Below are 57,671 nucleotides of genomic sequence, written 5' to 3'. Positions count from 1 at the left end.
TCAACAACTAGGAGACGTTTGGGCATGGAACTTGTTTTTGAGATGCTTTATCTAGGATAAAATAGATGGCAAGATTTTTACAAGAAGTTGGGAATTTGAATTGTCTGAATCAGGATATCTGGTTACTGAGCGATCTTATTTTTCCTCACATATTTTAGTTTTCCTCTGCCCACCTATTTACAATCATTCAGATAATCATCCATAATAGCTGGTAATTCCTTTGCTGAATAAGTATAAGTTAGGGATAAAAATGTAATAGCTTTGGTAATTATTTCTTTTCTATCTAGAATTTTCGATAATTGAGAACGAGTGTATTTACCATTCATTATTTCTAGACTAGCATCAGCGATCGCATCCTCAATTACTTCTTCCTCAATTAAATTTTCCCATTCATCTTCATTTACATAATAGGATCTTTTATTTTCTTTAAGATTAATTTTTTGAATTTCCCTAATCGAATTACGAATAGAAGCCATCCAAGAATTCGTTAATCGCTGTTCTATTTTATTTTTAATCAAGTGAATTAGTAAAATCTTTAAATACGATTCTATATTTCTGAATATTGCTTGTTTACTCATTCCTTCTAATTCATCCACAATCACTAAAGCATCTGTATAATTTCCTTGTAAAATGCTATTTCTGAGGTCTATTAATTCTTGAGTCATTTTCATTAACCTCCAGTATTATTTACATAAATAGGTGGGCAGAGGAAAATCAAAATGTGTGAAGAAAAGTAGAATCGCTGAGAACTTCCTCATTCTTGCCTCTTGCCTTCCCATAACGATAATTTTTAACGCTAACCTACTTAATAGCCTATTTAATAGTCTATTCTCACTACTAGAATTATATCAAAATTTCATAATTAAGGATTTACAGAATCAGATTATATCTGATGTAAGATATAGCACTGAGATGATTTGTGCTTAATTACTACTAAATCCTTTGTATTGTAACAAAGAGAGAAATTGACTAAAATATACATCCTATGATAACGTGAATCTCAAAGATACGTATTTTTTCTGTTATAAATATGCTGCAACCAGGAAAGCCATTAAAACAACGTCCCCAATATGTCGTAGAAACAGAAATTGGAGAAGGAGGGTTTGGTGTTACTTATAAAGCAAAACATCAAGATTTGAATTTCCCCGTTGTTATTAAGACTCCTAATAGTCGGTTGTGTAGAGATGCTAATTATCCTAGATTTGTGGAAGGTTTTCGCAAGGAAGGCAGAACATTAGCCAAAATATCTCAAAATCATCATCCTAATATTGTCAGAATTATAGACTTTTTTGAAGAGGATAATTTACCATGCTTAGTCATGGATTTTGTGAAGGGTGAAAATTTATATCATTTAATCCAAGATAAGGGTATTTTATCAGAATTAACTGCTATTAATTATATTAAACCAATTGCTGATGCTTTATCTCTTTGTCATGAAAATGGCATTATTCACCGGGACGCTCATCCTGGGAATATGATATTAAGAGAAAATAGCAATACTGTAGTTTTAATAGATTTTGGTTTAGCAGGAAATGTCAATAGTCAAAGTATTAATCAAGCTGCTAATCTAGCTTTTGCACCTTGGGAACAAATGCTAGAAACGGAAAAATCAGCAACTATAGATGTTTATACTTTGGTAATTTTTAGATTGTTTGTTGGTGATGAAAGTTGTATTTGTCTGAATCAGGATAACCAGGATTAAAGGATTTACAGGATGGTAATTTTTAGATTTTTTATAATCATTTAAAGACAATCATCAAAAAACATCCTGAAAATCCCAAAATACCTACACACCATCATCAAAAAACATCCTGAAAATCCTATAATCCTTAGAGGATGTTTGAAAAGTTTCCGGCGATTAGAAATCGCTACTACACAAACAAAGTCCACCTGCGTGGACTAACGAAAAATCAAGGCTTTTGAACCCACGTATCCCTTACGGGACCGAAGGAATAGGTGGGTTTCGTCTGTGTGGTTCCGCGACTTCTAGTCGCCCTTGCAAGTAATAAATTAGACTTTTCAAACACCCTCTTAAATCCTGATTCAGACAAATTAAAATATTAGTACACCACAAATAAAATCAAAATCCTGTAAATACTCAAATCCTGGACATCCTGATTCTGATATAATATAGTAAATTACCGCCAGAAGTAAAAGTTATGACTACGAAAGAACTTATCCAAGCAGAAATTGACAAAATACCAGAACAAGAGCTTAATGAACTTTATCAACTAATTAAAGATTTTACAAATAAGAAGAATAGCACTAAAAAGGGAATTTTATCTCAGCTAAAACAGATAAAAATTCAAGGACCTACAGACTTTTCCGTGAATTTTGATAAATATTCATACCAGCAAGAATCAGATGAGCAATAATTGTCATTTTTTAGATACTTCATTTATTATTGCTCTAATTAATGAAAGAGATCAATATCATCAAACAGCTAATGATTTAGCAAATTATTATGATGATTCATTTTTAGTCACTTCTGATGCAATTCTCTTAGAAATAGCTAATGGTTTAAGTCGTAATTATAAACAAGAAGCAACTCAATTAATAGAATATTTATTAAATGCAGAGACAGTAGAAATTATCCATGTTACTCCAGATTTATTTCATCAAGGATTTGATTTGTACAAGAACTTTCAAGATAAAGAATGGGGTTTAGTTGACTGCATTTCTTTTGTAATTATGAGAAATAAAAATATTACTCATGCTTTAAGTTTTGATCATCATTTTCAGCAAGCTGGATTTTCCTTAGTAAAATAGAGCGGTTTGGGTTGTAGTGTGCAGTGTGTGTTAGAAATGGGAAAAGATTAAAACCAACATCCTGTAAATCCTTAAATCCTGGATATTATCTCGACTTCGCTCGATAACCACCTGATTCAGACAAATTAGATTCTAGGGTGTGTTAAGCTGTCGTGATTATCTACACTATTCCTCAAAATCAAGAGGATTAAATATTATTGAAGATTGTGCGCTATGACGTACATAAAGAATATAAACGATATCCTCTTCAATCGTGAAAATTACACGATATTTATTTCTTCCTTTCCCATATAAAAATTGTCTTATTTCTTGAGGAAAATCATCATTTTCTCTAGCAAAAGCAAAACGTTTAGGTTTATCTTTCAAAGTAGCAATAGTATTCATTAAATCCCTAAACCATTGATCTGCATAATCAGTATTATATTCTTTTAACCAACGATATACAGCTTCTATTTCTAGTTTGGCATTACCAGTTAATTTAACCTAAAATTCCATATTTTTGCTGCATTTCTTCAATAAAATGATTTAGAGATTGTGTATTAGCTGTTGCTATATCTTCTAATCCTTTTTTGATACCAATGAGAGTTTCTAACTTTTCCAAAGTATCCATTAATTTCTGATAAGCAGCAGCATCTTGTACTACTAATTCTGCTTTACCATTAACTGTTAAAACCATCGGGTTTCCAGTTTCTTTCATCTGGTTAATCAGTTCATTAGTATTGCGTTTAAAGGTTGAAAGTGACTGAATATCTCGACTCAAATTAATCATGACAACTAATTTACGCTAAATTTGCATTCAATTTAATGTTATCATACAAGAGTAAAAAAGTTTCTAGTACATCACAAAAATCTTTACATCTAAAAACCCTTAATGCAAATCAACATCCTGTAAATCCTCAAATTCTGGATATTATCTCGACTTTGCTCGATAACCACCTGATTTGTGACCATTCAAAAATGATACAATATTAATAATCTACAAACCCGAAACGGTAATGGTTCAAACCCCTATCAAAATCCTAACCCTTGACGAATTTCTCAAATTGCCAGAAACCAAACCGGCAAGTGAATTTATTAATGGTGAAATCATTCAAAAACCCATGCCTCAAGGAAAACATAGCACAGTGCAGCTTGACCTCGGTTCTAATATTAACCTAGCACTCAAACCCCAGCGCATAGCCCGTGCATACTCTGAATTACGCTGTACCTTTGGCGGCAGATCCATTGTACCTGATATTGCCGTCTTTACATGGAAACGCATTCCCCGCGATGAAAATGGTGAGGTTGCTAACACATTTGCTATTCCTCCTGACTGGACAATTGAAATACTTTCCCCTGAACAAAGTCAAACTAAAGTTGTTCGTAATATTCTCCATTGTCTGAGTCATGGTACTCAAATGGGTTGGTTAATTGACCCCGCAGAAAAATTAGTTTTTGTCTATTTTAATGATCAACGGATTCTATTATTTGAATTAGAAACAGATAGTTTACCTGTTCCAGCTTTTGCAGAATCATTTAATCTTACTGTGGGTGAACTTTTTAGTTGGCTAAATGAATAAATCTTTAACATATTCTTTGTCTGATAGCGAAGCGTGGCGCAAGCCATATCAGGATATCCAGGATTTAAGGATTTACAGGATATTAACTGAGTTTAATTTGTTAGATGCAAGTATTTTTATATAGAATCAATTACACAAATTTTTTGCTGTTCTCTCTTTCCTAGAAACTTTATGGATTCCCATTCCCCACTGTGTCAAGCTATAACCCATCGTATCATCACCAGCCCTCAAAAAAGAATTACTTTTGCCCAATACATGGAGATGGTGTTATATCATCCAGAATATGGCTATTATTCTAGTGATGCTATCAAAATCGGCTTTCGCGGTAGTGATTTTTTCACATCTGCCAGTTTAGGTGCTGACTTTGGGGAATTACTAGCAAAGCAATTTTACCAAATGTGGGAGATTTTAGATCAACCTATACATTTTGATTTGGTAGAAATGGGAGCAGGACAAGGTATATTAGCATCCCATATACTCAATTATATACAGCAAGAATCCCCAGATTTTTTTGGCGCAGTCAAATATATTATTGTTGAAAAATCACAAAGTTTAAAACAACAACAACAACAACGGTTACAAGATTTTGCTGTTAATTGGTGTAACTTGGAAGAAATTCCCTCCAAATCTATTAACGGCTGCTTCTTTTCCAATGAATTAGTAGATGCTTTTCCAGTCCACCAATTTATTTTAGCAGCAGGAGAATTGCGAGAAATTTACGTCACCCTCGCCGAATTAAACCGTGAAATCAGTGAAATCCAGATCATCCGTGATCCTCTATTTATGGAAGTAATAGGAGAACCATCAACACCACAATTAGGAGAATATTTTAAGTTAGTAGGAATTGATTTAAGCCAAAATACTTATGAAAATGGCTATCGTAGTGAAATTAATTTAGCAGCTTTGAACTGGTTGGGTATAGTGGCAGACTGCTTGGAACGGGGGTATGTGCTAACAATTGATTATGGCTACCCTGCTCATCGTTATTATAACCCCAGGCGATCGCAGGGAACTCTCCAGTGCTACTACCAGCATCGTCATCATGATAATCCTTATATCAATATTGGGCAACAAGATATCACTGCCCACGTTGACTTTACAGCCTTATCATCTTGGGGTGAACGGTGCGGACTCAAACAAGTTGGTTGGACGCAGCAAGGTTTATTTTTAATGGCATTGGGAATAGGTGAAAGAATAGCTGCACTATCTTCTCAACAGCAACCAATATCACAGTTGCTTCAACGCCGGGAAGGATTACACCAACTCATTAACCCATCAGGATTAGGCAATTTTGGCGTTTTAGTCCAAAGCCAGGGACTAACGGAAAAACAAGCATCACAACCACTCCAGGGATTAGTCGTACCAGAGTAGAGATCAAAGAGAAAGCTTAAAAATCTCTTTAACAATCCTGTATTAGCCTTGTTTGCACTAGCATAGCAGTGATGATTAAAGTCAAAAATCTGCAAAGAGGAATAATTATGACTGCTCATGATCTGTTAGTGCTAGTAACTCTACTTTCCCCCGGACTATTACTTTCCGTAATCATTATGGTGACTTTTGCCGCAGGAGGCTAGTACCGCTTCGCGGAAGTCAAAAGTCAAAAGTCAAAATTAATTGGGTATGGGTAATAAATTCTTCCAATTATCCGTACCCACTGACAACTGACCACTGACAACTAACAACTGACCACTGACAAAGGAACGTAAAACATGAAGGTGGCATTTCTGGGAACTGGATTGATGGGACTACCGATGGCTCAAAGGTTATTAGCCGCCGACATAGAGCTAATTGCCTATAATCGCACCCCAGAAAAATTAGAACCGCTACGGGCAGCAGGGGTGCAAATTGTGACCAAACCCCGCGAAGCCATCCGCGCTGCTGACTGTATAGTGCTAATGCTTTCTAACGCCGCAGCTATTTATCATGTACTTCTGACGGATACTTCTTGGCATACTTTATCAGGACGCAGCATCATTCAAATGGGGACGATTAATCCCTTAGAAAGCCAAGAAATCAGAGATACAGTAGTTGCGGCTGGGGGTGAATATATAGAAGCTCCCGTCCTGGGTAGTATTCCCGAAGCTAAAACTGGCAAATTAATTGTCATGGTCGGTGGAGAGGAAGAACAGTATCAACGGCATTTAAAGTTACTCCAACATTTTGGAGAAAATCCTGTATATATAGGCGCTGTGGGTTCTGCCTCTAATCTCACCTTGGCACTCAATCAACTGATTGCTTCTCTCACAACTAGCTTTGCTCTGAGTCTGGCATATATCCAGTTGCAAGGCATTGATGTTGATTTGTTTATGCAGGTTTTGCGGGAAAGTAAACTTTACGCGCCTACTTTTGATCAAAATTTGCGGCGGATGTTAGATGGCAATTACAATAACGCCAATTTGCCGACAAAACAACTGATCAAGGAAATAGATTTATTTATCTCGGAAGCGAAATCCTTGGGTTTAAATCTCAACAGCATTGAGGGTGTAAGGCAAATCTTACACGCAACTATGAAAATGTCCTATCCAGAGGATGATTATTCATCGGTATTTCCAGCAATTCGGGAATGGGGTGAAGTCAGTGGAGGTTAAAAAAGAATGTAGAGGCGCTAGAACGTCTCTACAAAGGTGATGAGTGACATACTCCACACACTCCCTTATGCCTTGCGGCACGCTGGCGCGAACAGGTGAGTATGGGCTTCTCAGGGACTTTTCTTTGAAGACATTAACTGAGCTTTAAAGCCCTATGCCCTAGGGACTTTTGGAGATAATTTTTAACTTTCGTAATAGGCTGCTTTTCAGCATTTAATTTGGGTTACACCTATCCTCAGTGATTATATCAGATATTTGGAGAAGGGTAGGTGAGAGGCTTCTACTGTTTAAGCTAAAACGGGATGTCATCTGGATCGGGTTCTGGCGTAACTCCTATAGGGGATGGAGACTGCACAGGGGTGGGTTGGTATGTCGGCTGAGGGGCTGTTACCTGGGGCATTGGGGCGGATGAATTAGTAGGGCTGTAGGTTGGTGGCGCTACAGGGGTTTCATAGGCTGGTGTGGTTCTCGTGGCTGCTGCTGGTGAACTGGTATAAGCACCTTGTCCGATGGCGTGAATCTTTTGGACTGTTAATTCTGCGCGTTTTTCCTTAAATCCTTCGGGGCGATCAATTGTATTCATGCCTAAGCGCCCTTCAATAATGACGCGATCGCCCTGATGATAACTTTGGTGAATCTCTTTTGCTAAATTTCCCCAACCTACGACTTTTAAAGGATGCGTTGGATCATCTGGTTTTGCTCCCGCTACATGAACGATCATTTCTGTAACTTCTAACCCATCTGGTGTGTGACGCAGTTGGGGATTATCGTAAATTTCTGCCATCAAAATACAACTGTTCATCGTCTGCTCCTGATTTTTAATACTTTTTCTCGCAGTGAATTTCACTTCACGAGAAAAGTCAACCATAATTAGTTAAAACAATGATGGCACTGTTCGCATAGCGTACCGTAGGCAATCATTGTTTTTCTATCTTACACTTGACTAGACTGAGTATTATGTTTTGTCTGTATAGGACAATTGTACTATATTGCGGTCTGGACTGTGATTTATATGATTAATTTGATTTATGTGATTATAGTAATTGGCATTGTATTATAGTGTTTGATTAGGAGGAAAAGTTTTATGTTAAAGCGTATTTATATTGATAATTTTCGCTGTTTGGTGAATTTTGAGCTTAATGTTAACTCAATTAACTTATTTCTTGGTGGTAATGGTTCAGGTAAATCAACTGTTTTTGAAGCCTTGCGGAAAATTCAAAATTTTATATTAGGTGAATCAAAATTAGAGTCTATTTTTGATTATTTTGATTTTACTTGCTGGCAAACTTCACCAATTCAACGTTTCGAGTTAGAAATAGATGGTAATGATGGTAACTATAAATATGAACTTGTAGTTGAAGCTAATCGAGATCAAGTCTCTATTGCCTATGAAAGATTATGGTTCAATGGACATCCTTTACTAAAATATGAAAATGGCGATGTACAACTTTTTCGAGATGATTATTCAGAAGCATCAAAATATTCATTTCTTTCATCTCAATCTATATTATCCTCTTTATTACCAAGAAATGACAACAAAAAACTATTTTGGTTTACAAAACGGATAGAGAAAGTAATTATTGTACAAATTGTTCCTATTTTAATCAAGAGTGGTGGTGCAGAAACAAAATATCTAGGTTCTAAAGCTGAAAATTTCGTTTCTTGGTATAAATACATTTCACAAGATCAAGGGAAAGTTGCTGAATTAATAAATATTTTAAAAGAAGTTTTAGATGGTTTTATTAGTTTTAAGTTTGAGCAAATAGGAGAAAAATATGTTGGTTTGAAATTAAAGTTCACATCAGATTCAGAAGATAAAAATACTATTGATTATCATTTAGGTGCATTATCAGATGGTCAAAAAGCATTAATAATATTATATACACTAATTTACTGCATGAAATCTGAAGATTATACACTTTGTATTGATGAACCAGAAAACTTTTTAGCACTTCCAGAAATTCAACCTTGGTTAAGACAGCTATATGATTTTTGTGATGAAGGAAAGTTACAAGCCTTACTAATTTCACATCATCCCGAATGTATTAATTATCTTTTAGCGTCACCAATTGGTTATTGGTTTGAACGTCAAAGTAATGCACCTGCACGAGTCAGAAAAATCAGTAATGAAGAAGCTGATGATTCAGGGTTAAAGATTTCAGAACTGATTGCGCGGGGATGGTTATAATGAGCCAGCGGAGAGTGCAGATTGTAATTTTGTGTGAGGATAAACAACAAGAAGTTTTTGCTATTCATTTTTTGCAAAAGCGCGGTTTTACCTTAGATAGAAATTTCCGCACTGAAATTTGTCCTAAAGGTGCAGGTGAGCAGTTTGTCAGAGAAAAATATGCAAAAGAAGTTGTAGAGTATCGTAGACAGAAAAATAAACGTTCGGGAATGCTCATTGTTTTAATTGATGCAGATAAAAAAACAGTAGAAGAAAGACTAAAGCAATTAGATAATGCACTCGTAGAAAATTCTCATGCAAGTCGTCAACCTAATGAAGCTATAGCAGTTTTTGTTCCCAAACGAAATATCGAAACTTGGATACATTATTTACAGGGTGAAAATATTGATGAAGAAACAGAATATACAAAATCTAAAAAGCAATCAGATTGTAAACCATATCTTGAACAATTAGCCAACCAGTGTTCTCAAGGTAATTTAGATGAGAATGCACCACCTTCTTTAAAAGCTGCTTGTGGAGAATTGCAAAGAATTTTGCCATTAATTGGATAAGTTATCAATTCTTATTTGTTGCGAATTTATTGCTTCAATATTGAAATTGAGGCTGTGTTATTATTCATCATAAATAAGTGTCAATTTACTTTGACTCCCATATCTATTCCATCACTTTTCAATTGTCCATCTTCCATGTAAATAATCCGATCAGCTATATCCAGAATGCGGTGATCATGGGTGACTAATAAGATAGTACAGTTTTGTTCTTTGGCTAACATTTGCATTAATTCCACCACATCACGTCCCGATTGTTTATCCAATGAAGCTGTCGGTTCATCTGCTAAGACTATTTTGGGATGACTGACTAAAGCGCGGGCGATCGCTACCCGTTGTTTTTGTCCACCGGATAAATTCTCTGGATAGTAATTAATATGTTCTCCTAAACCGACGTGATCTAACATTGCTGTAGCTTTAGCATTAATATCGCCATTGAGATGATGTTCATGTAACTCCAAAGACATCCGCACATTTTCTTTGGCTGTTAAAAAACTCATCAAATTATGTGCTTGAAAAATATAACCAATTTGGCGACGTAATTTAGTTAATTGTGCTTTTTTTGCACCGGACATTTCCTGTCCTAATATTTGTAAACTGCCATTTTGGGCAGAACGTAACCCCCCCATTAATGATAATAGGGTAGTTTTACCTGAACCCGAAGGACCGGTCATAATAACAATTTCACCCGCATTAATCTCTAAATTAATGTCAAACAATACTTGTTTTTGTAGCGTGCCTTTACCAAAATAATGATTGAGATTACTAACAGAAATAACTGTTTCTGAACTAGAAATAACTTCAGAAGCAATAGTTGTAACTTCCAATGACATAGTTCCTTACCTTTGCATGAGATATAAAAATTGTTAGGTTAAAAAATATCTGCCGGATCAGCAGAACGGAGTTTTCGCATCGCTATTGCGCCAGAAACAGTACACATAATTACCGTTAAGATAAAAACATTAATTGCCCGATCTACCTTCATAGATATTGGTAAAAGAGTTGCGGCAAAGGTGACTTGATATAATCCAAAAGATAGAAAAAATGCAGGTAGATAACCCAATGCAGCTAAGAACAATGCTTCTTGTAATAAAACTCGCAAGAGATAATTATCAGTGTAACCCATTGCTTTGAGAGTAGCGTATTCTGGTAAATGATCGGAAACGTCGGAATAAAGAACTTGATAAACGATGACAATACCAACAATAAAACCGACGATTACACCCAAACTAAAAATGAAACCAATCCCTGTACCAGTAGCCCAATAAGTTTTTTCCTTTTGGGCAAATGTTTCGGGAGTACCAACTTCAACAAAGGGATTTTGAGGATCTGGATTTAGTCCTATTTGCAGTTGTGCTTTGACTTTTTCAATATCAGCACCGGGTTGAAGAGTAATTAATCCAACTTCAATTTGATCAGCTTTGCGAGTAGAAAATAACTGCAAAAAAGTAGAATCACTAACTACTACATTTCCATCCGCAGCAAAAGAAGCACCATTTTGAAATAAACCCTTAACACTGACATTCTTTCCGCTTAATTCGGCGTTAAACTTGCCAGTTTCTCGGAAAATCTTGCCAATTTCTCCATATTCTGGACGACTGGCTTCATCAAATATAACTTGATTCAATTGTTTAAGATTATCTTTTTTGGCTTGAAGTTCAGGAAACTTTAAACCAGGTGTAGCCGGATCTACACCCCAAACTAAAATAGATCGATCCATTTTAGTTTGAGGATTGCGCCATTGTCCTGTACTAATGTAAATAGAACTAACTGATTTTACACCGTTATAACTTAATGCTTGATAAAGTCTTTCTCTAGAAAAGCTTTTGACTGAAAATAGGGTTTGAAATTGAGGATTTATTAATACTAAATCTGCTTGTAAATTGCGATGAGGTTGAATAGCAGCATCAAATAATGCACTTTCAAAACCCATCTGAATAAATATCAACATATCCGCGAAAGTAATTCCGGCCACTGCAACCAATAGCCGCGTTTTTTCCTTCATTAACTGTCGCCAAGCTAGGGGGGTTTTCCGAAACATTTTATTAATCATGAGTTTTTTTATGCACCTTGACAGGAAATAAATGTAACCGTTCACAGAGGGTGAGAATTTATTAAAAAACCTGAAAGCTTTGTCTGTTGGGTTTTTCAGGCAACTTGACATATTAACGAATGGTTCTTAAATTGGCTGGAAAACGATTTGCAAACCGATATAGAGATTTTGCGAATTTCAAATGACCTAAAAAAATCAAATCTATAACGTTTTTCATGCTGTTTTCGTGGAATCTCATATAGAGCGTTTTTTGTACCCCCCGTGAACGGTTACAAATAAATTACAATTTAATTGCTGTTTGTACTTGTAAGTTAGTTAAGCCAGAAACTTTTTTACTATCTTCAGGAGTTAGGCGAATTTTTACTTCGACAATGCGACTATCTAAATTTTCTCCTGGTTGATCACTAAAAACATTCTGACGGTTGACTTGTAAGCCAATTTGCTGGACTGTACCTTGTAATTTTCCTGGAAATCCTTGACTGGTGATGATGGCTTTTTGTCCTAATTTGACTTTACTAATATCGGTTTGATAAACTTCTGCTACTGCCATCATTTTGTTAGTTTGGGCAAAGTCAGCAATTCCCTGATCACCAATTTTTTCACCGACGCGGGTATGAATTTTGATAATTTGTCCCGCCATAGGGGCGCGAATATAAGCTGCTTCTAGTTCAGTTTTTGCTCGGTTGAGATTAGCGATCGCACTCTCAATTTCTGTTTGCGCTAACTGCACATCTACAGGACGAACTTCGGCAATACTATTCAGTTTAGCTTGAGTTTCCCTAATTTGTTTATTGCTAGTAGTATTAATGCGATTAAGGGCAACTTTAGCTTCGGCTAATTGTTTATTGGCTGTAGTGTTAATCCGGTTGAGAATAGCTTGGGACTCACTTAATGTCTGTTTAGCCGTTTCCACATTTAAACGTTTACTATCAATTACAGAATTAGAAACTGCCCCTTCCGAAAATAACTTTTCATAGCGTTTATATTCTGATTCGGCATTTTTAAGTTCTGCGGTTACTTTATTAATAGTTGCTGTTTGGGCAATTCTATCACCTTCCCATTGGGCTAATATGCGAGCAATATTTTCCTCTTGGGCTTGTCTATCTCCTGTATATTGGGCTTTAATTCGTTCAATAATTGCCGACTGTTCTTGAATTTCTCCTAATTTAGCTCCAGCTTTAATCTGTGCAAGTTTAGCTTGAGCAACTTTGACTTGTTTCGTGCTTTGAATAACAGCATTTTTTAAGAGATCACGGGTTTGTAAAATAGCAATTACTTGTCCTAATTTAACATGATCACCTTCTTTGACTAATACTTCGACAATGCGATCGCCATCCAATGCTAAAGGTGCAGATAACTTAATTATTTCTGTTTCTGGTTCTAATCTTCCTAAAGCGGTGACTGCTTGAGGAGCAGGGACAATTGATTTTGATTCTGTCACAGAAGTTTTACCCAATTGTCCAAAATTAGAAACTCCATAAATGACAATTCCTAATGGAATCGCAGTAGCCGCAAGCATTAAACCAATCAAACCTGGACTTGGGGATTTAAACGACAGTTTGTAACTCATTTTCACTACCTCATCACAAAATAAATTTATCGGTATTTATGGCTGTTAATTATTAATTTAACTCTGGGCTTTTTGCTGTAAATATGCCGTAATCATTTCTCCTAACAGCTTACACTGTTCGGGAAAATCAATGTTCTCATTACCCCACAATTTCTCTAAAACAACACCATTCACAAAACTCAAAACAAAAGATGCTAATACGACATCTCGAACACCTAATAAATCACAGGCTACCTGCTGACATCGTTGATTAGCCCGTTTAAAAACAGTGCTATTATTTAAGATTATTTTTGAGTCTTGATGTTGGCAAAAATCAACCCATAAATAAGTCCATTTAATTAAATAATCCTCATTTTTAACAAGGTATTGACCTAAAGTTTCCATCAATTCTGATAAGGTTTTTTTTCCTCCAAATTCTGTTAAAGCTGTAATGACATCCTGCTGACTAATTTCTTCCACCAATTGCTCAAACAAAGCTTGTTTGTTGGGAAAATAATGATACAGCGTACCTGTGGAAACCTTTAACCCCGCAGAAATCTGCCGCATAGTAATAGCTGCATAGCCTTTTGCCGCGAATAAATCAAAACATTGACTGAGTAATTCTTTGCGGTATTGTTCGTGGTCAACAATTTTTGGCATAACATGGCTTGCTCTTCACCAGGGGGATCATGGATTTTATATTGAACGTTTGTTATAATAAAATAAGTCTAAAGTATTTGTCAATATCTTTTGACAAATTATATTTCCTAATTAAAATGGTGTTTTTACTTGTAAATGCAAGATTTTATTGACATGAGGATGCTGAAACCTCAACTCCCTTGCGTGCAGATATAATCTCCCAATATTCTGATGATCACCATAGAGTTTATCCCCCAAAATACTCATTCCCAGTCCTCTCTTATCCGCAGCATGAACCCGTAATTGATGGGTACGTCCGGTAATGGGTACAAATTCCACACGAGTATAATTGCCTTCCCTGTTCATCACGCGGAAGCGAGTTAAACTAGGTTTACCCTGTGCTAAATTCACTTCTTGATAAGGGCGATTGTCAGGATTTCCCCACAAAGGTAAATTAATTTCACCTTCCTGAATATTGAGAACACCTGCAAGTAAAGCTTCATAAACTTTAGATACTTGTCTTTTTTGGAATTGTTTACTTATTTGAGAATAAGTAATTGCATCTTTAGCAATTAATAAAATTCCCGAAGTATCTTGATCTAAACGATGTCCCGCAATTATTTCTTGATGATATAAATAACGTAAACGACTAATTACACTATCTTGATTATGAAAATAACGACCAGGAACAGATAATAATCCTGATGATTTATTGACAGCAATTAGCCATTCATCTTCATAAATTATTTCTACTTGATTTGGCTTTAATCCTGATAGCAAAAATCCCATTAATGGCTGACATCTTTCCAAACAAGCACCATAAAATTCTCCCTGTATTTTATCCTCTACGGTAGAATTACCCCACCAAAATTCAGCCATTGCTAAAGGTTTTAGTTGATGAGTAGCTGCATAATGTAATAATTTAGGAGCGCAACATTCTCCCGTTCCCGTTGGTGTTCCTGCTGGTAATAATTTCTGTAGAGATAAAGATTGTCCTTGAAAATTAGTTAAGCTATAAGCAGCGTGCATTTCTGTTTGTAACTGTCGGGATAATTGTTTACGCTGTTGTTTTAGTGCGGCAATTTTCTGATCTGCTGATGTGATGATTTTCTGTAAAGGCTGTAAAATTTCATTTTGACGACGTTTAAGATTGCGACGTTCAATTCCTTGTAGACGACTTTCTGCTGCCAATTGTTCCAGCGCAATTTTTAGGGATTCATCCGTGAGAGTTTGCCAAAATTCTTGACGTTGTGTCTGTCGTTGTAGTTTGCTATGATAATGGTGTAAACTAAGAGCCTGTAACTGTTCAGTATATTCAGCAGATAGAGTTTTATATTCTTCTCTTTCTGAAAGTTTCTCAAGGCTAATAATTTCTTGTTTAATGGCTTCTAACTTGGCTAAAGTCTGAGTTTCTAATAAAGCCACTTCTTCTCTACCAGGAATTGGTGAAACCCAACCTTGAACCATACTATTACCATTTAATAAACCAGAAAATGCTTTAATAACTCTTGGTTCACCATTGGGTAATTCAACCAACAAAATACCATACATTTTTCCCTCCTGGGAATAAAGATGATTTTGCTCAATTTGTTGCATAAGACTATTAGCTATAGCTTCGGCTAAAGGGGTACGGGGTAATCTGAGTATTTCCCCTGTTTGGGGACATTTTCCTTCATAGTAATAGTTAGGCTGTGCCGAAGTAATGATCAAATTAGATGAGATAAAATCTGAAAGCGGATGCAGGTAAATCATAAAATATATAGAGTATGATCAAATATTTGATAGTTAATAAATTTTTGTTGAAGTTGCTTGTTTTAATTTGCAAGCTTTTTTTGGTATGGACGTTAGTATATTTTACAATACCTCTAATTATTCTCACACCAGAACTCACTAATAATCCAGTTGGGAATTTTATCATCACTTTGGTATTTTTGTGTTTACCATTTTTCCTCATATATTTATTTGTAGATGAGGATATGAAAAAAATTTCCCAGTTTCTGGCTATACTAACAAACAATCAACGCTATTACCAAAAAATTCATAAATTAATTGCTTTTATAACTAGATATTCGATATTAATCATAATATCCTGCATTCCATTGTTATCTTTTTTTTCATCCTATCAAATTCAAGAGTGGATTTATTGGCATCCTCAGCATAGACAAGATAATTATACTCAATTGAGTCAATATTTACAAGCTAAGAATTGGGAAGCTGCTGCCAAAGAAACACAATCAGTAATGTTGAAAATCACTAACAGAGAAAATAATAATTGGTTAAGTACCAGAGCCATTGAAAATTTTCCTTGTGAAGCTTTACAGAATATAGACAATTTGTGGTTAAATGCTAGTGAAAATAGATTTGGTTTTAGTGTCCAAACTAAAATCTGGAAACAAGAAAATAATGGTCAAATTAATTTTGATGATAAAATAGATGAAAAATTTCGTCAAAAAGTGGGATGGAAACCAGAAAATATAACCAATATAGAATCTCATTTCCAATTATCTACAGATACCCCCATAGGATATTTACCTAAACCTGTAGGAACGTCTTTGGGAAAAGCTTGTGTGGGAAATTTAGATAGGCTTTGGTTTGGACAAGCAGTAGGCTGTTATCACAAGATATTTATTCGCATAAATGATTGTAAATAAAATAAGTGATATATTGGGGATGGGGAACAGATCAACAATACAGATATTTTTGTTTTTTCTAAAAATCTTGAATTAATTTTGCTCGGATAATTATTGAATTCAAATTGTGCTAAAATAACGTGAGTTCGGAGTTTCTCCTTCGGAGACGCTACGCGAACGGAGTTATGATTTTTTCAACGAGAGAATAAGGGCTTGAGACTCCTACGTGGGGTGAGTTTTCCACAAATTATCGTTATGTCGAACTCACGTTAAAATAACTATTTTTCGGAACTTCACTAAATGCGTAATCCACAAAAGAACCACATTAAAATTGATCCAGCCACCCTGGTTTTAATTGGGTCTGCTTTGATACTATTACCACTACTACTCGCTGGCTTTTTGGGGTAATTATCTATCCACAAAGTTAAAAGTTGGTTATTTCCATTAACTGAAAATAACCATCAACTAGCACCGCAGGAAGTGGGTATGGAAGCCAAGCAAATAAGCCATCTCTAGCCTAAGTGAGTATTTGAAATTCGCAGCAATTATCAAACCGATACATACCGCACTATTTATGCTATGGGAATCCGGTTTGATTCTGTGAATTTACTTGTGTGGTCAGTTACCAGATATTATTGATAGTTATTTAGGTAATTTACCCGGTGGTGAAGATTGGAAATTAGAGTAAAGGTAATCAATATGACTCAAGAATTAATAGACCTTAGAAATAGTATTTTAGAAAAACGTTACAGCGATGCTTTAGCTATTGTTGATGAATTAGAGGGGATGAGTAAACAAGCGATTTTACGAAATATTCAAGCATTTTTGAGAATTTTGTTAATTCATTTAATTAAAAACCAAATAGAAAACCGATTAACTAATTCCTGGGTTGCTTCTATTCGCAATTCGTTAGTGGAAATTAAAAAAATAAATCTCAAAGAAAATAAAAAATCCTATTATATCAATCAAGATGAATGGGATAGTTGGTTAGAAGATGAAATTGAATTAGCCATAGCTGACGCTAGTTTAGAAGTTTTGAATGGGATTTATAATGAATTTCAATTAGCGGAAATGGTTAATAAAAATGAGGTAATCTCTATCGCTAGGAAATTTTTGGAATTGACTCATTTACATTCTGTGAAAGAGTTACCAAAAACTATTGCTGAACTGTTAATACAGTTACCCGGTGGTGAAGATTGGAAATTAGGGAAAAGGTAAATTATCAAGTGAGAGAATTACCAGATATTATTGATGATTATTTAGGTAATTTAACTGGTGGTGAAGATTGGAAGCTAGGGAAAAGGTAATGTTTGAAAAGTTTCCGGCGATTATAAAGATGCCTCCGGCACGCTGACGCGAACGCTAGTACACAAACAAAGTCTACCTGTGTGGACTAACGAAAAATTAAGGTTTTCAACCCATGAAGATGGGTTTTGTCTGTGTAGCCGCGACTGACCGTCGCCCATAGATATATAAATTTATACCTTTTAAACAACCTTTAATGATCACAAGTCATCAAAGAACAATAACTAAACCTTAAAATATGCCAGTTAAATTAACTTTATGCCTTTTGTGACTGTAAGAATCAGCTAAGTCAGACTAGAATTAACCGGGCCAGTTAACCTTTGCTGAAATTCCCAACACAGGAGGTTTAATTTTGACGAAGTTGAAAATTGGTATTAATGGATTCGGTCGAATTGGTAGACTTGTGTTACGTGCTGGTCTTGCTAATCCTCATATTGAATTTGTAGGAATTAACGATTTAGTTCCTCCCGATAACCTTGCTTATCTTCTCAAGTACGACTCTACACACGGGAGATTGAAAAGCAAAGTTGCAGCTAGAGAAGACGGGATTGTAATTGATGGTCATTTTATTCCTTGTGTATCCATGCGAAATCCCGCAGAACTACCTTGGAGTAAATTGGGAGTAGATTATGTTGTTGAATCTACAGGACTTTTCACCGACTACGCTGGGGCGGAAAATCACCTGAAAGCAGGTGCAAAGCGGGTTGTGATTTCTGCACCGACAAAAGAACCTGAAAAGGTAAAAACAATGGTTATGGGTGTAAATCATCACCTATTTGACCCCGCCAAAGACTTGATTGTATCTAATGCAAGTTGTACTACAAATTGTTTAGCTCCCATTGCGAAAGTCATTAATGATAACTTCGGTTTAGCCGAAGGGTTAATGACTACAGTTCACGCCACAACAGCCACTCAGCCCACGGTAGATGGTCCCAGTCGCAAAGATTGGCGCGGTGGACGGGGTGCGGGTCAAAATATTATTCCCTCGGCTACAGGGGCGGCTAAAGCGGTGGCTTTGGTATTACCAGAATTGAAAGGTAAATTAACAGGAATGGCTTTGAGAGTTCCTACTCCTGATGTCTCCGTAGTTGACTTGACTTTCAAAACCACCAAAGCCACTTCTTACAAAGAAATCTGTGCAGCCATGAAAAAAGCCGCGGAAGGTAATTTAGCAGGTGTGTTGGGTTACACCGATGAAGAGGTAGTATCTACAGATTTTCAAGGTGATTCCCACTCTAGCATCTTCGACGCGGGTGCAGGAATTGAACTGAATAGCAATTTCTTCAAAGTTGTCTCTTGGTATGACAACGAATGGGGTTACTCCAACCGCGTCGTTGATTTGATGTTGTCAATGGCCAAAAAAGAAGGATTGATTTAGGTGAGAGGTGACAGGTGACAGTGAGAACCGCAAGAGGTAAGAGCAAGATTAATATTCTTCTCCCCCTGCTCCCCGCTCCCTGCTCCCCTGCCTCTTCCAGGGCTTAACGGAGCGTGCTACCTTAACGTTACTCCTTACATACTTATGCGTCGCACTAAAATTGTTTGTACTATTGGACCTGCTACATCTTCACCTGAGAAGTTAGAAGCTTTGGTAAGAGCGGGAATGAATATGGCGCGGTTGAATTTTTCTCATGGTGCTTATGAGGCTCACGCTCAGGTTTTTCATCATTTAAGACAAATTAGCAAGGATTTACATAAGCCAATTGCAATTATGCAGGATTTGTGTGGTCCAAAGATTCGGTTGGGGAAATTACCACCGGAAGGGTTAATGTTGGAAGCTGGAACTGAGGTGACTTTTCTTTTACAAGAGAAGGGTGAAAATATTGATGAGTTACCCTTACCTCTACCCACTCTATTCGCCATGATGCGCTGTGGCGAACCGATTTTAATTAATGATGGTCGGGTGAAATTAACTGTTACCAGTCGTGACGCTGATAGAATTCGCGCTCATGTAAATATCGGCGGTTTGATTTCTTCTCACAAAGGTGTAAATTTACCCGCAACTCCTTTACCTGTAAGTTCAATTACAGAAAAGGATTTAATGGATTTGCGATTTGGGATACAATTAGGTATAGACTGGGTAGCAGTGTCCTTTGTGCGATCGCCCCAAGACCTCGAACCTGCACGCCGGATGATTGAAGGTGCTGGCTCAAAGATTCGCCTCATTGCCAAAATTGAACGAGCGGAAGCAGTAGAACAGCTAGATGCTATCCTGCAAGTCGCGGACGGAATTATGATTGCCCGTGGTGATTTGGGGGTGGAAGTACCGATTTATGAAGTCCCCCTGATTCAAAAAGAAATTGCCCGTCGTTGTAATCAAGCTGGTAAACCAGTGATTACGGCTACCCAAATGTTAGAGTCTATGATTAGCGCCCCTGACCCCACTCGCGCTGAAGCCACAGACGTTGCTAACTCAATCTTAGATGGAACAGATGCGGTGATGTTATCTGGAGAAACCGCAATGGGCGAATATCCCATAGCTGCTGTTCAAACTATGCACAATATCGCTTTAAGAACAGAAACTGTACTCCAAGAGGGACATAGACATTCTTGGAGTCCGAAAGCGGGTAGTTTGACAGTGACAGAATCAGTATCTCAATCGGTGTGTCGCATTGCCTATGAAACCGGTGCAAAAGCGATTCTCTGCAATACAACATCAGGAAGTACAGCCAAACTGGTGTCTAAATATCGTCCCAGCACACCGATTGTCGCGCTTACTGCCGACTGTACCGCTTATCGTCAATTGGCTTTATCTTGGGGTGTAGAACCTTTACTTATTCAACCTGTTCACAATGCTGAAGAAATGTTTGTGAATGTGGTAGAGACTGTTGTTGCTAGTGGTTTGGTTCAAGAAGGAGACAAGGTGGTGATTACCTCTGGTGTCCCAATTGGTCAATCTGGAACAACAAGTTTAATTAAAGTGCATTCTATTGGACAGCCAATTACGGCATGACGCATCTAAAATAGGTAATTGGTAATGGGTAATTGGCAAGAGGCAAGAGGCAAGAGGCAAGAGGCAAGAGGCAAGAGGCAAGAGGTAAGAAAAATTCAATATCCTACCTATTTCCTATTCCCTATTCCCTATTCCCTATTCCCTATTCCCTGTTCCCTGTTCCCTGTTCCCTAACCACTGACAACGAACAACTGACCACTGACATTGGAGTATGTTATGCCTAAGAACTTACTAGAAGCACTACGGGCAGTAACCGTTGTGGTAGCGGATACCGGAGATATCCAATCAATTGAACAGTTTAAACCTCAAGATGCTACTACCAATCCCTCACTGATTACCGCTGCGGCACAAATGCCGGAATATCAGGATATTGTTGATCAAACTTTACTCAAAGCTAAAAAAGATGCGGGCGCTGGTGCTAGTCAAGCCCAGGTGGTATCTCTGGCTTTTGATCGTTTGGCGGTATCTTTTGGATTAAAGATATTACAAATTATCCCCGGTCGGGTATCTACAGAAGTAGATGCTCGGTTATCTTATGATACAGATGCTACTGTAGCTAAAGCACGGGATTTAATCGCTCAGTATAAAGCTGCTGGTATTTCTAAAGAGCGGGTTTTGATTAAAATTGCCTCCACTTGGGAAGGTATCAAAGCTGGGGAAATTTTGGAAAAAGAAGGTATTCACTGTAACTTAACTTTACTATTTGGTTTGCACCAAGCGATCGCCTGTGCGGAAGCTGGGATCACTTTAATTTCTCCTTTCGTGGGTCGGATTCTTGACTGGTACAAAAAAGATACTGGTCGGGACAGCTATCCCTCCGCAGAAGATCCAGGTGTATTGTCTGTCACCACAATTTATAACTACTATAAAAAGTTTGGTTATAAAACCGAGGTCATGGGCGCTAGTTTCCGTAATATCGGCGAAATTACAGAATTGGCTGGTTGCGATTTGTTAACTATTTCTCCTGGTTTGTTGACAGAATTGCAAAACACTGTGGCTGAATTACCGCGCAAACTTGATCCTGCAAAAGCAGCAGGTTTACCAATTGCCAAAATCTCTGTTGATAAAGCTACGTTTGATCAAATACACAATGGCGATAGCGAAGCGCTGCTGCAAGCAGATCGCATGGTTTCTGATAAACTCTCAGAAGGTATTGATGGTTTCACCAAAGCTTTGATTTCTTTGGAAAAACTATTAGCTGAAAGATTGGCTCGTTTAGAAAGTGAAAAGGTAACTGCTTAATAATTGGTGATGGGTAATTGGTAATGGGTAATTGGTAAAATTATTACCTATTTCCTTTTACCTATTATCTGCTTGATCTACTAAGTAGGTGAACACAATAAAACCAAACTGTGTAAAAAAACGTAAAATCGCTGAAAACTTCTTTACTCTTGCTTCTTGCCTTGCTATAACGACAATTTTCAACGCCAACCTACTTACAAGGCTTTTATTAAATCTTGAAAAATAACCGTTAAACATACTTAAATCACGAATTATCACTAAATTCTCACTTTTGAATTTTTGTTAAATCAAAATAGTTTAAATCATTAAATATTACGGAAAATAGGAAAAATTACCAATCAAGCTGCTCACTACAAGCATATCCTCAATATTCTTAACCTTGACTTTATTTAAACCTAGTGTAATAGTATTACTATATTTTTAGTGGGTAGCCTAATCCAAATTCATCGAACCTGAATTTGAAACGGAGGAACCAAGTATTTGGGGCTAATCTTACGAGAGACACCTTCCAGTCTTAGCCCGTCAGCTAACTCCGTCGGCAATGGAAGGAACTTCCAAAATCTTGGCTGTAATATCAGTTATGATTAGGGCTTCCTTAAATAAATTTTAGATTTTGGATTTGAGATAAATCTGAAATTTACAATTTTCATCCCCCGCTTCTCATTGACTAATCGTTGCAAGGGAGAGAAGTTAAAACTGTGAAAATCAAGCCAATGTTAGCACGGTTACAAAGTGCTATCGGTCGTGATGACCTAATTGAACAAATGGTATTATTGCCAGAAGCTCAAACCTCATTTTCCGAAAGAGTTTCCCAGGCTAAATCAGCTAATTTTATCGTGGGCTATAATGGTTCACCTCAAAGTCACACAGCCCTAGATATAGCCTGTTGGATTGCTCACCAAACGAGTTTAGCTACTAACTTTCAAATTACAGTCCAAGCTGTTTATGTAGTAGCAGAAAACTTCAATTATCAATCTGTTGATATAGTCAATATTGCTGATAATAAAGCTCAATTAGAATACCAATTCAGCCAAACATCAAAGCCAGCCACCTGGCGATTAAATCAACCCAAAGGAACAGCAATTTTACCGCAATTAGCCAAAGAATCTATAACTTCCATCAAGGAAGCAGATAGAATTGTTTGGCAAGCAAAAACTTTAGCTGAAGAATGGCAAGGTTCGTTTAAATCTCATTTGCGGTTTGGCAACACTGCAAAAGAACTGAAAAAGGTTGTGCAATTAGAAAGTGCAGATATTCTCTTTTTAGGATGCCAATCTAGTCATCATCCCATGATAGCAACACTCGGTAAAAACTTCCCTTGTGCAGTTTTGGGTATTCCCCATTGTATTGATGAATAATATCTGTTTTTAAAGACACGAAGAACAGGAAGGATGAAGGAAAGAAGACAGGTAATTTTTCACCGGGAACGGAGTATAAGCGTCCTTGGATTGCGATCGCCTACAACGCACCTATTTCTGTGAACTACAACCTAATCGAGAAACCGCTGTAAGCTGCTGATAATCCTTCCTAGCTTGTAGCGGTTTCTGCTATGTATACTAAAAACCAAAAAACAGGTATTGTTAATGAATCAAAAAAATATATTCTCCGTCAATAGAGATATCAGCTATTTACCTGTTTCTAACAGAGGTTATATTTATGCCATTACAATCAATTCGGGTTTTATTGTTGGGTAGTCTGGGCTGTTCTTTATTTTTTAGTAATACTGTAGCTTTTGCTCAAGTTGTTGTTCCTACAGTACCATCGGGTTCATCAACCACCATCCCAACTTCCACCACCGTTGACGACAGTAGCACCAGGTTTAGTTGTCAATCTAACAATGGACAGTTTACAGTCATGTATCAGCCCCAAAGCCAACCAGGACAATACTTTGCTTGGGCTGCACCTCAGAGTTTAGGAGGCGGTTGGGATGCTCAAAAACGTTGTCAGGCGATCGCTACCCGTTTAGAATCATATCGCCCAGATGGATTACAAGAACTGCAAATAGCCAGAGAAAATAGGGAAAATATTATCTGTGTCACCACCGAAGCCCAACCCAGTTGTCGAATTGTCTTAACAGTCCCTCGTGGCAAAGATCCTTATACTATTCGCAATAGTGTATTCCAAAACTTAACTACTGCTGATACTGGACAACAAACTATTGCTGTCAATACCTACAATAATCGTAACAGCGGCAATGACAATAGCTTATATAGTCTGGGACGAACGCTTTTAGGTGGTAGCAAGAATCAGGTTACTTCTGCTAAAGGTGGGATTAATTTGAAACCATACCTTGATCCTAAAGATGGTGGTACAGGCGGAAAACTGAGGAATGGAATAGCAATTCAAGTTAATACCACGCTTCAAAGTCCCAGTCGTCTAAATCCGGGCAGATTTCGTTAATTATGATTCCGGGCAACCACAGGGGGATTGCCCCTACAGTATTTTTGTGATTATATTTACCTTTTTAGAGAAATTAAATTTACCCTTTATATAATTTTGTCCTGTATTAACTTATTAGGTGTTGTAATTATTTCTCAGGATGGATTGATTTTTGAAGATTAGTGAGTAAGTGAAGAATAGGCAATCACCGCAATGACTGGTTATCTAATTTAGGCTGCTAATTCGTCATTATTCCCCATTTCCTAGAAAGTAAGTTTGATATGACAAATTTATTAATTTATGGTAAGTTGGTACGATAATATCCAAACATCAACACTCTGACTACTTAAATGCCCAAAAATCAACTTTTGGTTATTGGCAAATAATTAGTATTTAAATACTACACTGAAACCAAAGCAGAGTAAAGTTGTCATAAATTGTATAATTTAACCAAAATATAACTTGGTGACAATCTAATTCTATTATCTTTTGAAGAGAAATTAACAATGGTGACAAACCTGATTACAAGTAATATGAATCAAGTTCTACAATTGGGCGATCGCATCCTCCAGCCCACAGAGGTTTTATCATTATTGTCGGAATACCAGCTACTACCGCTATTAATTAAGGAAATACTTATTGATCAAGCGATCGCAGAAATTGTCTGTACCCCAGAAGAGGAACAACTAGCCTGTGAACAATTAGCCCAACAATATCAGGGACTAGAACCACACAGCGAAAGTTTCCAAAAACTGAAAATCATGGCGGTACGACAATTGAAACTAGAAAAGTTCAAAGAGGAAACCTGGGGAAGGGATTTAAACTCCTACTTTTTGCAACGGAAAAGCCAGTTAGATAGGGTAATTTATTCCCTAATTACCACCTCAGAAGTTGGTATCGCCCAAGAAATCTACTTTCGTATTCAAGAGGGTGAACAATCTTTTGCAGAATTAGCACGGGAATACGCCCAAGGGCCAGAATCCCAAACAGATGGCTTAGTCGGACCGATAGATTTACAATCCCTCCATCCCACATTGGTGAGTATCCTCTCCAAAAGTCAACCACAACAACTATCACCCCCAACTCAAATCAATAACGTGATAGTAATTGTTCGCTTAGAAAAAATCCTACCAGCCCAACTAGATCGTTCCATGGGACAAAGGTTACTAAATGAACGATTTAATCAGTGGTTACAAGCACAAATGACAGAAAAAAAATGTCAGATCCAGACCATGTAAATCGCCAATATAAAGTGAAATAGATAACTCAATCAATATGACTTATACCCAGAGTACCTTTGAAGAATTCATTGCCAGTATTGAAGGATTTGATCAATTATCAAAGGAGGAAATTAACAAACTCGCATCATCACAAATTCTCCAGCCATTACGTTATCGCATAGGACAGAAGATTATTGGTAAAGAACAACTACCAGAAAGGATCGCTATTCTTTATCAAGGTAACGTCAGACTATTGGGATATAATCCCCAAAACCAATTACCAACTACCTTAAAATTACTGCAACCAGGGGCAATAATTGGCGAAATTTCTTGGTTACGTGAACTTCCTTGTGAAACCGCGATCGCTTCCACAGAAGTCATCTGTTTAACCTGGAAAGCTGCAGATTATTTCCAATTTCTCAACCGCAATCCAGGCTTTGCTAAAGCTCGTCAACACATAAGTTACCTCATTGAAATATTTGATATTTTGAGTTCCCAGGTAGCACAAAAAGCCTTAGTCAATCACAACCTCAAAGACATTACCCAACAGGCTCAATTAGAAGCAAAAATTCATTATTTATCACCAGGAAAAACTGCTTTAAGAGAATTAGATAGCGATCGCGTATGGTTCGTGAGTGGTCCTAGTTCCCTACCCAATTTCCCACCCAATTCTCGCCTAGAAACCGACGTAATTGAAGTTAAAAGCAACATTCCTCTCCGCCTATTGGGCATTAATCCTCAAGACCTATCATTACTTGATGGTGTTACCATCGAATCAGAAACATTAGAAACTATATCAGATAGCAGAGTAGATTCGGAAATTCCCTACGCCCAAGAACCAGAATTTGTTCCCCCCACCACATCAAACAAGCAATTTAAAAATCAAAACTATCCATTTTTCCGGGGACAAGGAGAATTAGATGCCACTCTAGCTTGTTTTCAAATGCTATCCAAGCATTTAGAAATGCCCTTTCGGAAAGAAGTAGTCCGCCGCATTTTAAACGACCAAATTAAGCGTCAAGGGAGTATATCTTTTCAAGTTTGCGCTTATTTATGCGAACTAATTGGACTTAAATCCCAGCTAGTTGATGTTCCTGCTGTTTCCATCAATCGGATTCCGACACCAGCATTAATTCGCTATCGTGACAGTTTTGCTGTCCTCTATGCAGTAGATAGAAAAACAGTAGTTTTGGGTTTACCATCTCAAGGCATTATCAACTGCCAAATTAATCAATTAGTAGAAGAATTAGAAACCGATGATGCTAATCTGCAACCACAAGTTAGAGTTTTATTACTGAGTGCAACCAAAGAAACACCGAAAGAACGCTTTGGTTTAGGGTGGTTTGTTCCTTACTTATCACGTTACCGCCGGGTACTGATAGAAGTATTTATTGCTTCCTTCTTCGTCCAACTAGCTGCCCTCGCTAATCCTCTGGTTATTCAGCTAATCATTGATAAAGTCATCGTCCAAAATAGTATTAGTACCCTGAATATTCTAGGAGTATTACTATTAGCAGTGGGTGTATTTGAAGCAGTATTAACCACCTTGCGGACTTACCTATTTGTAGATACCACCAACCGCATTGATATGAGTTTGGGGTCACAAATTATTGACCACTTACTGCGCTTACCACTGCGCTATTTTGATAAACGCCCAGTTGGTGAACTATCCACCAGAATTAATGAATTAGAAAACATCCGTCAGTTTCTCACCGGTACGGCTTTAACAGTAGTGTTAGATGCCCTATTTTCCGTTGTTTATATAGTTGTCATGTTGTTTTACAGTTGGCAACTAACTTTCGTCGGATTAGGGACAATTCCTCTGTTTGTGGTAGTGACATTAATCGCTGCTCCCACAGTCAGTAGACAATTAAGAACTAAGGCTGAACGGAATGCCGAAACTCAATCTTATTTGGTTGAGGTTATGTCAGGTATTCAAACAGTTAAAGCCCAAAATATTGAATTACGCTCTCGGTTTTCTTGGCAAAAGAAATACGCTAAGTTTGTCGCTGCCGGTTTTAAAACTGTGCTGACTTCCACATTAGCTAATTCAACCAGTCAGTTTCTCAGCAAACTTAGTAGTTTATTAGTTTTGTGGGTGGGAGCTTATTTAGTTTTGCAAGGAGAATTAACATTAGGAGAATTAATTGCCTTTCGGATTATTTCTAGTTACGTTACCACCCCGATCTTACGGTTGGCGCAAATCTGGCAAAACTTCCAAGAAACTGGTTTATCCTTAGAACGATTAAGTGATATTGTGGACACACCACAAGAGGCAGAAATAGATCGGAATAATATTCCCCTTCCTGCTGTAAACGGTGCTGTTAAATATGAAAACGTTTCCTTCCGATTTGCTGCCAGCGGACCACTACAACTCAGCAATGTTAGCGTCGAATTTGCCGCAGGTAAATTTGTAGGCATTGTCGGACAAAGTGGTTCAGGCAAAAGTACAATGATGAAATTACTGCTCAGACTTTATGACGCAGAATCTGGCAGAATTTTAGTTGATGGTTACGACATTGCCAAAGTCGAACTTTATTCGCTGCGGCGGCAAATTGGTGTAGTTCCCCAAGATACGCTCTTATTCGATGGCACAGTTCAAGAAAATATTGCCTTAACAAATCCTGATGCCACAACGGAAGAAATCATTGAAGCCGCAGAAATTGCTGTTGCACATGAATTTATTATGACCTTGCCCAATGGTTATAATACAAGAGTTGGGGAACGGGGATCAGCCCTTTCTGGTGGACAAAGACAGAGAATTGCGATCGCTCGTTCTGTATTACAAAGACCTAAAATCTTAGTTTTAGACGAAGCCACCAGCGCCCTAGATTATCCCACAGAAAGGCAAATTTGTCTGAACTTAGCTCGCGCCTTCAAAGGCAACACAGTCTTCTTCATTACCCACCGTTTAAATACAGTTAGTAATGCCGATACTATCGTCGTCATGGATAATAGTAGAATGATAGAACAAGGTAGTCATCAAGAACTCATGGCCGCTAAAGGTCATTATTTCTACCTTTATCAACAACAGGAAGTAAACTTGTAATTTGTTAGTTAGTTGTAGGGGTTTAGCTCATGCTTTACCCTGTTCATCTCGTTCCCAGTCTCTGACTGGGAATGCCATTACAGAGGCTCTGCCTAAAGCCGTTATATAATTCATTCCTATACAGAGTAGGAAACCGAGAAAACTAACAAAAGCAAGTCATACATTAGACCTTTCAAACTCTAAAATTACACACCACTAAATATTCAATCTAAAATCCCAAATCCCAAATTATTATGACTCAACTTAATGGTAGTTACACCAACGGCAACGGCAACGGAAATGGTAACAGTTCTTATAGAGATGCACAAGTATTAACACCACCCAAACCCGCTCCTAAACAGCCAAAACCCGATTTTAATTTTAATAACTTCGAGCAATCTGTAGTTTTACGCCAATCCCCGATTTGGTCACGAACCATCATGATTACTCTCATGGGATTAGCCTGTTTTGGGATTATTTGGGCTTGTTTAGCGAAAATTGAGCAAGTAGTTCCCGCCACAGGACAATTAAAACCAGAAGGAACAGTCAAAGACGTACAAGCTCCCATAAATGGAGTTGTAAAAGCACTGTATGTCAAAGATGGTAAAGAGGTAAAAAAAGGAGATTTATTATTAACTTTTGATTCCATTGCAACCTTAGCCGAATTAAATTCATTGAATAAGATTCGATTAGCCTTAATTCAAGAGAACAATATCTATCGTCGCTTAATGGGAGCAAGTACCGGAATAGATACTGAAATAGCATTTTTACGCCGTAAACTACCAGGAGAATCAGCTTTTTTGCTCAAAAGTCGCGCTTCTTTAGTAACAGAAAATGAACTATTACGTTCTCAATTAAGAAATTTACCAGGAGCAGCAGGTACAGGAATTGATGAACAACAATTATTAGCAGTTGCAAAAACAGAATTAGCATCTCGTTCCAAAGCCGCAGATTTGGAAGTTGAAAAAACCCGAAAACAACTTTCTCAAACCAGATTTAAACTGCAAGATACTAAAAATGGTTTAGCAATTCAAAGTCAGATTTTAGCTAGTCTCAAAACCTTAGCTGAAGAAGGTGGAATTTCTAAACTGCAATATCTGAATCAGAAACAACAGGTACAAACCCTTTCAGCAGAAATATCACAATTGCAGGAAGAAGCAAAACGACTACAATTTGAGATTGATAAGGGAAAAGAGCAATTAACCAATACGGTTGCTAGTTCTGATAAAACTATTTTGGAAAAAATCGGTGCTAACAAACAACGGATTGCGGAAATTGATAGTCAATTCATGAAAATTATCCTGGACAATGAACAGCGTTTAGCAGATATTAATAGTAAGATATCCCAAACACAATTAAATGTTAGATATCAAGAACTCCGCGCTCCAGTAGGAGGTGTAGTTTTCGATTTACAAGCTAAAAATCCGGGTTTTGTTGCCAATTCTACCCAAAAATTACTGCAAATCGTCCCCAAAGACAGTCTCATAGCCGAAGTTTTCATCACCAATAAAGATATTGGTTTTGTGAGGAAAGGTATGAATGTAGATGTGAGAATTGACTCCTTTCCCTTTAGTGAATTTGGTGATATCAAAGGTAAAGTAATTAGTATTGGTTCAGATGCTTTACCTCCCGACCAAAACCATCAATTTTATAGATTTCCAGCCAAAATCAAGTTAGATAAACAACAATTAAGTCTCACCAATCAAGATAGAAAAATATCCTTACAGTCCGGTATGTCTATTACTGCTAATATTAAAGTCCGAGAAGAACGGACAGTCATGAGTTTGTTTACAGAGATGTTTACTAAACAAATTGAGAGTTTGAACGAAGTCCGTTAGGGATTTTTAAAAGACTTAACCTAGATGTGTAGAGGTTGAGATTTAGATTTAGTAGGGGTAAAGCATAAGCTCATTGGTGTCAAATTAAGGCTTGGCGAATGGAATATGGCTTCGCCACGCCAAGGGCAAACGCAGTTATACAAACAAAGTCCGCCTGCGCGGACTCAGAAAAAATCAAGGATTTGAAACCCACGCAGGTGGGTTTTGTCTGTGTAGACGCGGTTTCTAACCGCCCGTTTAACTTTACCCTATGGAATCAAACGATTAAGCCATTTTCAGTATATGCTAAATTACTTTGTTACTTATGTATGATAATATCTGCAAATTTCTAGCTGAAAACTTCAAAGACGACTTAGCAACATGGTTACTAGTACATCACGGCGTAAATAAAGCAACCATATTCAATCGCCAAAAAGCCTACTGTACATTAGTTTTGACTTTTGACTTTTGACTTTTGACTTCCGCCCTGCGGTACTAGGTTCACCAATTAAATTAACAGAACTTAGTCCTACAGAATTATCTAATGAACCAATTAGAGCCGACTCATTAATACTATTACAATCAGATGAATTAGTTCTACATATCGAATTTCAAACCGACCCTGACAAAGATATACCCTTTAGAGTGTTAGATTATCGAATCCGGGGTTATCGTCGGTTTCCTCACAAAAAAAAGATTTAGTCTCAACTCCAATTTCTAACCAATCTTCGATAATTGGTAAAACTCCATCTGGTAAATAAACAGTTCTATCTTTACCACCTTCACCGCTGCGGACTTTAACACTGCCAGAATGGAATTCATTGCTGGTAAGGATCCGAGCGATCGCATTTAAAGATTGCCCCATTGCGGCACGAGAACCGGGAGTAACTGCCAAAGTCCTTATGTTTTAAGTGAGGAAACAGGGATAAATTTAGCTTTGTTATTTCAGACGGTGCAACCACTTTCTAAACCTGAAAGAATTGCTAATATTGCCCAAGGAATAAAAGCCATGAGTTATGAGGAATCCCATTATTGGTTTGCTAAGATTAGTAATGGGAAGCGTAGTCAAGCGTTAAAAGCGATTAGGGTATTATTAGGAGATTGAGGTTTTTCACTATTGACTGTGGTGTAATTAATCAAAGGTAATAGTAATGGTTTACAGTGATTTTAAATTAAGTGAAATTATCCAAAAATTTGAATTGACATTAAACGAAGTATCAGGATTATTTGGAAATGTTCCAGAGGAAGAATCTAGTGATTTACTAACAACAATCCTCAAGGAAAACGTTGATTTAGCTGTTTCAATTAATACCGAAAAAGCCCGTTCTGAAATGATAATTAGTCCAATTTTACTGGAAGTAAGAAGAAAGTTAAATAATGAAATCAGTTTATTTTCTGGGGTAGATTTTAATGTTGATAATCAACAAGGGTTAAATGGTTTTTGTGATTTTCTGATTAGTCTTTCTAAAGAACAGCTTTTTGTCCGCGCACCTGTAATTACATTGGTAGAAAGTAAAAATGAAAACTTGAAATCAGGTTTGGCTCAATGTATAGCTGAAATGTTGGCTGCTCAATTGTTTAATGAACAAAAACAAAATGCGATTAAGATTATTTATGGTGCTGTGACTATAGGTACTATTTGGCAGTTTTTGAAGTTAGAAGATAAAGTAGTTTCTATTGATTTAACTGAATATTATATCAAGGATGTGAAAAAGATTTTGGGAATTTTAATAAGTGCAATTAAGCAATTATAACTGATAACGGTTAGTAATTCTCATTTTGAAACCAGTTTGCGTCATTCCAGCGAGAGTGTATTGCTACTGCAAGCGAACGCTAAAATTATTAAGAATTATTAACTCTTTATTATGCAAGGCTTTTTATGTAATCAAATCTTAAAATGAGAATTGTTACTGTAAAATAAAAATGTAGGGTTAGGAGATTTTTAAATTATGCAAATTACAATTGATTTACCAGATACATTAACGGAAAAGATACAAGATACATGGAGTAATTTACCACAAAAAATCCTGGCTAATCTTGTGTTAGATGCCTTTAAAGATGGATTGATTAATTTTGATGAGTTACGAGATATGCTCAATTTTTTTTCTAATGCTGAATTTCAGGAATTTTTAAAACAAAAAAATATGCTTCATTCTGGGGGAATACTTAATTTATATGGCGCTTGTGCTGATATTGATTTTGCAGAAGATGATCTAGGAAATGATATCCAAATTGCTACTATTGCTTTAGCGAATAATTTAATATTAGTAACTCATAATGTGAGAGAATTTAGCCGAATTGAAGGTTTAAAATTTGAAGATTGGGAAGTTATATAGCAATCCTAATCAGGATTTACAGGATGTTAATTTTTGTCTGAATCAGGATTTCCAGGATTAGAGGATTTACAGGATGGGTTTATTTGTGAGGATCATAATTGATTGAATTTATGTAATATAATAAAGAGAGTAAACTGACAATTAAATATTTACAACTCACAGACAATTCATCAATAACAATCCTGAAAATCCTCAAATCCTGTAAATCCTGATTCTGACAATTAAATATTTACAACTCACAGACAATTCATCAATAACAATCCTGAAAATCCTTAAATCCTGGATATCCTGATTCAGACAAAAAAATCCTGACAACTCACCAACAATTCATAAATAACAATCCCGTAAATCCTTAAATCCTGTAAATCCTGATTCAGACAAATAAAATGTTATCAACTCACAGACAATTCATAAATAACAATCCTGAAAATCCTAAAATCATGGTTATCCTGATTCAGACAAAAAAATCCTGACAACTCACAGACAATTAAACAGTCAATTAATAACTATTAATCACAGGAGATTGAAAATGAAAGTAAGATGCATAAAACGGGGACAGAATATAGAAATATTAGAACAACTTAACAATATTCCAGATGGAACAGAAATCATAGTAGACTTAGAAATAGTAGACTTAGAATTTATTGAAAATCAAATCAGAAAACCAAAACAACCATTAACAGAACAGGAGAGACTAGCTAAAGTAAATAAATTATTCGGTACTTGGAAAAATCAACCTGAATTAACCCAAATATTTGCAGAAATTGACCAAGAACGCCATACTTATCAAGGTAGAATTATAGACTCAATTGATAATTAGGATAACGACTAAAGATTTTATCAATATTCCCAATTTAAAATTAGATAACTGGTTAGAAAATTGAAAACTCTACGCGATACCTCTTGGAAAATTAGCTACTCCAGCAACACCCATAATACCATTGCTGACTTCTATATTCCTGCCTTAGAATCTGCCATCCAATATGACAGAAAATCAGGCTTTTTTAGCAGCGCTATCTTAAGTAAAGTAGCGCGGGGTTTAGGGGCAATGTTACACAATCAAGGCAAAATTCGGTTAATGATGGGATGCCAATTTAGTCCCCAAGACTTGCAAGCAATAGAACAAGGATACACATTACGGGATGCTTTACTAATTCGTTTAGATGCCGACTTAACACCACCCGAAAACTTTGCCCAACTCAAACATTTAGAAATACTCAGTTGGTTAATTCAAAATCAATATATCGACATCAAAATAGCCATTCCTCTGCAGGAAAATGGACTTCCAGAAGATAGCATACAACAACTAGATCCTCAACATATATTTCATGAAAAAGTTGGCATCTTTACAGATAGCAACGGTGATAAATTAGCATTTAATGGTTCTAATAACGAATCTATTGCCGGTTGGGAGAAAAACGTCGAATCCTTTCACGTTTATTGTTCTTGGGAAGGAGGAAGAGAATTAGATAGAGTAGAAGAAGAAGTTTCCAGATTTGAACAACTGTGGTATAACTTATCCCCCAATGTGCGCGTATTTGAAATTCCCGAAGCAGTGCAACAAAAACTGTTAAATTATGCCCCAACATCTAAACCTACCTGGAATCCTCAAATTGAATTTGATGACAGTTCACGGTTCACAGTTGACGGTTCACAGTTCACAGATAACCAACAAAACACAGTCAACAACCAACAGTCAACAGTCAACAGGCAACAGTTAACAGTCAACAGTCAACAATTAACAGCCATCAACGAACAGGAAAAACAAGCATTTTACCAACTAGCGAATATTCATCAACATCCTGGATGTTTAGACTTTTGTTTAAAATCAATTCCCATAAAACCCTGGCCACACCAAATTAAAATATTGCGTCGGGTAGCAGAAACCTTTCCTAAAAGTTTTCTTATTGCTGACGAAGTTGGATTAGGTAAAACTATTGAAACAGGACTAATTTTACGTTATCTCTTGTTAGCTAAAAAAGCCAAACGGGTACTCATCCTTTCCCCTGCAAGTGTCCAACCCCAATGGCAAGAAGAATTAAGAGAAAAATTCAATTTACATTTTTGGAGTTACAATCAAAATTTGTTCACAGTTCACAGTTCACTATTAACTGAACAATACCGTCAACATTCCACAGTCAACAATCAACAGTTAATAAATCCCTGGAATAGCCAAGATTTAATTCTCGCTTCTTCCCATTTAGTGCGGAGAAAAGAAAGAATGCAGGAATTACTAGCCGCAGAACCTTGGGATTTAGTGATATTAGATGAAGCACACCACGCTAGAAGAAAAAGCCCTCAAAATCGCAAAGAAACACCCAATCGGTTATTAGAATTAATGCAGCAATTAAAGGATAAAACTCAAGCCTTAATTCTGCTTTCTGCTACTCCCATGCAAATTGATGCTATAGAAGTTTTTGATTTATTAAGTTTACTAGGAATACAAGGACATTGGAGTTATGGAGATAATTTTTGTAATTATTTTGAATCATTACCAAGTAGTGTAAAACCAGAAATCCTAAACTTTTGGCAAGTCATGTCTAATGACTATTTTCAACAAGGAGGGAAACCTTGTTCTCGATTACAGCAATTTTTAAACCAACAAGATAGAAATATTGCTTATAAAATGCAGGATTTATGGGAACGAGGTAGGAAAATCTCTAATCATAAACAATTATTAGCAGATGAAAATTTTATTAATACTTCTCGACAATATTTAACAGTTAATACCCCTTTAAAAGATTTGATGTTTCGTCATACCCGCGATACATTGAGACAATATTATCAACGCGGATTATTAGCCCAAGATATTCCTAGTAGAATTGTGCAAGATAATGCCATTAGTTTAGAAATTAACCGTGAAGTTCCGCTTTACCAAGCTGTTAGTAATTATGTCCGTCATTTTTACAGACTAGCACAAAAAGATCAGCGTACCTGTCGCGGTTTTTTGATGACTTTGTATAGGAAACGTTTAACCAGTTCATTCTACGCTATCAAAGCATCTTTACAACGGGGTTTAGATTGTTTATTAACTAAACAAGGCAGTTTTATTACAGAAGATGATTATGCCGATATTGATGAAGCTAATGATGCAGTAATTTCGGGAATGGAATCTTTCTTTGAAGAAGTAGACCCCCAGGAAATTCAATATTTAGAAGATTTATTACAGCAATTTGAAAATACAGGAGAAGATAGTAAACTTTCCCATTTTATTCAGATTTTACGTCAAGAATTAAGCCAAAGAGAAAGTGCTATTGTCTTTACTCAATACACAGACACAATGGACTATTTGCGAGATGCTTTAAAAGAATTATATGGTAATCAAGTGGCTTGTTATTCTGGACGTGGTGGGGAATTATTAAAAGTTAACAGTTCACGGTTCACAGTTGACAGTCAACAGCCAACAGCCAACAGTCAACAGCCAACAGCCAACAGCCAACAGTCAACAGCCAACAGTCAACAGCCAACAGTCAACAGCCAACAGCCAACAGTCAACAGCCAACAGCCAACAGTCAACAGCCAACAGCCAACCAAGTTGGTGTGTAGTTCCCAAAGAAGAAATTAAACACAAATTTCGCCAGGATGAAATTAAAATTCTTTTGTGTACGGAATCAGCCTCAGAAGGGTTAAACTTGCAAAATTGTGGGGTATTAATCAATTATGATATGCCTTGGAATCCCATGCGAGTAGAACAACGGATAGGCAGAATTGATAGAATTGGACAAAGGTATGAGACTGTCCGCATCCATAATTTTTATTATGATGGCACTGTAGAAGCAAAAGTTTATAGAAAATTGCGCGATCGCATTAACGCCTTTGCTACAGTTGTTGGTAATCTCCAACCCATTTTAGCTAAAGTTCCCACATTCATTGAACAAGCAGCAATGAGTGCAGATCCAGAAGAAGAGGATGTATTAATGTCTGAGTTTGATTCAGTATTAGATGCGCCTCTACGTTCGGGAATTGAAGCAATGGTGACAATGGATTTGGATGCTGATTTAGCGGAAATTCAAAAGCCTATTCCACCCACTCCTTTTACACCAGAAAGCATTGAACATTTATTTACCACATCAACAATTTTAACATCTGCTGGGGTGATTTTTCAGCCAAACGGGGAAAGAACTTGGTTACTTATCTATAAAGGTAAGGAATATCAGATCACTTTTTACCCAGATATGTTTGATGAAATCCCTTCCCTGAGATTAATGAATTTTGGAGAACCTTTGTTTGCCGAGTTTTTGCAGATGACACAAAACTTATGGGTAAGTAGGTGAACACAATAAAACCAATCTGTGTAAAGAAAAGTAAGAATGTTACCCAACAAAATATTTGATAATTTTGATAATGTTGGGTTGCGCTGTCGCTTAACCCAACCTACTAGACATCTCCAGAAATTAGGTTTTCGTCTAGACAGGTTAAGGGTTTTAGATTCTTTTTCGGAGATGTCTACTATATAGGGGATGCTGAATAAATCTTAAAACATTACAGGTAAACGGTTTTAGACATTTTGATTTTCAAAAAGTGCAAGATTTTACGACGTGGGAACTCGAAAACCTTGCATTTAAGTTGGATGCAAAGGAAAAATCGCTTCCATCTAACTCTTGAAACTGTTCCCTGTTCCCTGTTCCCTGTTCCCTGTCTCCACAGATAACTTTTTCAGCAAACCCTATATACTTATACCATAAATAATAACCAGTACAAACAAAAAAACCCCCAAAGAGGGGGGGACTGTAGGTTATTCGAGTGGAGTGAACAACTAAGTAATAAATACCTAGAGTAAATAGAGTAATCCGAACAAAATAATCCAAATTACGTCTACAAAGTGCCAGTAAATTTCCGCTGCTTCAATCCCGAAACGGTTTTCATTGCTGTAGTGTCCGGGGGTAAGCGATCGCCATAGAACTGCTAAAATTGCTAAAACGCCGATAGTAACGTGCAAACCATGAAAACCAGTCAAAACATAAAACGTACTAGCGAATAAATTGGTAGTCAGACCAAACTCCAAATGAGTATATTCATAAACCTGACCCGCCAAAAAAATCGCCCCCATAGCTGCGGTAATTGCCAACCAAAGCTGCATTCCCTTCGTATCATTCTTTTTAATAGCCGTATCAGCATTGTGCATCACAAAACTACTAGCTATCAAAATAGAAGTATTCACAGTTGGTAACAACAATTCTAAATGCGGTGTCCCTGTCGGTGGCCAGACAGGAATAGTAGAACGGTAAGTCAGGTATGCACCAAACAAACCCATAAAAATCATGCCCTCAGCCACCAAAAACATAAATAGACCCGTCAAACGATGATCTGGATGTTCCTCGTGATGAGAAACAGTTGTATGGTGACTTAATTCCGTTGTGGCCGTGTCAATAATTTGACCTTGCATAAATTTTTAGTTGTCAGTTGTCAGTTGTCAGTTGTCAGTTGTCAGGAGGAAGAAAACAGAAAAATCTTCCCCCTACGCCCTGTCCCTTTTCTAAAGTGCTGATTCAGTTTGGGGAGTTAACACAGGTTCAGTTTCCACCCGTTCCTCACTTACCCCGTAATCATAGGGACCTGTAGTTAAAACAGGGAGAGTTTCAAAATTCTCAATACTAGGAGGAGAAGAAGTCATCCATTCCAAAGTCAGCGCTTGCCAAGGATTATTCCCCGCTTTTTCCCCATAAAACCAAGACCAAACCGCATTGATGATAAATGGTAAGGTCGAAACCGCCAATATATAAGACCCGTAGGTACAGATTTCATTCAAAAACGTGAACTTAGGATCATATTCCGCAATGCGGCGGTTCATACCCATTAATCCCAGTTTGTGCATGGGTAAGAAAGTCATATTTAAACCAATCATGGTGAGGGCAAAATGCACCTGACCCCAAAATTCGTTCAGCTTCCGTCCCGTCATTTTTGGGAACCAGTGGTAAATAGCCGCAAAAATCCCTAACACACTGCCACCAAACAAAACATAGTGGAGATGTGCCACCACAAAGTAAGTATCGTGAACGTGAATATCAAAAGGAACTGCGGCCAACATGACCCCACTAATACCACCAATCACGAAAGTTGCTAAAAAGCCGATGGCAAACAACATAGGACTGTTGAGGCGGATTTTGCCACCCCAAATAGTTGCCAACCAACCGAAAATTTTAATACCAGTGGGGACAGCGATGATCATCGTCGTGATCATGAAAAACATCCGCAACCAACCGGGAACACCACTGGTAAACATATGGTGCGCCCAGACGATTAACCCTAAAAAGCTGATAGCTAGGGATGAAAAAGCGATCGCTTTATAGCCAAAAATCGGTTTCCGGGCATGAATTGGCAGAATTTCCGAAATTGCCCCAAAGAAAGGCAAAATCATAATATAAACCGCCGGATGAGAATAGAACCAGAACATATGTTGGTAAACAACAGGATCTCCCCCACCAGTCGGGTTAAAAAACGTTGTTCCTGCCAGCAAATCAAAACCCAGCAAAATCAAAGCCGCAGCTAACACTGGTGTAGATACCAACACCAAAGCCGAAGTTGCAATCATCGCCCAACAAAACAAGGGCATTTGAAAGATACCCATACTGGGAACACGCATCTTCCAAAGGGTGACGAGAAAATTAATCGCCCCCAAAATCGAAGAAGTTCCTAAAAGCAGGATACTCATAATCCAAATCCCCTCACCCACCTGGCCTGTCACCAAACTCAGAGGTGGGTAAGAAGTCCAACCAGCATCCGGGGCATCACCTACCGCCAAACTAGCAACCAGTAATACACCTGCTGGGGGAACCATCCAAAAAGCTACTGCATTCAGTCGCGGAAATGCCATATCTCTCGCCCCAATCATCAGCGGGATCAAATAGTTCGCAAATCCCGCCCCCGTTGGTACAATCCACAAAAAAATCATGATTGTGGCATGGAGAGTAAACAGACTGTTGTAAATTTCTGGCGTAACAAAATCTACCTCTGGAGTCCGTAATTCTGTCCGCACCAAATCAGCCATTACGCCGCCAATGCAGTAAAAAACAAAGGATGTTACCAGATATTGAATCCCAATCACCTTATGGTCTGTACTAAAACCGAAAAAGTCTCGCCAATGCCTTTCCCCATGTTCTTTAGCATGGTTAGGAACATTAGCAATTTCTTCTAACTGCGCTTGTGTCATATTTTAAAAAAGGAGTCAGGAGTCAGGAGTATGGCTAACGCCACGCTATGCCTTCGGCACACTACGTGAACGCTATCAGGAGTTCAGGAGTTCAGGAGTCAGAAAGAATTTTATCCCCCTGCCCCCTGCCCCTGCATGAATGTATAACTTAAAGGTTCAAAATCTCTTTTTGTAACTGCTGCAACTCAAGTAATTCCTAAACTACTTAATTTGATGCAGAATTTCTGAGTGAATGCCCATATCGTGAGTGTAAGGAGAGAGAAATTCATCAGCAGTCATAGTCATGGACATAGAATTAACAGCCACCGCTTGATTAGGGATATCTTTAGCAGCAATTAGTTGTTCTTGCATCCAACTATCAAAAGCTTCCTGTGTCTCCACAACTACTTGGCTTTTCATCACCCCGTGATATGGACCACACAATTCAGCACAAATTAGGTCATAATCACCCGCTTTTCTGGGTGTAAATCGCAAATGGGTTTGTCTACCAGGAATAGCATCCTGTTTTACCCGAAATTCAGGAATCCAAAACGCGTGGATCACATCATTCGCTGTCATGTTGATTTCCACAGTTTTGCCAATGGGTAAATGCAGTTCACCCGTTGTTACGTCCTTGTCTGGATAGTTAAACAACCAAGCATATTGAAGTCCAGTGACGTTAATGGTTAATTCTGCTGGTTTTTTGACTTCACGAGAACTTGTATCTGACTGTGATACCTGGACAACGGCAGCCCTTGCCGTTCGCGGCATATTCATGGCATCTTCCATCATCGGGGCAGCATGAGCCGAATGGGGATCAAAGCCACCAGTGTTGTTATACACATCAAAACTGTAGAGAGAAATACCAACAACGATAATTGCGGGGATCGCTGTCCACAGTATCTCTAGAGGTACATTACCTTCAATTGCTGGCCCATCTTCATTGTCTCCAGCCCGACGACGATATCTAATAACAGCGTAAATTAAAACACCTTCAACAATCAAAAATATGCCTGTAGAAACAGTCATCATGGTGTTGAATAGACCATCTACCAAAGGGGCTTCGTCGGAGGCCGCTACAGGTAACAGACCGTGATTTTGACCGTACCAGAGGCTGGCAAGTGTGAGGACAATGCCAATGAGTAATGTCCAGATTGCATTTGGAATTTTCACGGCTGATTTGGTGATTAATTGACTATTTTATCTCAATACCTTCGATTCGTAGGTTGGGTTAGGCAACAGCGCAACCCAACAAAGCAAAAAATGGTAAAGGCATTTTTATCTGTAAGTTACTTCACTTGTTAAAGTAACTCTACTTACTAAGGTAGTGCAGGGAATGAGATATAGTGTCCGCTGGTCTGAAATCTTTATTAATTTTTTCGATTAAGAACACAATTTTGAGTACAAGGGAGATAAGTTGTCTTGCCCAGGTTAGATGACAATTAGGCAAAAATTTTCAGAAATTTCCATTAATTCCCATTGGTTAATTATTTCCATCTGCAAAACAGCACAAAATCTTACAGCGAAAACTAGCTAAAGTGATCCAAAGTGTAAGGGAAAGCTGATTTCTACATTTTGACCTATAGGTTAGGGTGAGTAGAGGTTGGTACTAAATCAAGATAGAAAATTTTCAACTGTTCTTGCACAAGCAGTCCGAAGGTATTGTTAATGAATGAATTTGTCCTAGAACAACAAAATAAAGCGGCCACAGTAGCACGACAGCCCCAGGAGATAATTCGTCCCTTGGTGTGGAAAATATGCGTAGCCACCTTAATTTTGATGGCTATAGGCAGCGCTACCCGCGTGATGAATGCTGGTCTTGCTTGCCCTGACTGGCCTTTGTGCTATGGGGAGTTAGTTCCAGCCAAGCAAATGAATCTCCAAGTGTTTTTGGAGTGGTTTCATCGCCTTGATGCAGCTTTAATTGGTTTTAGTGCGATCGCCCTTTGTGGTTTATCCTGGTGGCATCGTCAATCTTTACCCAAATGGCTACCTTGGGCATCCACATTTGCCCTGTTTTTAATCGTCTTCCAAGGAATTCTGGGCGGACTGACTGTAACTGAATTATTGCGGTTTGATATCGTTACCGCCCATTTAGGAACAGCGTTACTATTTTTCACCACGTTGTTAATTATCGGCACAAGTTTGAGTCCCTATCAAGGCACGGGAACAGTAGGAAAGTTGCCTTGGGTGGGTTTAACTGCTGCTATTTGCGTCTACTTGCAAAGTTTACTGGGTGCAATAGTAGGTTCGCGTTGGGCTTTACACCAGTGTTTGGCAGGGGAACTGCTGGCAGCAGCGCCTCGCTATCAACTTTGTGATGTCATGTACAGCCATATTTTTGGCTTAGTACCGCCAACCATCGCTACTTTAGCAGTTGTTTTCATCTCTTGGCGAACACCCGCACTGCACCCGACTTTGCGAAAACTGGCAAATATGGCTGGTGGTTTGTTGATTTTACAACTCCTCTTGGGTGTGGCTACCTTCCGTCTACATTTACAAGTTGAACCTCTCACTGTTTCTCACCAAGCTATCGGTGCGACTTTACTGGGGACTTTGGTAGTATTTACAGTTTTATCACTACGGGATCGTTTACTTCCTCCGTCACCAACACAGTAACTCAGTTTTACTCCTGACTCCTTCTTCTTCCTCCTCCTGACTCCTGACTCCTGACTCCTGCTTACAGCGGTTTGCTGACCAGTTCTTGAAAAATAAGGAAAAAGACCCAACATGATTGAGACTAATGTCTCTCGTCGTCAACACGACACATTTCTCCAAGTCGTTCAAAGTTACTACCAGCTAACCAAACCCCGAATTATTCCCCTGCTATTAATTACTACTGCTGGGAGTATGTGGATAGCTGCCAAAGGTGAGGTAGATCCTTGGTTGTTAATTATTACCATGATTGGTGGAACTTTAGCAGCAGCCAGCGCCCAAACCATTAACTGTATCTATGACCGAGATATAGATTATGACATGGAGCGGACACGCCATCGTCCTATGCCCTCTGGGAAAATTCAACCCCGGGATGCGTTAATTTTTGCGATCGCCCTGGCTGTACTTTCTTTTACCCTCCTCACGGTATGCGCCAATCTTTTAGCCGCATTCTTAGCCTTCTCTGGCATCATCTTTTATGTTTTAGTCTATACTCACTGGCTCAAACGTCATAGCACTCAAAATATCGTCATTGGTGGTGCAGCCGGAGCAATTCCCGCTTTAGTCGGTTGGGCGGCAGTCACAGATACTTTAAGCTGGGCGGCTTGGCTCATCTTTGCCATTGTCTTTTTATGGACACCCCCCCATTTCTGGGCTTTAGCACTAATGATTCGTGATGATTACGCCAAGGTAGGCATCCCCATGTTGCCTGTAGTCGTAGGCGATGAAGCCACCGTCAGGCAAATTTGGTTTTATACGGTAATTACTGTCACAGCAACCATCTTGCTGTTTTACCCCTTACACGCCAGTGGCATTGTCTATGCTGTTATTGCCTTGACTTTAGGGGGAGTATTTGTCCATAAATCTTGGCGGTTGTTGCAAAATCCCGAAGATAAAACCATCGCCCGCGAGTTATTTTTGTATTCCATTTCCTACATGATGCTGTTGTGTTTAGCAATGGTGGTAGATAGTTTACCTATTACTCATCATTTAGTGAGTACAGTGCTTCATCAATTCCACTTGTAATCATGCTCAGGATATAGATCCCAGATCCCCGACTTCTCCAAGAAGTCGGGGATCTATTAATTTAGGGTATTGATTCTGGAACGATGGTAGCCAAATCATAGAATAGTGGTTTTTGTCTGTATTTTGTAATCAAATTTAAGCAAAGTTCAGTAGTTACAGAATATTTTGAGATAGGGAGTGAAACTCTTGCTCCTGATCAATAACTAACGTTACGCGGTGGTAGTTTTGGTAGTGAGGATGATCCAGCGATCGCTCCTAATATCTTAGAATCTACTAATCTGATCTATATGGTCAATGTTCTCACTGCCATTAAATACGGTTATATTCTCAAGAATGAAGATGATGATATTCCTGAAGAATTAAGAAGAATATTGGCATTTTAACAAATAAAAGCCTGAGATCTTTGCTCGGCAATCTTTTCAGGCTTTACTTTCTCTAAATTTTTAATTCCTAAATTTGCTTTAGTATCTGCGGAATGTGGGATTAAATTAAGCCGATAATGTTTTTTGTCAATAGGTACGGTAGGTAATGTAGAGACGTTAGAATGTCTCTACAAGGATTCCAGAAAGTACACATTTAATTCCTGGAGTATCACGATTGATTACCTATCAACAGAACCCATAATTACGTCTATACTACCGAGAATAACAACGATATCTGCAACCTTCATTCCTCGCAGTAAATGAGGTAGAATTTGTAAGTTGTTGAAGTCTGCGGCGCGGATTTTCCAGCGCCAGGGGAAAACATTATTATCACCAACTAAATAAATCCCTAATTCTCCCTTACCACTTTCGACACGGGAGTAGATTTCACCTTTGGGAACTTTGAAAGTCGGAGAAACTTTTTTAGCCACGAATTGGTAATCAAAACCATCCCATTCAGATTTTTTCCCAGCCATTAACCGCTTGGCTTCTAGGTTTTCGTAGGGTCCACCGGGTAATCCAGCGATCGCTTGCCGAATAATTTTAACAGATTCGCGCATTTCTCGCATCCGTACCATGTAACGAGCAAGACAATCGCCGACGGTTTCCCACTGAACATCCCAATCAAAATCATCGTAACATTCGTAGTGGTCAACCTTCCGTAAATCCCATTTTACCCCAGAAGCCCGTAACATCGGACCAGAAAGCCCCCAATTAATAGCTTCTTCACGGGTAATAGTTCCCAGACCTTCAATACGGCGGCGGAAAATGGGGTTATTGGTAACTAAGCGTTCGTATTCATCCACTTTGGGGATAAAGTAATCACAAAAATCTAAACACTTATCTACCCAACCATAGGGTAAGTCAACAGCCACACCACCAACACGGAAATAGTTATGATTAACCATGCGGTAGCCTGTGGCGGCTTCCCACAGATCATAAATCATTTCCCGTTCCCGGAATTGGTAGAAAAAGGGTGTTTGCGCGCCTACGTCAGCCAAGAATGGACCAAACCATAGGAGGTGGTTCGCAATGCGGTTGAGTTCCAGCATAATCACGCGAATATAGCTGGCGCGTTTGGGTACGGTGATACCTGCTAATTTTTCCGGTGCGTTGACTGTCACCGCTTCATTAAACATCCCCGCAGCGTAGTCCCAACGGCTAACGTAGGGGACGTACATGATTGTAGTCCGGTTTTCGGCAATTTTCTCCATTCCCCGGTGTAGATAGCCAATAACTGGTTCACAGTCAACGACATCTTCACCATCTAGGGTCATAATTAGGCGCAAGACTCCGTGCATTGATGGGTGATGAGGACCCATATTTAGCACCATCGGTTCAGTGCGGGTTTCGATTCTACTCATAGATTTTGCTGTTCTCCCGTTGTGGATGTTGTAAATTGACCCGCTAAAATTAACCTGCCACGATTGTTATTGTCTGCCAAAATTTAGCTTATAGGGATAATTTCTAGATTATCTCTACAGGGTGACGTTGGAGAGAGGATAGCAGAGTCGGTTTTGTACTTGATGTTTTATTTTGTGCAGCTTCTTCAATTATTATAGGTAAGCCTGATATATAAGAGATTGAGAATCTGGATTTTTTTCATGTACCTGGGGTTGTGGGAATGGGAAAAATCTTCCCGGTGCAGATGACTAACCCTAAATTGTATCAACGTCTTGGTGATTTTACTGTTAGTTAAGATAGATTTAATTTATAATTACTCTAATTAATATCTATAGTTAAATTTTAGCTCACGCAGAGGCACTCCAGGCACAGAGGAAGAGAAGCAGAGTTTTTTAAGGGGTATGATTCAGTTATGAATTATTTACAAGTTTATTTTCAGGAAGTTACTCAAGTTTATCAAGGACAAAATGCTACTGAACATAGTTATCGTCCGGCTTTTAAGAAGTTAATGGAGTCTTTGGATTCTGGTATTCAAGCTATTAATGAACCGAAAAGAATCGCTTGCGGTGCGCCCGATTTTGTGGTAAAAAATGGTGTTTTAGAAATTGGACATATTGAGGCTAAAGATATTGGTGTTTCTCTCAAAAAAGTGGAAAAAACTGCTCAAATGGGGCGTTATTTTCAGGCTTTGGGTAATTTGATTTTAACTGATTATTTAGAGTTTCGTTGGTATGTCCAAGGAGAGTTAAAACTATCTGCATCCTTGGGAACTATTGATAAAAACAAAAAAATCAAAGTTGATCAGGAAGGAATGCAGGAAGTTGACCAACTTTTGCGGCAATTTTTATTAGCTAAAGTTCCCCAAATCACGACACCCAAGGATTTAGCTAAACCTATGGCTAGTTTAGCTCAATTGATGAGAGATGCTATTAAAACGGCGTTAAATGATGTGGATAAAGGGGGAACTTTACGGGAACAGTTGGAATCATTTCAACGAGTATTAATTAAGGATTTAACCGTTGAACAATTTGCGGATATGTACGCCCAAACTATTTGTTATGGTTTATTTGCAGCGCGGTGTAATACTGATAATGTTGAGACTTTTTCACGGGAAACAGCAGCTTTTAAATTACCGAAAACTAACCCTTTTTTAAGAAGTATTTTTGGACAAATAGCCGGACATAATTTAGATGATAGAATTAGTTGGACTGTAGATAATTTAGCGCGTATCCTCCAACAAACGGAAATGGCGGAAATTCTCAAAGATTTTGGTAAACGGACTCGCACAGAAGATCCTATTGTCCATTTTTATGAAACTTTTTTGGCGGAATATGACCCGAAAATGCGAGAATCAAGAGGGGTTTATTATACTCCTGAACCTGTGGTTAATTATATTGTCAAAAGTGTAGATTATATTCTCAAACATAAGTTCAATATTGGTAAGGGTTTAGCAGATTCTAAAAAGATTAAAGTTCCTAATCCCCAGGGTGAGGGAACTATCGAAACCCATCAAGTTTGGATTTTAGATCCTGCAGTGGGAACGGGAACTTTTATCCACAATGTCATTGATTTTATTTATGATAAGTTTAAAAATCAAAGGGGGATGTGGTCAAGTTATGTTAGTCAACATTTATTACCGCGATTATTTGGTTTTGAGTTATTAATGGCTCCCTATACTGTAGCACATATAAAATTAGTTTTACAGTTGCAAGAATTAGGTTATGATTTTAGTTCTGAGGAACGGTTAAGGATTTATTTAACTAATACTTTACAAGAGGCTTTTCAGTTAGAAGATCAAATGGTTAGTTTTGGTTATCGAATTAAACAAGAAGCAGAAGCAGCAAAGCTTATTAAACAAGAAAATCCAGTTATGGTAATTTTGGGAAATCCTCCTTATTCTGGACACTCTGTAAATACAGGTGATTGGATCAAAAATCTTTTGAAAGGTGAAGATAGTATTTATAATTGTGAAACAGGAAATTATTTTGAAGTTGACGGAAAACCTTTAGGTGAAAAAAATCCTAAATGGTTAAATGATGATTATGTAAAATTTATCCGGTTTAGTCAATGGAGAATTGAAAAAACAGGTTACGGAATTTTAGCTTTTATTACCAATCATGGTTATTTAGATAACCCCACCTTTCGGGGTATGCGTCAAAGTTTAATGGAAACTTTTGATGAGATTTATGTTTTAGATCTACATGGTAATAGTAAGAAGAAAGAAGTTTGTCCTGACGGTTCAGCAGATCAAAATGTTTTTGATATTCAGCAAGGGGTAGCAATTGGATTTTTTATTAAATATCAAAATAAAGAACAAAATAGTCAGAAACAATTAGCAACAGTTTATCATGCTGATTTATGGGGTTCTAGAGAAGTTTATGAAAATAAAGAGTTAGTTGGTGGTAAGTATCATTGGTTAGGGGAAAATGATATTAGTTCTACTAATTGGGAACAATTAGCACCAAATACACCATTTTATTTATTTAAGCCTCAAAATATTGATTTAAGAGTCGAACATGAGCAAATGTGGAAAATTAACGAAATAATGAGTGTTAATGTTTTAGGTTTTCAAACTCATAGAGACCATTTTGCTATTGATTTTGATGAAGAAAATATTACTAAAAGATTTCAAGAATTGCGAGAGAACAATTTATCTAATCAAGAATATGCTGACAAATATAACATTACTAATAATCAAAATTGGGAATTAGATAAAGTTAGAAAAGCAATTCTCTCAGATGATAAATGGAAAGCTAAAATAATTACTTGTTTATATCGTCCTTTTGATTTACGCTATTGTTATTATAGTGATGTAGTAATGGATAGACCCAGAAAAGAGTTACTGAATCATGTTTTTAGGAAAGATAATTTAGTTTTCAATTTACCAAGAATAGTAAAACTCCAGGAATGGAGACATTCACTAATATCTAATGTTCCCTGTACTGCTATTTCTATGGATGTAAATGGTTCGTATATTTTTCCTCTTTACCTTTACCCAACTAATAAGCCTACTCTTGATAATAATATCATTAATCAGTCTCATGAACGTAAACCGAATTTATCCCCAGAATTTATTACACAATTCTCTGAAAAACTAGATTTAGAATTTATTTCTGATGGAAAAGGAGATAAAACTAAAACCTTTGGACCTGAGGATATTTTTAATTACATTTACGCTATCTTTCATGCTCCTATTTACCGTCAACGTTACGCTGAATTTTTAAAGATTGATTTTCCTCGTGTTCCTTTAACTGCCAATGCTGCACTTTTTTGGGAATTAGTGATCAAAGGTGATAAACTAGTCAAATACCATTTAATGAAAGAAACAGGAACAGAAATTTCTACCTATCCTATTCCTGGTTCTGATCTGGTCGAACAGGTCAAATATGATGAAAATCATCAACAAATCTGGATAAATGCTGAACAGTATTTTGATCAAGTTCCGCAACAAATCTGGAATTTTTATATTGGTGGTTATCAAGTTTGTCAAAAATGGTTGAAAGACAGAAAAGGAAGACAATTAAATTTTGATGATATTAGTCATTATCAAAATATTATTTCCATCATATCGGAGACTATTAACATTATGGAACATATTGATCAAATCATTGACAAATATGGCGGTTTTCCGTTAGAATGAAATAAAAAAGGTGTTCATTTTCAGCTATAAAGATTAAGAAATTGTCTAATATTCCAGCATCTAACCCCAATCAAGCAAATGGTGAAATCTCTCTTAATGATAGATGGTCTTATCTTAATCAATATGAGAAAAAATATCTCAAAGAAGCTATAAAAGCTTATGATAAAATTATAGAATCAAAAGACGATATTCTCAAAATAGCCAATCGGTATCAATTAAATTGTGAGGATATTGAACGAGCTAAACAGTATGCTTTTGGTAGGGGAGTGTTACAATATCAATTTATCCCTGATTTGCGTATGGCTGAAAGTTGGGAAAGAATGACACTAGGAGAAGAAATTGATAGTGATGAGGTTTTACTAAAGCATGAAATTCTTGAATCAGATTTGGTAATTAATCAAGGTATGAATCAATTAGATGCTCATAAAATAGCTCAAAATAAATACCCTTGGTCTATAATGATAACTAAATGATAACTAAAGCAGATAAGCAAAAATGAACAAAACATCTGAACAAAAATTTTTAGAAGCCTTAGATATTTGTCAATTATTAATTGATTTTAAATATCGTCCTACCAATTTAACCTATCAAGCAATAGAGTTATTTTGTGATATCGGTAAAAATCCTCTTGAATTATTAGAATTATGTCAAAAATATTCTGGTAGGATTGAAAAAATATGCGAAGTTATTCATGAATATGGCACAAGTATAGATAATTGGCGTGTTGATTGTCCCCTTGGTTTTGGTGTAAAAGATCATTGTAGCTTTTTGAGTTTTTTTCTCAATCTTGATCTTTGCCAATTTGAATATTTTACAGACAATTTTACCACATTAGAACAAATTGCGGAACTATTTAAAGATTGGAAAGGAATTGATTTTAATTCTGTCATTGAAAAGCAAAAAGTAGTTACATTTTCATAAATTAATCAAATAAATTAATGAGCAAATCAGATTTACAAAACTCACTAGATTTAGAAGAAATTACGTTTTCCCATATTCCTGTTCTCAGTCAAGAAGTGATTACAGGTTTAAATATCCAACCTGGTGGACATTATTTAGATTTAACCGTTGGTGGTGGTGGCCACAGTCGGTTAATATTAGAGACTGCTGAAGATGTGAAAATTACCGCAGTTGACCAAGATGAAGATGCTTTAAATGCAGCAAAAGAGAATCTAGCAGAATTTGGAAATAGAGTCAAATTTATTCATAGCAACTTTGCTAATTACCAATTTCCAGAAAATACCTATCATGGAATTTTAGCCGATTTGGGAGTAAGTTCCTATCATTTAGATAACCCAGAACGGGGTTTTAGTTTTAGAAATACCGCAAATTTAGATATGCGAATGAACCAGCAACAATCCCTCACCGCTGGAGATATTATCAATGAATGGGGTGAACAAGAATTGGCGGATATTTTCTTTAAATACGGTGAGGAGAGACTTTCTCGCAGAATAGCCAGAAGAATAATTGAAAAACGCCCATTTAATACTACTACAGAACTGGCAAATGCGATCGCCTACTCCGTCCCTCCTAAATATCGTCATGGGAGAATTCACCCCGCAACCCGTGTTTTTCAAGCTTTGCGAATTGCTGTTAACGACGAATTAAAAGTCCTGGAAACCTTGATAGAAAAAGCACCTCACGCACTAATTCCTGAAGGAAGAATAGCTATTATCAGTTTTCACAGTTTAGAGGACAGGCCAGTGAAACATGGTTTGAGAAATTCCCCCTCCTTGCGAATATTGACAAAAAAACCCATAATTGCCACAGCAGCAGAAATTAAAGAAAACCCCCGTTCCCGTTCTGCTAAATTGAGAATAGCAGAAAAGAAAAATACAGACGATTAAGACTGGAAGTTGAGTAACGTCATCATACCATTTACCATTTCTTTATCAGGCTGCACTTTAGCTGAGAGTCATAAGCCTGTTAATTGATGAGGTTCAGCAGCGTTAAACCTCTACCCACAGAATCAAATTATGGTTCTTCCGTACCTGTTATGCCAAATATGAGTTTATTTACCCCATAACCTTCCAATGAAGAAAAATTCAAAAACATTGTTTTTAGGAATTTCTGAATAAGAATTTAATGGTTTAAAATTTTCCAGAGGGAAACAAGGGCATACAACTATCTTTTCTTTCCTATCTAAATCACAGGTGCTAGTTATTATCATTGCCGGTGCTTGAAAATTAGACACCTTTCCATCTTTAGTGAAATTTAAGAATGGAATTATATTAAGTATGTCTCCCTGTGACCATTGTTTAACTGGATCGCATAAAACCTGAATACTGCTATTTTGAGTACCAAATTGTTCTAGAGCGAGCCTGGCATCGGCAGTATTTCCATCTGGATAGACAGGGAAAGCTTTTTGTAAATATTGGATTAAACCATCTAGTTGAATTCCACCCATTACTTAAAAATCCGGAAATCCTTGCTCTGATTGTGATGCAAGTATCTCTTTCCATAATTTGGAGTCTTCATAGCTAAGAGACATACTCCTTTCTTGCCATTTTGTAGTAAACATGACAATAGCTTCCTGCTTGGTTATCGTTTTTTGATAAATTTGCGGAATTTGAATATTGTCTTCAACTGAAACAGCCGAATCAAATGTTAGACTACGGATAGGCATTGTTGTTGATGAAGTTGCCACTGTCGCAGCGAGAAATAATGGAGTCAAACACTGCTCCAAAATTTTAAAATTATGGCTGCTACCTGTTTTATATACAGAATAATCTTCCACAGGATAAGTTGACGAATTCATAGTTAAAGAAACGTTCATGGTTTTACCCCTTCTTCTAACTGAGGAACTAAAGTTTTAAAGTTCTCTTTAATAAGCTCATGTGCTTTTGATATCCAATCAATTAATTTTTCTATACTCCATTGCTCCTCTGGTTGTTCAATATTTTTGTCATTCTGATAAAAAGAGTTTAAATCTAGGATTAAGCCATGATCATTGGAATTAAATTGTACATTTATATCTAGAAATAATCCGGTTTCAACTTTATCTACTTTCCTCACTTGTATAAATTCTGTAATATCAAAACTTTTGTTAGTAAAGGGAGAGGAAAGATTCAAAAACTCAAAAGGATCGGCTATTTTATTAAAACTATTAATATAACGAAGCCCTATTCTGTAAGCATAGCTGATTTTAGTTCCGTGCGTTTGTGCAGAAGACAAAATTTCTTTTATATCGTCTATAAAATCACTAAAATTTGTATATTGTAGATAATTGACACTAATAACATCAGATCCTATTTGAAATAATTTGGACTGATCTTGACCAGAAAAGCGATGACGAACAACACCTGATATTGGTACAAACTCAGGCAATCCAGGAGGCTCTAATTTTTGCGTGAGTGGAAAGTTTACTTTGTGAGACACTGACATTGCGCAAGCAAAAATAGCGTAATCCTCTATAGGGGGAAAACGTATTTCTAATACTACTTCTTGTAATGCCACAGGTTTAGAGACAAATTGAAAATTGTTAACTTAATAGAATTCTACATTTAAACAGCGAACTTTACTATAATTCTTTATTATATTTTATTATATATACAATTGTACTAGTTTACTAACCTGCCACCAACGACAAAGAATTAGTCATTGTACAAAAAATATGGACGGTATTGGACTCGAACCAACGACCCCATCGATGTCAACGATGTACTCTAACCACCTGAGCTAACCGTCCGTAATCAACACAGATTAATAATCTATCATATAAAATATAATCTGTCAACCCCTAAAACCAAAATTCTATCCTACATATATCTAGTCAACTGCACCCGATAGCGATCCTTTTTCGTCACCGCAATTTCCCCAACTTCCAACCGCCCTTTTCCCCGAATAGCGATTAAATCCCCTGTTTTAACGTGGGAACTGGCTTGGGTGACTTCCTTCCAATTGACACGCACATCATTAGAGTCTATCAAATCCACCATTTTACTGCGAGACATCCCAAACCCAGCCGAAGCCACCGCATCTAACCGCAAAGAAGCTTCCACAGTCGTCATTTCCTTCTTCTTCGGTTCGCGGATTTTTAACTCACTAATATCAATGCGTTGAGTTTTCACCGGCACAGAACGCACCTGTTGTAAACTCATTTCTAAAAATTCTACCAATTCAGGGACAACAATCACCTGCGCCCCTCTTTCCCCCAAAACAATTACATCTCCCGTTTTTTCCCGCACAATTCCCGTTCCCAGCATTGCGCCTAAAAAATCCCGGTGATTTGCTGTATCAAACAAGAAATTACCAGCAATTTCTAAAGCCACGATCGCCACTTGAGACTGATCTAATGGTAAATCAGCACGAGCGATCGCTAACCTTTGTCTTTCCGCCTGTGGATATCCACCCCACGCTACCGAATGCACCTCCGTTAAACGGCTAAATACCCGTTGAATTTCCGCCAACTCCGGCGGAGACAAAAAATCTGTACATACCACTTCCCAGGTCTTTATAGCTTGATCTGCTTGATCAATTACACGGGCGACAGTATCGCGGTTTTCAACACCTTTTAAAAGTTCTTCTCTAGGTAGCATGGAATTATAGGAGTTCAGGAGTCAGGAGTCAGGAGTTCAGGAGAAATAAAGAAAGAAGGAAGAAGGGAATTAACCAATTACCAATTACCAATTACCAATTAATTAGTTTCCGCATAACCTTGAATATTTTCTGGTTCAAACTGGCGGAGAATGCGAGTAGCTTGACGAGTTAGAGTTTCCGAACCCTGTACCACAATTAAATATTTACCTGCATCTAAACGATTGCGATAGGGTAAAGCATCACCACCACCCTCAAATAAACCCACGCCACCACCTACAAATACACTACCCATTGCACCGCTACCAGCCCCCAGAATACCGCCAATTACATGATTGCCAATTTCTCCAGCCCAAGCGAAGGTATCTAAACCGGTAATCAAACTGAAGGTAAAACCAGCAAAAAAGCCAAATGGTACTAACCAAATCGCCATTAGCTTGACTTGTTTTTTCGCTTGTTCTTTGGGATCAATTAAACCAAATTCATCAGCACTTTTGTATCCTCTACCGAGAATAGTGCCATTTATGCCTTCTCTTTCTAAAGCTAAATCAGCGGCTTCAGCCTGGATGCGATCTGATAATACAGCAACAAGATAATTCATCAATTTTAAAACTCAGGATTAATGTGACTTTAGCAAATCCAAAGGCTCACAAAAATTATTCACACCTTGTTTAAGAATATAAATTAAAACGGGTGTAGCCAGACTTTTGGGAAAACTCGGTATTGTCCTTAGATGTAATATCATCCCTTGAATTGACTCATTTAACAAGTCTTCTCGATATTCTTGTTCACAAATTACCGCCCGCCATTTTTTGGCTAAAGCATCTAGCCAGTCGGAATTGGTTTGTTCTGGTTCTTGTCCAGCCCGAATGGCCAGAGTCATTACCGCATCTTCTAAATCTCCATCGCAATCCTCTATCAAGTCTAATGCTTCCATTGCTTGCGGATCATCTGCTAAATGAGAACGAAATTTGGCAATCTCTTGTGATGTAACTTTAGTCATGAGTTTTTGACTAGACCAGGATTTGAAAACTATTTTACAGCATTGGGACTGGTGATAGGTATACTCAACACGGCTTAATTATTTGATTTTGCGGGTAGGGGTAAAGCAAGAGCTTCATTGGTGTCAAATTAGGCTAAAAATGGCTTATTTGTTGGCTGACAAACCTGCCCGGAACTTAAGTTCCGGTCTCAAAGCTAAAGTGCGTTTTAACGCACTCTGAATGTTAGAATAGTCGGTTTTAACCGACTTTAGCTTTGAGACAGGGAATTTATTCCCTGGCTGGCTTTAAGTTGACCCATTTACCCATTACCTCTTACTTGACCCCTGATTCCTGTAACTGATTCAAACCCCTAGTGGTAACGTATCTTTGTAATTCAGTTAAAGCACGGTTGTAATCTAAAATTGCTTTAATGCGATTACCTTCAGAACGAGTGAGATCATTTAATGCGTTAATTACATCAGTTTGAGTGCCTACACCAGCTTGGAATCTTAACCGCGCTAACCGCAAAGACTCTTTAGCTTGTTCTAAAGCGACATCAGAAGTTTTCACATTCTCCAAATTTGATGCTTGGGTAGAATATGCCTGTTCTACTTGGAAGCGGATTTGGTTACGCTGTTCAGAAAATTGAGTTTCAGCGATCGCAATATTGGTCTTAGATTGGGCTGCTCTGGCTTTTGCTGCCCCACCATCATATAAACTGAAGGTGGCTTGCACTCCCAAAGAATAACCATCACTCACGCTGGTGCCATCATCAAATTGATCTAACAAGTTATATCTACCCACTAAGCTCACTTGGGGACCCAAAGCTGCTAATGCTTGTTTTCTTTGAGCCTCGCTAATATTGCGCTGTGCTAGGTTCTGTTGTAGTTCAGGACGATTTTGATAAGCTAAAACAATACTTTGTTCTAGTGGATGTTGCCATAAACCTGCCGGTTTTACAGGATCGGACGCACTAATACTCACTGATTGGGGTAAATTCAACAGTGGTGCTAACTTACGGCGGGCAATTTGTTGTTGAGAAAAGGCACTAGTTAAGTCCTGTTGGGAGTTGGCTAAATTTACCTGCGATCGCAACACATCGAACCGAGTCCCCACACCAGCCCGTTCTAAAGCCACTGCATCCTTCAAACTCGCCTGAGCATTTGTAACCGCTGACTGGGAAATTCTCACATTTTCATCAGCTTGTTGCAAATCATAATATGCCCTAGCCACATTCAGGCGAATTTCTTCAGATTGTCTTTCCACATCCAACTCTTGCACCCGGATCCGTTCTTCAGCCTCTTTAATCGCTGCATTACGTCTACCAGAGGTGTAAAGATCATACCTTATCTGTGCAGTACCGCTAAATGTCGTATTAGATGGAGCATCATCTACGGTTAATCCATTATTCCGTTGTCTTTTAACAGCTAGTGTGTCACCAACACTACGACTATTAGTTACATCACCGCTCAAATCTACACTAGGCATTAAAGCCGCTTGAGCTTCACGCAAAACCGACTTACTCCGTTCCAGTTGCAGTACAGACACCTGTAAATCATTATTATTCCGTTTAGCCAGTTCCAGCGCCTGTGACAAACTAATTGGCTGAGTTTCCTGCACCTTCACTTCCTCTGCTTGCGTTGGATATAACAGCGGATTAGGACTGGGATTCAACTCCTTAGGAACATTAGGAAAATCTACAGGTTGACTAGGTGCAGAATTGACATTTTCTGCGGTCGGAGGTGTACTGGTTTCTGTCGTAGTCGGAACAGTTGTTTGTGCTATCAAACTATTATTTTGCGGTAAGCAGGTGTTAGCAGTAAGTAGTAAAGCTGCTTGACTCTTGGGCTGTGATTGTGGACAATTACTAGACTCTAGTAACTTTGATACCTCAACATCACCATTGATCACTTGCTGATCAGAGTTACTTAAACTACCTAACTGAGAATTACTCGCAAACAGTAAATTATCACCTGAATTTGATAAATCAGAAAAACTTACAAATCTATTGTTATATTTCGGAGAATTTTTTTCTCTCCCAGTGCTGAAATCATTGTCAGCCATGATTATAGGTAGACTGGAGTTACCAACAAGCTTGATACTGCCTTGACTAAAATAACTAACAGGTAATAATCCTGGGTTACTATTAACTTTACTTTTAGATAGTAGGCTATTGTCTGGGAATAAATTTCTACTATTAGTAAAAACCAACACACTAGGAGCAGACTTTAGTTGTGACTCATTCACTTTAATAACATTAGCCCAAGCGGGCTGAGTTGTTAATACTGCTACTGTTACACCAGGTAAGAAACAATGGAATAATTGCTGTCCTTTCACCGCATCCCCTCACACAAAAAATATTAATTTAGCGGCAGAATACTTGTCTTCAACACAAAATATAGCACGATCTGGAGATTTAGGCAGAAATATCGCACTATAAATCATGTTAGAGATCAGAACTCGGTTTGTCTTCAAAACGTTTAACAATCCGAGACAGTTCTGCCTTTTCGTCTATACTAACGCGGGTAGGCGCACCACTAATAATCCGCTCATAATTACGGAATGAATCTTTAATATCAGGACCATCTGCCGTAATATTATATTCACGAATGCCCTTGTCGTGCCATGAGCCGCGCATTTTAAATACGTTAATTGCCCGCGACATTTCTCCCCGAATCTCTACATATTGTAACATCAAAATTGTATCTGTAATCGTGGAAATATGGGAGTCAGTAATGGAATTAGAACCCAGAAATTGGTCTGTGGTAGTAACCGTTCAGGGGGGTAGAAGAGCGATCGTTAAAAAATTACCTCCAAAATGTGATAAATTAAGTGACATGGAACTAAATCGCGTCAATCACTTAGAACAGATACCTCCAGAAGATTGGGGTAAGACTCCAGCCAGCGTCAAGAAACTGGTGGAGGAAATGGCGCAGGAAATAGAAAAACAGTCAAAGAAACTAACAGAAGTCCTGACAGTTCAAGAACAGCTATTAGAAAAAATAAATAGGAGTTCCGTTAACTCATCATCACCACCATCAAGTGACCCACCGGGATTTGGAAAAAAGCCTGT

The 57,671-nt window shown here is 37.6% G+C and carries 52 protein-coding genes, 1 tRNA gene, 4 pseudogenes and 1 riboswitch (1 of these 58 running past the window's edge); of the genes and pseudogenes, 33 read left to right on the top strand and 24 right to left on the bottom strand.

Annotation, left to right across the window (positions count from 1 at the left end; translation table 11 throughout):
* Together topA and IQ226_RS04975 are read right to left on the bottom strand one after the other, a co-directional pair.
* Positions 1 to 26, bottom strand: the beginning of a protein-coding gene (gene topA, locus IQ226_RS04980) for a type I DNA topoisomerase (protein WP_193892830.1). 2,140 nt of this gene lie to the left of the window's left edge; only the first 26 of its 2,166 coding nucleotides appear in the window; the start codon lies at positions 24 to 26; its stop codon lies off the left edge, out of view.
* Positions 27 to 173: 147 nt separating this feature from the next.
* Complete coding sequence (locus tag IQ226_RS04975) at positions 174 to 665, bottom strand: DUF29 family protein (RefSeq protein ID WP_193892827.1); 492 nt, start codon at positions 663 to 665, stop codon at positions 174 to 176.
* 365 nt (positions 666 to 1,030) lie between these two features.
* On the opposite strand from IQ226_RS04975, the gene IQ226_RS04970 reads away from it, so the two are divergent.
* From IQ226_RS04970 to IQ226_RS04960, 3 genes are all read left to right on the top strand, one after another.
* Positions 1,031 to 1,702 (top strand): serine/threonine-protein kinase, encoded by a 672-nt coding sequence (locus tag IQ226_RS04970; RefSeq protein ID WP_193892825.1) that lies wholly within the window; start codon positions 1,031 to 1,033, stop codon positions 1,700 to 1,702.
* Between the two features lie 457 nt (positions 1,703 to 2,159).
* A complete protein-coding gene (locus IQ226_RS04965; protein ID WP_193892822.1) occupies positions 2,160 to 2,375 on the top strand; it encodes a hypothetical protein in 216 nt (71 codons plus the stop codon).
* Entirely contained in the window at positions 2,365 to 2,769 is a 405-nt protein-coding gene (locus IQ226_RS04960; RefSeq protein ID WP_193892819.1) for a type II toxin-antitoxin system VapC family toxin, read from the top strand. The genes IQ226_RS04965 and IQ226_RS04960 overlap by 11 nt, the downstream gene beginning before the upstream one ends.
* Before the next feature lie 165 nt (positions 2,770 to 2,934).
* On the opposite strand, the gene IQ226_RS04955 is transcribed toward IQ226_RS04960, so the two are convergent.
* Positions 2,935 to 3,222 carry a type II toxin-antitoxin system RelE/ParE family toxin gene (locus tag IQ226_RS04955; protein WP_193892937.1) on the bottom strand — a complete coding sequence of 96 codons (288 nt, stop codon included), beginning with the start codon at positions 3,220 to 3,222 and terminating at the stop codon, positions 2,935 to 2,937.
* Between the two features lie 25 nt (positions 3,223 to 3,247).
* Complete coding sequence (locus tag IQ226_RS04950) at positions 3,248 to 3,538, bottom strand: type II toxin-antitoxin system Phd/YefM family antitoxin (RefSeq protein WP_193892815.1); 291 nt, start codon at positions 3,536 to 3,538, stop codon at positions 3,248 to 3,250.
* Positions 3,539 to 3,764: 226 nt separating this feature from the next.
* Between IQ226_RS04950 and IQ226_RS04945 the strand changes: the two genes are divergently transcribed.
* From IQ226_RS04945 to IQ226_RS04935, 4 genes are all read left to right on the top strand, one after another.
* Positions 3,765 to 4,328, top strand: a complete 564-nt coding sequence (locus tag IQ226_RS04945) for a Uma2 family endonuclease (RefSeq protein WP_193892812.1) — start codon at positions 3,765 to 3,767, stop codon at positions 4,326 to 4,328.
* A 171-nt stretch (positions 4,329 to 4,499) separates the two neighbouring features.
* Entirely contained in the window at positions 4,500 to 5,699 is a 1,200-nt protein-coding gene (locus IQ226_RS04940) for a class I SAM-dependent methyltransferase (protein ID WP_193892809.1), read from the top strand.
* 71 nt (positions 5,700 to 5,770) lie between these two features.
* Positions 5,771 to 5,902 carry a hypothetical protein gene (locus tag IQ226_RS25550; protein WP_255539951.1) on the top strand — a complete coding sequence of 44 codons (132 nt, stop codon included), beginning with the start codon at positions 5,771 to 5,773 and terminating at the stop codon, positions 5,900 to 5,902.
* A 135-nt stretch (positions 5,903 to 6,037) separates the two neighbouring features.
* Complete coding sequence (locus tag IQ226_RS04935) at positions 6,038 to 6,916, top strand: NAD(P)-dependent oxidoreductase (RefSeq protein ID WP_193892808.1); 879 nt, start codon at positions 6,038 to 6,040, stop codon at positions 6,914 to 6,916.
* A gap of 292 nt (positions 6,917 to 7,208) precedes the next feature.
* On the opposite strand, the gene IQ226_RS04930 is transcribed toward IQ226_RS04935, so the two are convergent.
* A complete protein-coding gene (locus tag IQ226_RS04930) occupies positions 7,209 to 7,718 on the bottom strand; it encodes a single-stranded DNA-binding protein (RefSeq protein WP_027400736.1) in 510 nt (169 codons plus the stop codon).
* A gap of 282 nt (positions 7,719 to 8,000) precedes the next feature.
* Between IQ226_RS04930 and IQ226_RS04925 the strand changes: the two genes are divergently transcribed.
* On the top strand, positions 8,001 to 9,104 hold the full coding sequence (locus IQ226_RS04925; RefSeq protein ID WP_193892806.1) for an AAA family ATPase: 1,104 nt from the start codon (positions 8,001 to 8,003) through the stop codon (positions 9,102 to 9,104).
* Positions 9,104 to 9,655, top strand: a complete 552-nt coding sequence (locus tag IQ226_RS04920; RefSeq protein ID WP_193892804.1) for a hypothetical protein — start codon at positions 9,104 to 9,106, stop codon at positions 9,653 to 9,655. The genes IQ226_RS04925 and IQ226_RS04920 overlap by 1 nt, the downstream gene beginning before the upstream one ends.
* Positions 9,656 to 9,735: 80 nt before the next feature.
* Here the strand turns inward: IQ226_RS04920 and IQ226_RS04915 are convergent, their stop codons facing one another.
* The 5 genes from IQ226_RS04915 to IQ226_RS04895 all read right to left on the bottom strand — a co-directional run bounded on the left by IQ226_RS04915 (position 9,736) and on the right by IQ226_RS04895 (position 15,645).
* Positions 9,736 to 10,485, bottom strand: a complete 750-nt coding sequence (locus IQ226_RS04915) for a DevA family ABC transporter ATP-binding protein (RefSeq protein WP_193892802.1) — start codon at positions 10,483 to 10,485, stop codon at positions 9,736 to 9,738.
* Between the two features lie 38 nt (positions 10,486 to 10,523).
* The gene (gene devC / locus IQ226_RS04910; protein ID WP_193892800.1) at positions 10,524 to 11,705 is read right to left on the bottom strand and encodes an ABC transporter permease DevC; all 1,182 of its coding nucleotides are present in this window, start codon (positions 11,703 to 11,705) and stop codon (positions 10,524 to 10,526) included.
* 280 nt (positions 11,706 to 11,985) lie between these two features.
* Positions 11,986 to 13,275: an ABC exporter membrane fusion protein gene (locus tag IQ226_RS04905; protein ID WP_193892798.1), complete on the bottom strand. Its 1,290-nt coding sequence runs from the start codon at positions 13,273 to 13,275 to the stop codon at positions 11,986 to 11,988.
* Positions 13,276 to 13,332: 57 nt separating this feature from the next.
* Positions 13,333 to 13,914 carry a TetR/AcrR family transcriptional regulator gene (locus IQ226_RS04900; RefSeq protein ID WP_193892795.1) on the bottom strand — a complete coding sequence of 194 codons (582 nt, stop codon included), beginning with the start codon at positions 13,912 to 13,914 and terminating at the stop codon, positions 13,333 to 13,335.
* 111 nt (positions 13,915 to 14,025) lie between these two features.
* Positions 14,026 to 15,645, bottom strand: coding sequence for an RluA family pseudouridine synthase (locus tag IQ226_RS04895; RefSeq protein WP_193892792.1), 1,620 nt, complete (start codon positions 15,643 to 15,645; stop codon positions 14,026 to 14,028).
* A 224-nt stretch (positions 15,646 to 15,869) separates the two neighbouring features.
* Between IQ226_RS04895 and IQ226_RS04890 the strand changes: the two genes are divergently transcribed.
* The 11 genes and pseudogenes from IQ226_RS04890 to IQ226_RS25845 all read left to right on the top strand — a co-directional run.
* Positions 15,870 to 16,544, top strand: a complete 675-nt coding sequence (locus tag IQ226_RS04890) for a GUN4 domain-containing protein (RefSeq protein ID WP_193892789.1) — start codon at positions 15,870 to 15,872, stop codon at positions 16,542 to 16,544.
* A gap of 678 nt (positions 16,545 to 17,222) precedes the next feature.
* Positions 17,223 to 17,741 (top strand): DUF29 family protein, encoded by a 519-nt coding sequence (locus IQ226_RS04885; protein WP_193892786.1) that lies wholly within the window; start codon positions 17,223 to 17,225, stop codon positions 17,739 to 17,741.
* A 439-nt stretch (positions 17,742 to 18,180) separates the two neighbouring features.
* Entirely contained in the window at positions 18,181 to 19,206 is a 1,026-nt protein-coding gene (gene gap, locus IQ226_RS04880) for a type I glyceraldehyde-3-phosphate dehydrogenase (protein ID WP_193892783.1), read from the top strand.
* A gap of 144 nt (positions 19,207 to 19,350) precedes the next feature.
* On the top strand, positions 19,351 to 20,781 hold the full coding sequence (gene pyk, locus IQ226_RS04875) for a pyruvate kinase (RefSeq protein WP_193892780.1): 1,431 nt from the start codon (positions 19,351 to 19,353) through the stop codon (positions 20,779 to 20,781).
* A gap of 216 nt (positions 20,782 to 20,997) precedes the next feature.
* Entirely contained in the window at positions 20,998 to 22,023 is a 1,026-nt protein-coding gene (locus IQ226_RS04870) for a transaldolase (RefSeq protein ID WP_193892778.1), read from the top strand.
* Positions 22,024 to 22,463: 440 nt separating this feature from the next.
* Positions 22,464 to 22,576, top strand: a riboswitch (cyclic di-AMP (ydaO/yuaA leader).
* Between the two features lie 160 nt (positions 22,577 to 22,736).
* A complete protein-coding gene (locus IQ226_RS04865) occupies positions 22,737 to 23,381 on the top strand; it encodes a universal stress protein (RefSeq protein WP_193892934.1) in 645 nt (214 codons plus the stop codon).
* Positions 23,382 to 23,679: 298 nt separating this feature from the next.
* Positions 23,680 to 24,423: a COP23 domain-containing protein gene (locus IQ226_RS04860; protein ID WP_193892775.1), complete on the top strand. Its 744-nt coding sequence runs from the start codon at positions 23,680 to 23,682 to the stop codon at positions 24,421 to 24,423.
* Between the two features lie 512 nt (positions 24,424 to 24,935).
* Entirely contained in the window at positions 24,936 to 25,640 is a 705-nt protein-coding gene (locus tag IQ226_RS04855) for a peptidylprolyl isomerase (RefSeq protein WP_193892772.1), read from the top strand.
* A 37-nt stretch (positions 25,641 to 25,677) separates the two neighbouring features.
* Positions 25,678 to 28,671 (top strand): peptidase domain-containing ABC transporter, encoded by a 2,994-nt coding sequence (locus tag IQ226_RS04850; RefSeq protein ID WP_193892769.1) that lies wholly within the window; start codon positions 25,678 to 25,680, stop codon positions 28,669 to 28,671.
* 233 nt (positions 28,672 to 28,904) lie between these two features.
* Positions 28,905 to 30,488 (top strand): HlyD family efflux transporter periplasmic adaptor subunit, encoded by a 1,584-nt coding sequence (locus tag IQ226_RS04845; protein ID WP_193892766.1) that lies wholly within the window; start codon positions 28,905 to 28,907, stop codon positions 30,486 to 30,488.
* Positions 30,489 to 30,792: 304 nt separating this feature from the next.
* Positions 30,793 to 31,160: pseudogene (locus IQ226_RS25845) on the top strand (hypothetical protein); the annotation flags it as partial.
* Here IQ226_RS25845 and IQ226_RS24900 read toward each other — a convergent pair.
* Positions 31,108 to 31,362, bottom strand: a complete 255-nt coding sequence (locus tag IQ226_RS24900) for a hypothetical protein (protein ID WP_228039247.1) — start codon at positions 31,360 to 31,362, stop codon at positions 31,108 to 31,110. The pseudogene IQ226_RS25845 and the gene IQ226_RS24900 sit on opposite strands and share 53 nt — an antisense overlap.
* Here IQ226_RS24900 and IQ226_RS04835 point away from each other — a divergent pair.
* From IQ226_RS04835 to IQ226_RS04810, 6 genes and pseudogenes are all read left to right on the top strand, one after another.
* Positions 31,354 to 31,572: pseudogene (locus tag IQ226_RS04835) on the top strand (hypothetical protein); the annotation flags it as partial. The gene IQ226_RS24900 and the pseudogene IQ226_RS04835 overlap by 9 nt on opposite strands.
* A 46-nt stretch (positions 31,573 to 31,618) precedes the next feature.
* On the top strand, positions 31,619 to 32,221 hold the full coding sequence (locus IQ226_RS04830; RefSeq protein ID WP_193892763.1) for a hypothetical protein: 603 nt from the start codon (positions 31,619 to 31,621) through the stop codon (positions 32,219 to 32,221).
* 195 nt (positions 32,222 to 32,416) lie between these two features.
* A complete protein-coding gene (locus tag IQ226_RS04825) occupies positions 32,417 to 32,803 on the top strand; it encodes a UPF0175 family protein (RefSeq protein ID WP_193892760.1) in 387 nt (128 codons plus the stop codon).
* A 529-nt stretch (positions 32,804 to 33,332) separates the two neighbouring features.
* Positions 33,333 to 33,623, top strand: coding sequence for a hypothetical protein (locus tag IQ226_RS04820; protein ID WP_193892757.1), 291 nt, complete (start codon positions 33,333 to 33,335; stop codon positions 33,621 to 33,623).
* 60 nt (positions 33,624 to 33,683) lie between these two features.
* On the top strand, positions 33,684 to 36,368 hold the full coding sequence (locus tag IQ226_RS04815) for an SNF2-related protein (protein ID WP_193892754.1): 2,685 nt from the start codon (positions 33,684 to 33,686) through the stop codon (positions 36,366 to 36,368).
* A gap of 34 nt (positions 36,369 to 36,402) precedes the next feature.
* Positions 36,403 to 37,077: a helicase-related protein gene (locus IQ226_RS04810; protein ID WP_228039251.1), complete on the top strand. Its 675-nt coding sequence runs from the start codon at positions 36,403 to 36,405 to the stop codon at positions 37,075 to 37,077.
* 497 nt (positions 37,078 to 37,574) lie between these two features.
* On the opposite strand, the gene IQ226_RS04805 is transcribed toward IQ226_RS04810, so the two are convergent.
* From IQ226_RS04805 to IQ226_RS04795, 3 genes are all read right to left on the bottom strand, one after another.
* On the bottom strand, positions 37,575 to 38,189 hold the full coding sequence (locus IQ226_RS04805) for a heme-copper oxidase subunit III (RefSeq protein WP_193892751.1): 615 nt from the start codon (positions 38,187 to 38,189) through the stop codon (positions 37,575 to 37,577).
* Between the two features lie 90 nt (positions 38,190 to 38,279).
* Positions 38,280 to 39,953: a cytochrome c oxidase subunit I gene (ctaD, locus tag IQ226_RS04800; protein WP_193892748.1), complete on the bottom strand. Its 1,674-nt coding sequence runs from the start codon at positions 39,951 to 39,953 to the stop codon at positions 38,280 to 38,282.
* Between the two features lie 201 nt (positions 39,954 to 40,154).
* On the bottom strand, positions 40,155 to 41,105 hold the full coding sequence (locus IQ226_RS04795; protein ID WP_193892745.1) for a cytochrome c oxidase subunit II: 951 nt from the start codon (positions 41,103 to 41,105) through the stop codon (positions 40,155 to 40,157).
* Positions 41,106 to 41,600: 495 nt separating this feature from the next.
* Here IQ226_RS04795 and IQ226_RS04790 point away from each other — a divergent pair, with 495 nt between their 5' ends.
* The gene (locus IQ226_RS04790) at positions 41,601 to 42,551 is read left to right on the top strand and encodes a heme A synthase (RefSeq protein ID WP_193892742.1); all 951 of its coding nucleotides are present in this window, start codon (positions 41,601 to 41,603) and stop codon (positions 42,549 to 42,551) included.
* A 111-nt stretch (positions 42,552 to 42,662) separates the two neighbouring features.
* Positions 42,663 to 43,613, top strand: coding sequence for a heme o synthase (locus IQ226_RS04785; RefSeq protein WP_193892739.1), 951 nt, complete (start codon positions 42,663 to 42,665; stop codon positions 43,611 to 43,613).
* Between the two features lie 601 nt (positions 43,614 to 44,214).
* Here IQ226_RS04785 and IQ226_RS04780 read toward each other — a convergent pair.
* Positions 44,215 to 45,399, bottom strand: coding sequence for an NAD(P)H-quinone oxidoreductase subunit H (locus tag IQ226_RS04780; protein ID WP_193892736.1), 1,185 nt, complete (start codon positions 45,397 to 45,399; stop codon positions 44,215 to 44,217).
* Between the two features lie 452 nt (positions 45,400 to 45,851).
* Between IQ226_RS04780 and IQ226_RS04775 the strand changes: the two genes are divergently transcribed.
* From IQ226_RS04775 to rsmH, 4 genes are read left to right on the top strand one after another with little or no spacing between them, the layout of a single operon-like run.
* On the top strand, positions 45,852 to 49,079 hold the full coding sequence (locus IQ226_RS04775) for a type ISP restriction/modification enzyme (protein WP_193892733.1): 3,228 nt from the start codon (positions 45,852 to 45,854) through the stop codon (positions 49,077 to 49,079).
* 41 nt (positions 49,080 to 49,120) lie between these two features.
* Positions 49,121 to 49,552, top strand: coding sequence for a hypothetical protein (locus tag IQ226_RS04770; RefSeq protein WP_228039245.1), 432 nt, complete (start codon positions 49,121 to 49,123; stop codon positions 49,550 to 49,552).
* A gap of 22 nt (positions 49,553 to 49,574) precedes the next feature.
* Positions 49,575 to 50,000 carry a hypothetical protein gene (locus IQ226_RS04765; protein ID WP_193892730.1) on the top strand — a complete coding sequence of 142 codons (426 nt, stop codon included), beginning with the start codon at positions 49,575 to 49,577 and terminating at the stop codon, positions 49,998 to 50,000.
* A 17-nt stretch (positions 50,001 to 50,017) separates the two neighbouring features.
* Positions 50,018 to 50,926: a 16S rRNA (cytosine(1402)-N(4))-methyltransferase RsmH gene (rsmH, locus tag IQ226_RS04760; protein WP_193892727.1), complete on the top strand. Its 909-nt coding sequence runs from the start codon at positions 50,018 to 50,020 to the stop codon at positions 50,924 to 50,926.
* Positions 50,927 to 51,090: 164 nt separating this feature from the next.
* Here the strand turns inward: rsmH and IQ226_RS04755 are convergent, their stop codons facing one another.
* The 9 genes and pseudogenes from IQ226_RS04755 to IQ226_RS04715 form a co-directional block, all read right to left on the bottom strand.
* On the bottom strand, positions 51,091 to 51,486 hold the full coding sequence (locus tag IQ226_RS04755) for a hypothetical protein (RefSeq protein ID WP_193892724.1): 396 nt from the start codon (positions 51,484 to 51,486) through the stop codon (positions 51,091 to 51,093).
* A gap of 3 nt (positions 51,487 to 51,489) precedes the next feature.
* Entirely contained in the window at positions 51,490 to 51,855 is a 366-nt protein-coding gene (locus tag IQ226_RS04750) for a hypothetical protein (RefSeq protein WP_193892721.1), read from the bottom strand.
* On the bottom strand, positions 51,852 to 52,535 hold the full coding sequence (locus tag IQ226_RS04745; RefSeq protein WP_193892718.1) for a TIGR04255 family protein: 684 nt from the start codon (positions 52,533 to 52,535) through the stop codon (positions 51,852 to 51,854). The genes IQ226_RS04750 and IQ226_RS04745 overlap by 4 nt, the downstream gene beginning before the upstream one ends.
* Before the next feature lie 158 nt (positions 52,536 to 52,693).
* Positions 52,694 to 52,767, bottom strand: a tRNA-Val gene (locus IQ226_RS04740).
* 70 nt (positions 52,768 to 52,837) lie between these two features.
* Complete coding sequence (locus IQ226_RS04735) at positions 52,838 to 53,617, bottom strand: photosystem II S4 domain protein (protein WP_193892715.1); 780 nt, start codon at positions 53,615 to 53,617, stop codon at positions 52,838 to 52,840.
* A 98-nt stretch (positions 53,618 to 53,715) separates the two neighbouring features.
* Positions 53,716 to 54,216: a hypothetical protein gene (locus tag IQ226_RS04730; protein WP_193892712.1), complete on the bottom strand. Its 501-nt coding sequence runs from the start codon at positions 54,214 to 54,216 to the stop codon at positions 53,716 to 53,718.
* An 18-nt stretch (positions 54,217 to 54,234) separates the two neighbouring features.
* The gene (locus IQ226_RS04725) at positions 54,235 to 54,618 is read right to left on the bottom strand and encodes a hypothetical protein (protein WP_193892709.1); all 384 of its coding nucleotides are present in this window, start codon (positions 54,616 to 54,618) and stop codon (positions 54,235 to 54,237) included.
* Between the two features lie 313 nt (positions 54,619 to 54,931).
* A complete protein-coding gene (locus IQ226_RS04720) occupies positions 54,932 to 56,935 on the bottom strand; it encodes a TolC family protein (RefSeq protein WP_193892706.1) in 2,004 nt (667 codons plus the stop codon).
* A gap of 109 nt (positions 56,936 to 57,044) precedes the next feature.
* Positions 57,045 to 57,365: pseudogene (locus IQ226_RS04715) on the bottom strand (ATPase domain-containing protein); the annotation flags it as partial.
* On the opposite strand from IQ226_RS04715, the pseudogene IQ226_RS04710 reads away from it, so the two are divergent.
* Positions 57,334 to 57,671: pseudogene (locus IQ226_RS04710) on the top strand (hypothetical protein); the annotation flags it as partial. The pseudogenes IQ226_RS04715 and IQ226_RS04710 sit on opposite strands and share 32 nt — an antisense overlap.

This window comes from Dolichospermum sp. LEGE 00240 (genome assembly GCF_015207875.1).
Classification (GTDB): Bacteria; Cyanobacteriota; Cyanobacteriia; order Cyanobacteriales; family Nostocaceae; genus Dolichospermum; species Dolichospermum gracile.
This window is presented reverse-complemented; position numbering and strand designations above follow the sequence as displayed.

Bases quoted from the DNA above. Each gene is read 5' to 3' on its own strand.
- IQ226_RS25550 (WP_255539951.1), top strand. From the start codon at position 5,771: ATGATTAAAGTCAAAAATCTGCAAAGAGGAATAATTATGACTGCTCAT.
- IQ226_RS04790 (WP_193892742.1), top strand. From the start codon at position 41,601: ATGAATGAATTTGTCCTAGAACAACAAAATAAAGCGGCCACAGTAGCA.
- IQ226_RS04730 (WP_193892712.1), bottom strand. From the start codon at position 54,216: ATGAATTATCTTGTTGCTGTATTATCAGATCGCATCCAGGCTGAAGCC.
- IQ226_RS04785 (WP_193892739.1), top strand. From the start codon at position 42,663: ATGATTGAGACTAATGTCTCTCGTCGTCAACACGACACATTTCTCCAA.
- ctaD (WP_193892748.1), bottom strand. From the start codon at position 39,953: ATGACACAAGCGCAGTTAGAAGAAATTGCTAATGTTCCTAACCATGCT.
- IQ226_RS04855 (WP_193892772.1), top strand. From the start codon at position 24,936: ATGAATCAAGTTCTACAATTGGGCGATCGCATCCTCCAGCCCACAGAG.
- rsmH (WP_193892727.1), top strand. From the start codon at position 50,018: ATGAGCAAATCAGATTTACAAAACTCACTAGATTTAGAAGAAATTACG.
- IQ226_RS04765 (WP_193892730.1), top strand. From the start codon at position 49,575: ATGAACAAAACATCTGAACAAAAATTTTTAGAAGCCTTAGATATTTGT.
- IQ226_RS04965 (WP_193892822.1), top strand. From the start codon at position 2,160: ATGACTACGAAAGAACTTATCCAAGCAGAAATTGACAAAATACCAGAA.
- IQ226_RS04940 (WP_193892809.1), top strand. From the start codon at position 4,500: ATGGATTCCCATTCCCCACTGTGTCAAGCTATAACCCATCGTATCATC.
- IQ226_RS04860 (WP_193892775.1), top strand. From the start codon at position 23,680: ATGCCATTACAATCAATTCGGGTTTTATTGTTGGGTAGTCTGGGCTGT.
- IQ226_RS04805 (WP_193892751.1), bottom strand. From the start codon at position 38,189: ATGCAAGGTCAAATTATTGACACGGCCACAACGGAATTAAGTCACCAT.
- IQ226_RS04945 (WP_193892812.1), top strand. From the start codon at position 3,765: ATGGTTCAAACCCCTATCAAAATCCTAACCCTTGACGAATTTCTCAAA.
- IQ226_RS04755 (WP_193892724.1), bottom strand. From the start codon at position 51,486: ATGGGTGGAATTCAACTAGATGGTTTAATCCAATATTTACAAAAAGCT.
- IQ226_RS04915 (WP_193892802.1), bottom strand. From the start codon at position 10,485: ATGTCATTGGAAGTTACAACTATTGCTTCTGAAGTTATTTCTAGTTCA.
- IQ226_RS04780 (WP_193892736.1), bottom strand. From the start codon at position 45,399: ATGAGTAGAATCGAAACCCGCACTGAACCGATGGTGCTAAATATGGGT.
- IQ226_RS04820 (WP_193892757.1), top strand. From the start codon at position 33,333: ATGAAAGTAAGATGCATAAAACGGGGACAGAATATAGAAATATTAGAA.
- IQ226_RS04975 (WP_193892827.1), bottom strand. From the start codon at position 665: ATGACTCAAGAATTAATAGACCTCAGAAATAGCATTTTACAAGGAAAT.
- IQ226_RS04900 (WP_193892795.1), bottom strand. From the start codon at position 13,914: ATGCCAAAAATTGTTGACCACGAACAATACCGCAAAGAATTACTCAGT.
- IQ226_RS04930 (WP_027400736.1), bottom strand. From the start codon at position 7,718: ATGAACAGTTGTATTTTGATGGCAGAAATTTACGATAATCCCCAACTG.
- IQ226_RS04905 (WP_193892798.1), bottom strand. From the start codon at position 13,275: ATGAGTTACAAACTGTCGTTTAAATCCCCAAGTCCAGGTTTGATTGGT.
- IQ226_RS04845 (WP_193892766.1), top strand. From the start codon at position 28,905: ATGACTCAACTTAATGGTAGTTACACCAACGGCAACGGCAACGGAAAT.
- IQ226_RS04725 (WP_193892709.1), bottom strand. From the start codon at position 54,618: ATGACTAAAGTTACATCACAAGAGATTGCCAAATTTCGTTCTCATTTA.
- IQ226_RS04870 (WP_193892778.1), top strand. From the start codon at position 20,998: ATGCCTAAGAACTTACTAGAAGCACTACGGGCAGTAACCGTTGTGGTA.
- IQ226_RS04885 (WP_193892786.1), top strand. From the start codon at position 17,223: ATGACTCAAGAATTAATAGACCTTAGAAATAGTATTTTAGAAAAACGT.
- IQ226_RS04825 (WP_193892760.1), top strand. From the start codon at position 32,417: ATGCAAATTACAATTGATTTACCAGATACATTAACGGAAAAGATACAA.
- IQ226_RS04890 (WP_193892789.1), top strand. From the start codon at position 15,870: ATGAAAAAAATTTCCCAGTTTCTGGCTATACTAACAAACAATCAACGC.
- IQ226_RS04895 (WP_193892792.1), bottom strand. From the start codon at position 15,645: ATGATTTACCTGCATCCGCTTTCAGATTTTATCTCATCTAATTTGATC.
- IQ226_RS04775 (WP_193892733.1), top strand. From the start codon at position 45,852: ATGAATTATTTACAAGTTTATTTTCAGGAAGTTACTCAAGTTTATCAA.
- pyk (WP_193892780.1), top strand. From the start codon at position 19,351: ATGCGTCGCACTAAAATTGTTTGTACTATTGGACCTGCTACATCTTCA.
- devC (WP_193892800.1), bottom strand. From the start codon at position 11,705: ATGATTAATAAAATGTTTCGGAAAACCCCCCTAGCTTGGCGACAGTTA.
- IQ226_RS04970 (WP_193892825.1), top strand. From the start codon at position 1,031: ATGCTGCAACCAGGAAAGCCATTAAAACAACGTCCCCAATATGTCGTA.
- IQ226_RS04735 (WP_193892715.1), bottom strand. From the start codon at position 53,617: ATGCTACCTAGAGAAGAACTTTTAAAAGGTGTTGAAAACCGCGATACT.
- IQ226_RS04920 (WP_193892804.1), top strand. From the start codon at position 9,104: ATGAGCCAGCGGAGAGTGCAGATTGTAATTTTGTGTGAGGATAAACAA.
- IQ226_RS04950 (WP_193892815.1), bottom strand. From the start codon at position 3,538: ATGATTAATTTGAGTCGAGATATTCAGTCACTTTCAACCTTTAAACGC.
- IQ226_RS04935 (WP_193892808.1), top strand. From the start codon at position 6,038: ATGAAGGTGGCATTTCTGGGAACTGGATTGATGGGACTACCGATGGCT.
- IQ226_RS04750 (WP_193892721.1), bottom strand. From the start codon at position 51,855: ATGAACGTTTCTTTAACTATGAATTCGTCAACTTATCCTGTGGAAGAT.
- IQ226_RS04865 (WP_193892934.1), top strand. From the start codon at position 22,737: ATGTTAGCACGGTTACAAAGTGCTATCGGTCGTGATGACCTAATTGAA.
- IQ226_RS04850 (WP_193892769.1), top strand. From the start codon at position 25,678: ATGACTTATACCCAGAGTACCTTTGAAGAATTCATTGCCAGTATTGAA.
- IQ226_RS04925 (WP_193892806.1), top strand. From the start codon at position 8,001: ATGTTAAAGCGTATTTATATTGATAATTTTCGCTGTTTGGTGAATTTT.
- IQ226_RS04960 (WP_193892819.1), top strand. From the start codon at position 2,365: ATGAGCAATAATTGTCATTTTTTAGATACTTCATTTATTATTGCTCTA.
- IQ226_RS04830 (WP_193892763.1), top strand. From the start codon at position 31,619: ATGGTTTACAGTGATTTTAAATTAAGTGAAATTATCCAAAAATTTGAA.